Annotated in this window: 56 protein-coding genes and 1 other RNA gene (1 of these 57 running past the window's edge); 43 read left to right on the forward strand and 14 right to left on the reverse strand. The window is 71.6% G+C overall.

Annotation, left to right across the window (positions count from 1 at the left end):
* Positions 1 to 794 (forward strand): aldehyde dehydrogenase family protein (locus tag VHW64_RS06635; protein WP_329649734.1); only part of this gene is annotated, 794 nt, incomplete at its 5' end.
* 9 nt (positions 795 to 803) lie between these two features.
* Here the strand turns inward: VHW64_RS06635 and VHW64_RS06640 are convergent.
* Positions 804 to 1298, reverse strand: a complete 495-nt coding sequence (locus tag VHW64_RS06640) for a DUF2505 domain-containing protein (protein ID WP_329649735.1) — start codon at positions 1296 to 1298, stop codon at positions 804 to 806.
* Between the two features lie 86 nt (positions 1299 to 1384).
* Between VHW64_RS06640 and VHW64_RS06645 the strand changes: the two genes are divergently transcribed.
* From VHW64_RS06645 to VHW64_RS06675, 7 genes are all read left to right on the forward strand, one after another.
* A complete protein-coding gene (locus VHW64_RS06645; RefSeq protein WP_329649836.1) occupies positions 1385 to 6253 on the forward strand; it encodes an NAD-glutamate dehydrogenase in 4869 nt (1622 codons plus the stop codon).
* Between the two features lie 253 nt (positions 6254 to 6506).
* Entirely contained in the window at positions 6507 to 7853 is a 1347-nt protein-coding gene (locus tag VHW64_RS06650) for an HNH endonuclease signature motif containing protein (RefSeq protein ID WP_329649736.1), read from the forward strand.
* 194 nt (positions 7854 to 8047) lie between these two features.
* On the forward strand, positions 8048 to 8839 hold the full coding sequence (locus VHW64_RS06655) for a fused MFS/spermidine synthase (RefSeq protein ID WP_329649737.1): 792 nt from the start codon (positions 8048 to 8050) through the stop codon (positions 8837 to 8839).
* A 74-nt stretch (positions 8840 to 8913) separates the two neighbouring features.
* Positions 8914 to 10701 (forward strand): ABC transporter ATP-binding protein, encoded by a 1788-nt coding sequence (locus tag VHW64_RS06660; RefSeq protein WP_329649738.1) that lies wholly within the window; start codon positions 8914 to 8916, stop codon positions 10699 to 10701.
* A complete protein-coding gene (locus tag VHW64_RS06665; RefSeq protein WP_329649739.1) occupies positions 10698 to 12521 on the forward strand; it encodes an ABC transporter ATP-binding protein in 1824 nt (607 codons plus the stop codon). The genes VHW64_RS06660 and VHW64_RS06665 overlap by 4 nt, the downstream gene beginning before the upstream one ends.
* 83 nt (positions 12522 to 12604) lie before the next feature.
* Entirely contained in the window at positions 12605 to 13117 is a 513-nt protein-coding gene (locus VHW64_RS06670; RefSeq protein WP_329649740.1) for a sigma-70 family RNA polymerase sigma factor, read from the forward strand.
* Positions 13114 to 13830, forward strand: a complete 717-nt coding sequence (locus VHW64_RS06675; RefSeq protein WP_329649741.1) for a zf-HC2 domain-containing protein — start codon at positions 13114 to 13116, stop codon at positions 13828 to 13830. The genes VHW64_RS06670 and VHW64_RS06675 overlap by 4 nt, the downstream gene beginning before the upstream one ends.
* A gap of 781 nt (positions 13831 to 14611) precedes the next feature.
* On the opposite strand, the gene VHW64_RS06680 is transcribed toward VHW64_RS06675, so the two are convergent.
* Both VHW64_RS06680 and VHW64_RS06685 read right to left on the reverse strand, forming a co-directional pair.
* On the reverse strand, positions 14612 to 14998 hold the full coding sequence (locus VHW64_RS06680) for a hypothetical protein (protein WP_329649742.1): 387 nt from the start codon (positions 14996 to 14998) through the stop codon (positions 14612 to 14614).
* Positions 14999 to 15051: 53 nt separating this feature from the next.
* Positions 15052 to 17349, reverse strand: a complete 2298-nt coding sequence (locus VHW64_RS06685; protein WP_329649743.1) for a CDP-alcohol phosphatidyltransferase family protein — start codon at positions 17347 to 17349, stop codon at positions 15052 to 15054.
* Between the two features lie 112 nt (positions 17350 to 17461).
* On the opposite strand from VHW64_RS06685, the gene VHW64_RS06690 reads away from it, so the two are divergent.
* From VHW64_RS06690 to VHW64_RS06715, 6 genes are all read left to right on the forward strand, one after another.
* Complete coding sequence (locus VHW64_RS06690; RefSeq protein ID WP_329649744.1) at positions 17462 to 18469, forward strand: zinc-binding alcohol dehydrogenase; 1008 nt, start codon at positions 17462 to 17464, stop codon at positions 18467 to 18469.
* Entirely contained in the window at positions 18469 to 18867 is a 399-nt protein-coding gene (locus VHW64_RS06695; RefSeq protein ID WP_329649745.1) for a 6-carboxytetrahydropterin synthase, read from the forward strand. The genes VHW64_RS06690 and VHW64_RS06695 overlap by 1 nt, the downstream gene beginning before the upstream one ends.
* Positions 18864 to 19931, forward strand: coding sequence for a glycosyltransferase family 4 protein (locus tag VHW64_RS06700; protein ID WP_329649746.1), 1068 nt, complete (start codon positions 18864 to 18866; stop codon positions 19929 to 19931). Before VHW64_RS06695 ends, VHW64_RS06700 begins: the two co-directional genes overlap by 4 nt.
* Entirely contained in the window at positions 19928 to 20866 is a 939-nt protein-coding gene (locus VHW64_RS06705; RefSeq protein WP_329649747.1) for a lysylphosphatidylglycerol synthase transmembrane domain-containing protein, read from the forward strand. Before VHW64_RS06700 ends, VHW64_RS06705 begins: the two co-directional genes overlap by 4 nt.
* A complete protein-coding gene (locus VHW64_RS06710; RefSeq protein ID WP_329649748.1) occupies positions 20859 to 21551 on the forward strand; it encodes a RibD family protein in 693 nt (230 codons plus the stop codon). The genes VHW64_RS06705 and VHW64_RS06710 overlap by 8 nt, the downstream gene beginning before the upstream one ends.
* 145 nt (positions 21552 to 21696) lie before the next feature.
* Complete coding sequence (locus VHW64_RS06715; protein ID WP_329649749.1) at positions 21697 to 23091, forward strand: amidase; 1395 nt, start codon at positions 21697 to 21699, stop codon at positions 23089 to 23091.
* On the opposite strand, the gene VHW64_RS06720 is transcribed toward VHW64_RS06715, so the two are convergent.
* A complete protein-coding gene (locus VHW64_RS06720; RefSeq protein ID WP_329649750.1) occupies positions 23088 to 24368 on the reverse strand; it encodes an RNA polymerase sigma factor in 1281 nt (426 codons plus the stop codon). The genes VHW64_RS06715 and VHW64_RS06720 overlap by 4 nt on opposite strands.
* 103 nt (positions 24369 to 24471) lie before the next feature.
* Positions 24472 to 26127 (reverse strand): MFS transporter, encoded by a 1656-nt coding sequence (locus VHW64_RS06725; protein ID WP_329649751.1) that lies wholly within the window; start codon positions 26125 to 26127, stop codon positions 24472 to 24474.
* A 46-nt stretch (positions 26128 to 26173) separates the two neighbouring features.
* Here VHW64_RS06725 and VHW64_RS06730 point away from each other — a divergent pair, with 46 nt between their 5' ends.
* Positions 26174 to 26668 (forward strand): GNAT family N-acetyltransferase, encoded by a 495-nt coding sequence (locus VHW64_RS06730; RefSeq protein WP_329649752.1) that lies wholly within the window; start codon positions 26174 to 26176, stop codon positions 26666 to 26668.
* A 13-nt stretch (positions 26669 to 26681) separates the two neighbouring features.
* On the opposite strand, the gene VHW64_RS06735 is transcribed toward VHW64_RS06730, so the two are convergent.
* Complete coding sequence (locus VHW64_RS06735; RefSeq protein WP_329649753.1) at positions 26682 to 27551, reverse strand: Ku protein; 870 nt, start codon at positions 27549 to 27551, stop codon at positions 26682 to 26684.
* A 590-nt stretch (positions 27552 to 28141) separates the two neighbouring features.
* Here VHW64_RS06735 and VHW64_RS06740 point away from each other — a divergent pair.
* From VHW64_RS06740 to VHW64_RS06770, 7 genes are all read left to right on the forward strand, one after another.
* The gene (locus tag VHW64_RS06740) at positions 28142 to 28453 is read left to right on the forward strand and encodes a hypothetical protein (protein WP_329649754.1); all 312 of its coding nucleotides are present in this window, start codon (positions 28142 to 28144) and stop codon (positions 28451 to 28453) included.
* A 116-nt stretch (positions 28454 to 28569) separates the two neighbouring features.
* A complete protein-coding gene (locus tag VHW64_RS06745) occupies positions 28570 to 28785 on the forward strand; it encodes a hypothetical protein (RefSeq protein WP_329649755.1) in 216 nt (71 codons plus the stop codon).
* Positions 28776 to 29060: a hypothetical protein gene (locus VHW64_RS06750; RefSeq protein ID WP_329649756.1), complete on the forward strand. Its 285-nt coding sequence runs from the start codon at positions 28776 to 28778 to the stop codon at positions 29058 to 29060. The genes VHW64_RS06745 and VHW64_RS06750 overlap by 10 nt, the downstream gene beginning before the upstream one ends.
* A 43-nt stretch (positions 29061 to 29103) precedes the next feature.
* Positions 29104 to 30021, forward strand: coding sequence for a non-homologous end-joining DNA ligase (gene ligD, locus VHW64_RS06755; RefSeq protein ID WP_329649757.1), 918 nt, complete (start codon positions 29104 to 29106; stop codon positions 30019 to 30021).
* On the forward strand, positions 30018 to 30725 hold the full coding sequence (locus tag VHW64_RS06760; protein ID WP_329649758.1) for a hypothetical protein: 708 nt from the start codon (positions 30018 to 30020) through the stop codon (positions 30723 to 30725). Before ligD (VHW64_RS06755) ends, VHW64_RS06760 begins: the two co-directional genes overlap by 4 nt.
* Positions 30722 to 31633 carry a non-homologous end-joining DNA ligase gene (ligD, locus tag VHW64_RS06765; RefSeq protein ID WP_329649759.1) on the forward strand — a complete coding sequence of 304 codons (912 nt, stop codon included), beginning with the start codon at positions 30722 to 30724 and terminating at the stop codon, positions 31631 to 31633. The genes VHW64_RS06760 and ligD (VHW64_RS06765) overlap by 4 nt, the downstream gene beginning before the upstream one ends.
* A 244-nt stretch (positions 31634 to 31877) precedes the next feature.
* The gene (locus tag VHW64_RS06770) at positions 31878 to 32552 is read left to right on the forward strand and encodes a response regulator transcription factor (protein ID WP_329649760.1); all 675 of its coding nucleotides are present in this window, start codon (positions 31878 to 31880) and stop codon (positions 32550 to 32552) included.
* A 32-nt stretch (positions 32553 to 32584) separates the two neighbouring features.
* Here the strand turns inward: VHW64_RS06770 and VHW64_RS06775 are convergent, their stop codons facing one another.
* Positions 32585 to 32980, reverse strand: a complete 396-nt coding sequence (locus VHW64_RS06775) for a GFA family protein (RefSeq protein WP_329649761.1) — start codon at positions 32978 to 32980, stop codon at positions 32585 to 32587.
* Positions 32981 to 33174: 194 nt separating this feature from the next.
* Here VHW64_RS06775 and VHW64_RS06780 point away from each other — a divergent pair, with 194 nt between their 5' ends.
* The 9 genes from VHW64_RS06780 to VHW64_RS06820 all read left to right on the forward strand — a co-directional run bounded on the left by VHW64_RS06780 (position 33175) and on the right by VHW64_RS06820 (position 39895).
* Entirely contained in the window at positions 33175 to 34476 is a 1302-nt protein-coding gene (locus VHW64_RS06780) for a hypothetical protein (RefSeq protein ID WP_329649762.1), read from the forward strand.
* Positions 34477 to 34595: 119 nt separating this feature from the next.
* Complete coding sequence (locus tag VHW64_RS06785; protein ID WP_329649763.1) at positions 34596 to 35081, forward strand: hypothetical protein; 486 nt, start codon at positions 34596 to 34598, stop codon at positions 35079 to 35081.
* A gap of 236 nt (positions 35082 to 35317) precedes the next feature.
* On the forward strand, positions 35318 to 36556 hold the full coding sequence (locus VHW64_RS06790) for a CpaF family protein (protein ID WP_329649764.1): 1239 nt from the start codon (positions 35318 to 35320) through the stop codon (positions 36554 to 36556).
* A complete protein-coding gene (locus VHW64_RS06795) occupies positions 36556 to 37410 on the forward strand; it encodes a type II secretion system F family protein (RefSeq protein ID WP_329649765.1) in 855 nt (284 codons plus the stop codon). The genes VHW64_RS06790 and VHW64_RS06795 overlap by 1 nt, the downstream gene beginning before the upstream one ends.
* Positions 37407 to 38348 (forward strand): type II secretion system F family protein, encoded by a 942-nt coding sequence (locus VHW64_RS06800; protein WP_329649766.1) that lies wholly within the window; start codon positions 37407 to 37409, stop codon positions 38346 to 38348. The genes VHW64_RS06795 and VHW64_RS06800 overlap by 4 nt, the downstream gene beginning before the upstream one ends.
* A 35-nt stretch (positions 38349 to 38383) precedes the next feature.
* Entirely contained in the window at positions 38384 to 38581 is a 198-nt protein-coding gene (locus VHW64_RS06805; protein ID WP_329649767.1) for a hypothetical protein, read from the forward strand.
* A gap of 3 nt (positions 38582 to 38584) precedes the next feature.
* A complete protein-coding gene (locus VHW64_RS06810) occupies positions 38585 to 38998 on the forward strand; it encodes a TadE/TadG family type IV pilus assembly protein (protein ID WP_329649768.1) in 414 nt (137 codons plus the stop codon).
* Complete coding sequence (locus VHW64_RS06815) at positions 38995 to 39453, forward strand: hypothetical protein (RefSeq protein ID WP_329649769.1); 459 nt, start codon at positions 38995 to 38997, stop codon at positions 39451 to 39453. The genes VHW64_RS06810 and VHW64_RS06815 overlap by 4 nt, the downstream gene beginning before the upstream one ends.
* Positions 39446 to 39895, forward strand: a complete 450-nt coding sequence (locus tag VHW64_RS06820) for a pilus assembly protein TadG-related protein (RefSeq protein WP_329649770.1) — start codon at positions 39446 to 39448, stop codon at positions 39893 to 39895. The genes VHW64_RS06815 and VHW64_RS06820 overlap by 8 nt, the downstream gene beginning before the upstream one ends.
* 87 nt (positions 39896 to 39982) lie before the next feature.
* Here the strand turns inward: VHW64_RS06820 and VHW64_RS06825 are convergent, their stop codons facing one another.
* Positions 39983 to 40921 carry a GlxA family transcriptional regulator gene (locus VHW64_RS06825; protein WP_329649771.1) on the reverse strand — a complete coding sequence of 313 codons (939 nt, stop codon included), beginning with the start codon at positions 40919 to 40921 and terminating at the stop codon, positions 39983 to 39985.
* A gap of 95 nt (positions 40922 to 41016) precedes the next feature.
* Here VHW64_RS06825 and VHW64_RS06830 point away from each other — a divergent pair, with 95 nt between their 5' ends.
* Positions 41017 to 41640 carry a DJ-1/PfpI family protein gene (locus VHW64_RS06830; protein ID WP_329649772.1) on the forward strand — a complete coding sequence of 208 codons (624 nt, stop codon included), beginning with the start codon at positions 41017 to 41019 and terminating at the stop codon, positions 41638 to 41640.
* 6 nt (positions 41641 to 41646) lie between these two features.
* Here VHW64_RS06830 and VHW64_RS06835 read toward each other — a convergent pair whose 3' ends face one another.
* A complete protein-coding gene (locus VHW64_RS06835; protein ID WP_329649773.1) occupies positions 41647 to 41838 on the reverse strand; it encodes a hypothetical protein in 192 nt (63 codons plus the stop codon).
* 132 nt (positions 41839 to 41970) lie between these two features.
* Here VHW64_RS06835 and VHW64_RS06840 point away from each other — a divergent pair, with 132 nt between their 5' ends.
* From VHW64_RS06840 to prfB, 4 genes are all read left to right on the forward strand, one after another.
* On the forward strand, positions 41971 to 42753 hold the full coding sequence (locus VHW64_RS06840; RefSeq protein WP_329649774.1) for an SDR family NAD(P)-dependent oxidoreductase: 783 nt from the start codon (positions 41971 to 41973) through the stop codon (positions 42751 to 42753).
* Between the two features lie 280 nt (positions 42754 to 43033).
* Positions 43034 to 43810 carry a hypothetical protein gene (locus VHW64_RS06845; protein ID WP_329649775.1) on the forward strand — a complete coding sequence of 259 codons (777 nt, stop codon included), beginning with the start codon at positions 43034 to 43036 and terminating at the stop codon, positions 43808 to 43810.
* 11 nt (positions 43811 to 43821) lie between these two features.
* Positions 43822 to 44637, forward strand: a complete 816-nt coding sequence (locus VHW64_RS06850; protein WP_329649776.1) for a hypothetical protein — start codon at positions 43822 to 43824, stop codon at positions 44635 to 44637.
* 76 nt (positions 44638 to 44713) lie between these two features.
* Complete coding sequence (gene prfB / locus VHW64_RS06855) at positions 44714 to 45829, forward strand: peptide chain release factor 2 (protein ID WP_329649777.1); 1116 nt, start codon at positions 44714 to 44716, stop codon at positions 45827 to 45829.
* On the opposite strand, the gene VHW64_RS06860 is transcribed toward prfB, so the two are convergent.
* Together VHW64_RS06860 and VHW64_RS06865 are read right to left on the reverse strand one after the other, a co-directional pair.
* Entirely contained in the window at positions 45826 to 47052 is a 1227-nt protein-coding gene (locus tag VHW64_RS06860; RefSeq protein WP_329649778.1) for a hypothetical protein, read from the reverse strand. The two genes, prfB and VHW64_RS06860, sit on opposite strands and share 4 nt — an antisense overlap.
* A complete protein-coding gene (locus VHW64_RS06865; RefSeq protein ID WP_329649779.1) occupies positions 47045 to 47548 on the reverse strand; it encodes a SigE family RNA polymerase sigma factor in 504 nt (167 codons plus the stop codon). Before VHW64_RS06865 ends, VHW64_RS06860 begins: the two co-directional genes overlap by 8 nt.
* A gap of 120 nt (positions 47549 to 47668) precedes the next feature.
* Here VHW64_RS06865 and ftsE point away from each other — a divergent pair, with 120 nt between their 5' ends.
* The 6 genes from ftsE (at position 47669) to ssrA (ending at position 52464) form a co-directional block, all read left to right on the forward strand.
* Positions 47669 to 48358, forward strand: coding sequence for a cell division ATP-binding protein FtsE (gene ftsE, locus VHW64_RS06870; RefSeq protein ID WP_329649780.1), 690 nt, complete (start codon positions 47669 to 47671; stop codon positions 48356 to 48358).
* Positions 48359 to 48389: 31 nt separating this feature from the next.
* Positions 48390 to 49298, forward strand: coding sequence for a permease-like cell division protein FtsX (gene ftsX, locus VHW64_RS06875; RefSeq protein WP_329649781.1), 909 nt, complete (start codon positions 48390 to 48392; stop codon positions 49296 to 49298).
* A gap of 56 nt (positions 49299 to 49354) precedes the next feature.
* Positions 49355 to 50641 (forward strand): peptidoglycan DD-metalloendopeptidase family protein, encoded by a 1287-nt coding sequence (locus VHW64_RS06880; protein ID WP_329649782.1) that lies wholly within the window; start codon positions 49355 to 49357, stop codon positions 50639 to 50641.
* A 38-nt stretch (positions 50642 to 50679) separates the two neighbouring features.
* A complete protein-coding gene (gene smpB / locus VHW64_RS06885) occupies positions 50680 to 51159 on the forward strand; it encodes an SsrA-binding protein SmpB (RefSeq protein WP_329649783.1) in 480 nt (159 codons plus the stop codon).
* Positions 51160 to 51163: 4 nt separating this feature from the next.
* The gene (locus tag VHW64_RS06890) at positions 51164 to 52063 is read left to right on the forward strand and encodes an amidohydrolase family protein (RefSeq protein WP_329649784.1); all 900 of its coding nucleotides are present in this window, start codon (positions 51164 to 51166) and stop codon (positions 52061 to 52063) included.
* Positions 52064 to 52094: 31 nt separating this feature from the next.
* Positions 52095 to 52464, forward strand: a transfer-messenger RNA (tmRNA) gene (ssrA, locus tag VHW64_RS06895).
* A 365-nt stretch (positions 52465 to 52829) separates the two neighbouring features.
* On the opposite strand, the gene VHW64_RS06900 is transcribed toward ssrA, so the two are convergent.
* Complete coding sequence (locus tag VHW64_RS06900; RefSeq protein ID WP_329649785.1) at positions 52830 to 54167, reverse strand: helix-turn-helix domain-containing protein; 1338 nt, start codon at positions 54165 to 54167, stop codon at positions 52830 to 52832.
* Between the two features lie 211 nt (positions 54168 to 54378).
* Here VHW64_RS06900 and VHW64_RS06905 point away from each other — a divergent pair, with 211 nt between their 5' ends.
* A complete protein-coding gene (locus VHW64_RS06905; RefSeq protein ID WP_329649786.1) occupies positions 54379 to 54708 on the forward strand; it encodes an Lsr2 family protein in 330 nt (109 codons plus the stop codon).
* Positions 54709 to 54941: 233 nt separating this feature from the next.
* Here VHW64_RS06905 and VHW64_RS06910 read toward each other — a convergent pair whose 3' ends face one another.
* Together VHW64_RS06910 and VHW64_RS06915 are read right to left on the reverse strand one after the other, a co-directional pair.
* Positions 54942 to 55625, reverse strand: a complete 684-nt coding sequence (locus VHW64_RS06910; protein ID WP_329649787.1) for a response regulator transcription factor — start codon at positions 55623 to 55625, stop codon at positions 54942 to 54944.
* On the reverse strand, positions 55622 to 56507 hold the 3' portion of the coding sequence (locus VHW64_RS06915; protein ID WP_329649788.1) for a sensor histidine kinase. Its footprint extends 398 nt past the window's final position; the window shows 886 of its 1284 coding nt (coding positions 399–1284); the start codon falls outside the window, past its right edge; its stop codon occupies positions 55622 to 55624. The genes VHW64_RS06910 and VHW64_RS06915 overlap by 4 nt, the downstream gene beginning before the upstream one ends.

The following is a 56507-nucleotide window of genomic DNA, read 5'->3' on the forward strand; positions in this document are numbered from 1 at the left end:
AGAACATCGCCCGGTACCGGGACTATCCCCGCCTGGTCGGCGAGACCGGCGGCAAGGACTTCGTGATCGTCCACCCCTCGGCCGATCCCGCCTCCATCGTCACCACCCTGGTCCGCGGGGCCTTTGAGTACCAGGGGCAGAAGTGCTCGGCCGCGTCCCGCGCCTACCTGCCCGCCTCCTTGTGGGCCGCCGTCAAGGATGAGCTGATCGCCGTCACCCGGTCGGTCAGCTACGGCGACGTGTCGCAGGACCTGTCCCTGTTTGGCGGCGCGGTGATCGACGCCCGCGCCGCGGCCAAGCACCGCGATGCGTTCGCCCGGGCGCGGTCCCGCTCCTCGGTCAGCTTCCTGGCCGGCGGCCAGGTCGACGACGAAACCGGTTATTTTATCCCGCCGGCCCTCCTGGAGTGCACCGACCCGGCCGACGAGGTGTTCACCACCGAGTACTTCGGGCCGATCCTCGCCGTCCACGTCTACGACGACACCCGCTACGACCGGGTCCTGACCCAGATGGAGTCGTTCGCGCCCTACGCACTCACCGGCTCGATCATCGCCCGGGACCGCCGCGCCATCGCCGAGGCGCAGGACCTCCTCCGCTTCGCCGCGGGCAACTTCTACGTCAACGACAAGCCGACCGGCGCCGTCGTGGGGCAGCAGCCCTTCGGTGGGGCCCGTGCGAGCGGCACCAACGACAAGGCCGGGTCCGCCCAGAACCTCATGCGCTGGACCAGCCCCCGGTCGATCAAGGAGACGCTGGTCGCCCCGACCGACTACCGCTACCCGCACATGGGCTGACCGACCCGGTCAGGACCTCCACTCGCCCCGGAGCCACCTGGTGCCGACCTTGTGCTCGGCCTCGAAGGCCTTGCCCATGAACCCCGCGACGAGGTCCTCGACCTTGCCGCCGACCAGGGGGATGCTCACCTTCACCGCGAGCTCGATCTGCTGGACGACGTCCGCGCCGGCCCGGGTGAGCGTCGTCGTACCACTCATGTCGCCGGGCTTGCCCGGGATCGCCACCCGGATGTCCGCGGCGGAGTGCGACGACCAGGCCTCCTCCTGCACGAACCGGATCTCGCTTCCGACCAGGCGCCGGGCGAACGACGGGATGCGCTCGGTGCCGTGGGCCTCCTCGAGACGGACCCGCATCCCGGCGCCCTCGGCCGAGATCTCGCAGGTGAGGTCGACGACGCGCTGGTAGTCCCCGACGGCCCTGCGGTACGCCGGGTCGCCGAGCATCGCGTAGACGTCGTCGACCGTGGTCCCGGGGTAGGTGAGGGTGTGGCTCACGCGCTTCATGAGCCCATCATGACCGCTCCGCAGCCACCGGGGCGCGTGGTGGCTTTGTCCCGCGGTTCGCCGGGTCCTAACCTCGGAACGTGTCAATGACGACCGACCTCGAGAAGTCTCATCTGCTCACCCAGGCGATCAGCCTCGCCGAGCGCAGTTCCGGCACCGGCGGGCCGCCCAAGACCGAGGTCGCCGAGCTGCTCAACGCCTACTACCGCTACGTCGCCGTCGACGACCTCGCCGACCGCTCCGCGGAGGAGCTGTACGGCGCGCTGGCCTCGCACTACCGCACCGCCGAGACCCGGCCCCAGGGCACGGCCAGCGTCCATGTCTTCACGCCGAGCCTCGCCGAGCACGGGTGGTCGGCGGGCGGCCACTCGGTGGTCGAGGTCGTCACCGACGACATGCCCTTCCTGGTCGACTCGGTCGTGATGGAGCTGACCCGTCAGCTGCGCGACGTGCTCCTCGTGGTGCATCCGCAGTTCGACGTGACGCGTGACGTGACGGGGCGCCTGGAGTCGATCGCCTGCCTGGACGCCGGGTCGGCCGGACCTCCCGAGGGCACCGAGCGCGAGTCCTGGATGCACGTCGAGATCAGCCGGATCGGGCACGACGAGGACGTCGACGCCATCGCGGCCGACCTCCAGCGTGTCCTGCGCGACGTCCGCGAGTCGGTCGAGGACTGGGACCGGATGCGGCAGCAGGTCACCGAGATCGCCGCCGAGCTGGCGAGTGCGCCGCCGTCGTCGCTGTCCGAGGCGGAGGTGGCTCGAGGTCGCGCGTTCCTCGACTGGCTGGCCGACGACCACTTCACCTTCCTGGGCTACCGCGAGTACCACCTCGAGCGCGAGGGTGCCGACGAGTTCCTCCGCGGGGTTCCCGGTAGCGGTCTGGGGATCCTGCGCAACGACCCCGAGATGGCCGCGGTCGGCAAGCTCCCGCCCAAGGGTGCCGAGATGGCCCGCGAGCACACGCTGCTGGTGCTGGCCAAGGCCAACTCCCGCGCGACGGTCCACCGCCCGGCGTACCTCGACTACGTCGGGATCAAGTCCTTCGACGCCAACGGGGAGGTGATGGGGGAGCGCCGCTTCCTCGGCCTGTTCTCCAGCGCGGCCTACACCGAGTCGGTCTGGCACGTGCCGCTGCTGAAGGAGAAGGCCGACGACGTCCTCAACCTGCTCGGGCTCGACTGGCGCAGCCACGCCGGCAAGGCGCTGATCGACACCCTGGAGACCTACCCGCGCGACGAGCTGTTCCACACGCCGGTCGACGAGCTGGCGTCGATGGCCGGACGCGTGATGGAGACCCGTGGTCGCCGTCAGCTCCGGATCTTCGTGCGCCGAGACACCTACGGCCGCTACGTCAGCGTGCTGGTCTTCTTGCCCCGCGACCGGTACAACACCACGGTCCGCGAGAAGTTCTCCGAGATCCTCAAAGACACCTTCGGCGGCGACTCCATCGAGTTCACGGTGCGGATGAGCGAGTCGACGACGGCGCGGGTGCACTTCGTGGTGCATCCGGTCAAGGGCGAGAAGATCCCCGACGTCAACGTCGCCGACCTCGAACGACGCCTGACCGACGCGTCGCGCTCGTGGCGTGACGACTTCACGGCCGCGACCCTCGCGGAGTTCGGCGAGGACGTCGGGGCACGCCTGGCCCGCAGCTTCGAGGCGTCGTTCCCCGCTGCGTACAAGGAGGACTTCTCCGCGGCCACGGGGGCCCTCGACCTGGCCCGGCTCGAGGCGCTGGGCGACTCCGGCACCGACCTGTCGCTGTTCTCCCCGCTCGACGCCGCCCGTGGTGAGGCGCGGCTCAAGGTCTTCCGGCGCGGCGCGTCGATCTCGCTGTCCGAGGTACTGCCGGCGCTGTCGTCGATGGGCGTCGACGTGATCGACGAGCGGCCCTACGAGCTCGATCACGGCGACCAGCCGTCGTACATCTACGAGTTCGGGCTCCGCTACGCGCCGGGGCTGCCCGACCGGCTCCGCGAGCCGTTCCAGGAGGCGATCCGGGCGGTCTGGAGCGGCCACAACGAGATCGACGGCTTCAACGCACTGGTGCTCGCGGCCGGGCTCACGTGGCGTCAGGCCACCGTGCTGCGTGCCTACGCGAAGTACATGAAGCAGGGCAACAGCCCGTTCGCCGTGGACTACATCGAGGAGGCGCTGCGGGGGAACACCGACATCACCAGGCTCCTCGTGCAGCTCTTCGAGGCGCGCTTCGACCCCGGTCGCAACGGCCTCGCGGCCGACGCCGAGGCCCGTACCGCGAGGGCCGACGAGATCAACGTACGCATCGAGCGGGCTCTCGACGACGTGGCCAGCCTCGACCACGACCGGATCCTGCGGTCCTACCTCACCCATGTCAACGCGACGCTGCGCACCAACTACTTCCAGCTCGGCGACGACGGGCAGCCGCACACCTACATGTCGTTCAAGCTCGAGCCGTCGCACATCCCCGACCTTCCGCAGCCCCGGCCGCGCTTCGAGATCTTCGTCTACTCCCCGCGCGTCGAGGGCGTCCACCTGAGGTTCGGCGCCGTGGCTCGAGGCGGACTGCGCTGGTCCGACCGCCGCGACGACTTCCGCACCGAGGTGCTGGGCCTGGTGAAGGCGCAGATGGTGAAGAACACGGTGATCGTCCCGGTGGGCGCCAAGGGCGGCTTCTTCTGCAAGCAGCTGCCCGACCCCAGCGATCGGGACGCCTGGCTGGCCGAGGGCGTCGCATGCTACAAGACCTTCATCTCCGGTCTTCTCGACATCACCGACAACCTGGTCGAGGGCTCGACCGTGCCGTCCCGCGACGTCGTCCGCCACGACGGCGACGACTCCTACCTGGTGGTCGCCGCCGACAAGGGCACCGCGACGTTCTCCGACATCGCCAACGGCGTGGCCAAGGACTACGGCTTCTGGCTCGGCGACGCCTTCGCCTCGGGCGGCTCCGTGGGCTACGACCACAAGGCGATGGGCATCACCGCCCGCGGGGCCTGGGTCTCGGTGCAGCGCCACTTCCGCGAGCGCGGCATCGACAGCCAGGCCACGGACTTCACCTGTGTCGGCATCGGCGACATGTCCGGCGACGTGTTCGGCAACGGCATGCTCTGCTCGGAGCACATCAAGCTGGTGGCGGCGTTCGACCATCGCGACGTCTTCCTCGACCCCGACCCCGACCCGGCGAAGTCGTTCGCGGAGCGCCGGCGGATGTTCGACCTCCCGCGCTCGAGCTGGCAGGACTACGACGCGTCCCTGATCTCCGAGGGCGGCGGCGTGTACTCGCGGTCGCTGAAGGCCGTCCCGATCAGCGCCAAGATGGGCGCGGTCCTCGGGCTCGGCAAGGGCGTCACCAAGCTCACTCCCGCCGAGCTGATGAAGGCGATCCTCCAGGCGCCGGTCGACATGCTGTGGAACGGCGGCATCGGCACCTACGTGAAGGGCTCCGAGGAGACCCACGCCGATGCCGGCGACAAGGCCAACGACGCGATCCGCATCGACGGGCACGAGCTGCGGGCCCGCTGCGTCGGCGAGGGGGGCAACCTCGGGCTCACCCAGCTCGGCCGGATCGAGTACGCCGAGCGCGGCGGCGACCAGCACGGCGGTGCCATCAACACCGACTTCATCGACAACTCCGCCGGGGTCGACACCTCCGACCACGAGGTCAACATCAAGATCCTCCTCGACCGAGTGGTCGCCAACGGCGACCTCACCGAGAAGCAGCGCAACAAGCTGCTCGCCGAGATGACCGACGAGGTCGCGACGCTGGTCCTGCGCGACAACTACGAGCAGAACCTCGCGCTCGCCAACGCCGCGGCGAACGCGTCGTCCCTGCTGCACGTGCACGAGGACTGGATGCGCACCCTGGAGAAGCGCGGTGTCCTCAACCGCGAGATCGAGGGGCTGCCGACCTCACGCGAGGTACGCCGGCGGATCGACCGGGGCGAAGGTCTCACCGTGCCCGAGCTGTCGGTACTGCTCGCCTGGACCAAGATCGTGCTCGCCGACGAGCTCGTCGAGTCCGACCTGCCGGAGGACCCCTACCTCCACGTCGACCTGGTCGGCTACTTCCCGACCCAGCTCAAGGAGGGCTTCGAGTCCTCGATCGCCGACCACCCCCTGCGCCGCGAGATCATCGTCACCCAGGTGGTCAACGACCTCGTCAACGGCGCCGGGATGACCTACTGGCCGCGGCTCGCGGGCGAGACCGGTGCGACGCCGGAGGAGCTGACCCGGGCGAACTTCGTCGCCCGGGAGGTGTTCGGCTCGCTGCCCCTGCGCGAGGAGCTGGCGACCTACGACAACGCTCTCGACGCCGCCTGCCAGACGCGGATGCGCATCGAGATGCGCACCCTGGTCGAGCGCGCCTCGCGCTGGCTGGTGAACAACCGCCGGCCGCCGCTGGACAGCCAAGCCACCGTCGACTACTTCCGTGAGCCGGTCCAAGGACTGATGACCGAGCTCCCGTCGCTGCTCACCGGCCGCGAGCTCCGGGCGTACGAGGCTCGGATGGCACGGCTGACCGACGACGGCGTTCCCGGCGACCTGGCCTCCCGGGTCGCCGTCCTGCATCCGGCGTACCAGCTGCTCGGCGTGCGCGAGATCGCCGACCGCCTCGGGCTCGACCCGGTCGAGGTCACCCGGCTGCACTTCACGCTCGGCGAGCGGCTGGGCCTGCCCGACCTCGTGACCCGGATCCTGGCCCTGCCACGCGACGACCGCTGGCAGACCATGGCTCGGGCAGCCCTGCGCGACGACGTCTACGCCGTGCACGCCCAGCTCACCGCGCAGGTCCTGCGAGACACCGACGACTCGCACTCCGTGCCGGCGCGGATCCAGGAGTGGGAGGACGGCGACGCCGTCGTCGTCTCCCGAGCCGCCACGACCCTGGAGGAGATCTGCGCCGACGACGCCGCCGACCTCGCCCGGATGTCGGTGGGACTGCGCGTGGTCCGGGGCCTGCTCGCGAACTAGCCGTGCTCGCTGCCTCGCGGAGCCTCAGCTGAGGACGAGGCCGTTGTGCCGGCGCGAGTCGCCTTGGAGCAGACGGGGCGAAGCCATCCGAGATGACGCCCGGTCCGGCTCCCACCCAGCTACCGACCGGGACCCACTCCTTGGGGGTTGTCTCCGGCCGGAGCGTGAGTTCTTCTGGTGGTCATCTCGGTATGCGGTCAGTCGCTGGGGAGAAGCGGTTGGAGTGTCGGTGCCCGCTGGTTGGGTTGCTCTCATGACAGCCACTGCCGCCCCCGAGATCGTCGGGCTTGCTGAGCTCGACGAGCTCACCGCGGCCGAGCTGTTGGCGTGCGTGGGGGATGCGGAGACCGCGGAGCGGCGCGCCGGCCTGGCGAAGCTGGAGCTCGCCCTTCAGTGGTGCGTGCTCCACCCGGCGTCGGAGGAGACGGGCGCGGCGGTCTGGGGAGACGCCGGCCTGCCGGGCTTCACCCAGTGCGACGAGGCGCTGGGAGGGGCGGGGTGCCCCCTGGTCGCGGCGCACGCGCCCGAGCCGTTCGCCGCCGCGCTGGGAGTGTCCACGATGGCGGGGATGCAGGTGCTGGCCGACGCCCTCAACCTGTCCCACCGCCTGCCGCGCACCTGGGCCTTGGTGCGGGCGCTGGGCGTGGCGCCGTGGAAGGCCCGGCGGCTGGCCCAGGCCACCCACCACCTCTCGGCCCAGGCCGCCGCGTTCGTCGACGCCCGGCTGGTCGACCGGCTCGACGCGTGCGGTGCGGTGCTGATCGACCGGGTCGTGGCCGAGGCAGCGGCCCGGTTCGAGCCCGAGCCTCAGGCCGACGCCGAGGACGCCGGGAAGGCGTCGTGGGACGTGCACCTGACCCACCGTGTCGACGGTGGGTTCGCCGGCACCAGCCACCTGGAGGCCACCGGCGACACGGTCGACCTCACCTCGTTCTACGACCTGGTCTGCGACCAGGCCGCTCACCTGGCGACCCTGGGCGACACCGACACTCTCGGTCAGCGCAAGGCCAAGGCCCTCGGGGTGATCGCCGACGCCCAGGGCCAGCTCGAGCTCAAGGTCGCGCCGGTACCGCGGCGCAGCCTGACCAAGACCCGCGCCTACCTCCACCTCTCCCTCACCGACCTGCTCGGCCTGCCCGATGGCCTGGCGCGCGTCGGTGAGGTCGAGCGCCTCGGCCCGCTCACCGTGGCCAGGATCCAGGACTGGCTGGGGTCGACCCGGGCGACGATCGTCCCCGTCCTCCACCTCGGTGAGGTCCCACCCGAGCAGGAGCGGGCGGTCGACGAGCACGATCCACCACCCGCGATGCGCGAGAAGGTCATCCTCCGCGATCCGCACTGCGTCTTCCCCTGGTGCCAGGCCGGCTCGCGGTCCTGCGACCAGGACCACATCGATCCCTATCTCCCTCTCGACGAGGGCGGGCCACCCGGTCAGACCAGGCCGTCCAACCTCGCCCCCCTGTGCCGGCGCCACCACAACGCCAAGACGGCCCGCCGCTGGCGCTACCGCCGCAACCCCGACGGCACGTACACCTGGCACGGCCCCCACGGCCGGTCCTTCCGCGTCACGGGCGACGGCACACGCCGCATCGACGCCTGACCCCACGGCTCAGACCTGCTCCTCGAGGTCGCCACGAGGCTCGACGACGGGTTGGCACTCGACGGTCTGGACGAGCACGACACCGAGGCCGCCGTCACGGCACTCTGCCTGCACGACCCGGACGCGGTGTCGGGTGCCCTGCTGGTGGCCGCCTCCATCCTCCGGATCTGACCTCGCGCCTGGGATGGGCGACGATGGGCGTCGTGCCGGTCGCGATCCTGCCCACCGAGCGGGCGTCGTCGTTCGTGCTGACCATTGACGGCCGGCCCCAGTCGTGCGTCGACCTCGCCGAACCGGAGCGGCTGGAGTTCGACTACGTGCGCCGGATCGGTGACGTGCTCGACGCGTGGAGTGTGCCGGGAGCGCCGGCGCGGGTGCTGCACGTCGGCGGGGGAGCGATGACGATTCCCAGGTACGTCGCCTCGACGCGGCCCGGCTCGTCCCAGATCGTGCTCGAGCCCGCTACCGAGGTCACCGAGCTGGTACGTCGTGAGCTGCCGCTGCCGCGACGCAGCGGGGTCAAGGTGCGGCCGGTCGACGGGCGGACCGGGCTGGACGAGCTGCGGAGCGGCTCGGTCGACCTCGTGGTCGTCGACGCCTTCGCCGCGGGCCGGGTGCCGGGCGAGCTGGTGACCGCGGAGTGCGGCGCCGCCTACGCGCGCGTCCTGGCCGGCCGCGGCCTGCTGCTGCTCAACCTCGTGGACGCGGCGCCGTTCGCCTGGACACGCCGGGTCGTGGCCGCGATCCGGGAGAGCCTGCCCTTCCTGATGCTGAGCGCCGAGCCGGCGACGCTGCGCGCCCGCCGGCCGGGCAACGTGCTGCTTGTCGCGGGTCTGGCGGGCGTTCCGGTAGCCGAGCTGGCGGCACGGGCGGCCACCGGCGGCGCGCCGTACCGGGTGCTGGACGGGCGGCGCGTCAGCGACACCGTCGGTGGCGGGCAGGCGTTTCGCGACGGCGACGCGGTCGACGGGCCGGTATCGATGTAAGGGGCACGGACGGGTGGCGCGTCGTACCAAATGATTGGGAGGTTGTCCCCGGCGACCGTTAGAGTCGAGCAACGATGTCTGACGATGCAATCCGTGCTCCCACTGCTCACCCGCCCGCCGATGTGAGGTCGCTGTGGCGCCTTCGGGGCTACCTCCGGCCGCACGTGCGCGCGCTGGTGATCATGCTCGTGACGTCGATGAGCGGCGTCGGGGTCGCGATCCTGATCCCGCTCCAGATCAAGGCCCTCATCGACGGGCCCATCCGCCACCACGACGCCAGCGGGCTGGTGCCCCTCGGCGTCACCGTGATGGCGCTGGGTGTGCTGGAGGCGTTCTTGATCTGGTGGCGGCGCTGGGTGCAGAACGCCGCGGTGCTCGAGGTCGAGACGGCCATGCGGCGCGACCTCTACGACCGGCTCCAGGAGCTCCCGATGAGCTTCCACAGCCAGTGGCAGTCGGGCCAGCTCCTCTCGCGCGCCACGACCGACCTGTCGGCCATCCGCCGGTTCTCGGGCTTCGGGATGCTGTTCCTGCTGGTCAACGTCACCCAGGTGGTCGCCACCACCGTCGTGCTCCTCAACATGTACTGGCCGCTCGGCCTGGTCGTGGCGGCCACGGCCGCCCCGATCGTGTGGCTCTCGATGCGGTTCGAGAAGCGGTACGTCGTGGTCTCGCGTCGCGTGCAGGACCAGCAGGGCGACCTCGCGACCCTGTCGGAGGAGGGTGCGGTCGGCATCCGGGTGATCAAGTCGTTCGGCCGGGCCCGCTACGTCGGCAGGCAGTACGACGACGCGGCGCGCGCCCTCTACGAGACCAGCATCGACAAGGTCCGGCTGTCGGCGAAGTTCTGGACTTTCCTGGAGATGATCCCCAACCTCGCGGTGGTCATCGTGCTGCTGCTCGGGGCGATCGGGGTCGGCCGCGGCGAGCTGACGCCCGGTGAGCTGGTCGCCTTCATCACCCTGATGCTGTCGCTGGTCTGGCCGGTCGCCTCGCTCGGCGTGATCCTGGCGATGGCGCAGGAGGCGATGACGGCGGCGGCCCGGGTCCTGGAGATCTACGACATGGTGCCCGACATCGTCTCGGGCCAGGCGGTCTCGCCCGGGGCCCGGGGGCACCTCCGCTTCGAGCACGTCGACTTCACGTTCCCCGGCTCCGACGCGGTGGTCCTGCGCGACGTCAGCCTCGACGTCCCGCCCGGCGAGACGATCGCCCTGGTCGGGGCCACCGGCTCGGGCAAGACCGCGCTCACCTCGCTGGTCCCCCGGCTGTACGACGTGACCGGTGGCCGGGTCACGATCGACGGCGTCGACGTCCGCGACTACTCCCTCCAGGAGCTCCGCTCGCTGGTCGCGACGGCGTTCGAGGAGCCGACGCTGTTCTCGATGTCGGCCAAGGAGAACCTCACGCTCGGCCACGCCGACGCCACCGACGAGGAGATCGACGAGGCCCTCGAGGTGGCCCAGGCGGGCTTCGTCCGCGACCTGCCCTGGGGTCTGGAGACCCGGATCGGCGAGCAGGGGATGTCGCTGTCCGGCGGCCAGCGACAGCGGCTCGCTCTCGCGCGCGCCGTGCTTGCCCAGCCGATGGTCCTGGTCCTCGACGACACGCTGTCCGCGCTCGACGTCCACACCGAGAAGCTCGTGGAGGAGGCGCTGCGGCGGGTGCTCGCGGACACCACCGGGCTGGTGGTGGCCCACCGCGCCTCGACCGTGCTGCTCGCCGATCGGGTCGCCCTCCTCCAGGACGGCACGATCACCCACGTCGGGGAGCACCGCGAGCTGCTGGCGACCGTGCCGGCCTACCGCGACCTCCTCGCCGCGGACGCCGAGGAGGACGACTTCGAGGAGGTGTCGGCGTGAGCACGGCCCAGTCCTGGCGCGGGGTCGCCTCCGACGACCTCGACGAGCTCACCGCCGAGACCACCGCCCACCTCGCGGCGCGGTCCCAGCGCCTGCTCCGTGACCTGCTGCGCCCCTATCGGCACCCGCTGAAGCTGCTGATGATCGCGGTCGTGATCGAGAACGCCGCGCGGCTGTCGATCCCGCTGCTGGTGGCCAAGGGCATCGACGTCGGCATCCCGCCGATCCGCCGCGACGACGACATCAGGCCCCTGGTGGTGATCGTCGCGATCGTCCTGGTGGCGACCATCACCCAGGCCATCTCGCGCAACATCTTCCTGGTCAGGTCCGGCAAGATCGGTCAGGACATCCTCTTCGAGGTCCGGCAGCGGATGTTCCGGCACTTCCAGCGACTCAGCCCGGCGTTCCACGACTCCTACACCTCCGGCCGGGTGATCTCGCGCCAGACCTCCGACGTCGACGCGATCTACGAGATGCTCGAGACCGGCTTCGACGGCCTGATCACCGCCGCTCTGACCCTGGTCGGCACCGCCGTGCTGCTGCTGGTCCTCGACGTCCGGCTCGGGCTGGTGGCCCTGCTCTGCGGGCCGTTCCTGGCCTGGGTGACCAACTGGTTCCGCAAGGAGTCGGCCAAGAGCTATCGAGTCACCCGCGAGAAGGTCGCCCTGGTCATCGTCCACTTCGTCGAGTCGATGAACGGGATCCGCGCCGTGCAGGCGTTCCGCCGCGAGCCGCGCAACCAGGAGATCTTCGAGGACGTCAACGACCAGTACCGCGCGGCCAATCTGGTCGCCTTCCGGCTGGTCGCCTGGTTCATGCCCGAGATCCGGCTCATCGGCAACCTCACGATCGGCGTCGTCCTGCTGTACGGCGGGTACCTCGCCTACCAGGGCCAGGTCACCGTCGGCGTGCTCGCGGCCTTCCTGCTCTACCTGCGGCAGTTCTTCGAGCCGATGATGGACATCTCCCAGTTCTACAACACGTTCCAGTCCGCCTCGGCGGCGCTGGAGAAGATCTCCGGCGTCCTCGAGGAGCAGCCCAGCGTCCCCGAGCCCAGCGAGCCGGTGGCCCTGGAGGAGCCGCGCGGCGAGCTGCGCTTCGACCACGTGCTCTTCGAGTACGTCGCCGGGGTGCCCGTCCTGCCAGACCTCGAGCTGAGTGTCCCCGCGGGCCAGACCCTGGCCCTGGTCGGCACGACCGGGGCGGGCAAGACCACGATCGCCAAGCTGGCGACCCGCTTCTACGACCCGACCGACGGTTCGGTCATCCTCGACGGCATCGACCTGCGCTCGCTGTCCGCGCCCGACCTGCACCGCGCGGTCGTCATGGTGACCCAGGAGAACTACCTCTTCTCCGGCTCGATCTCGGACAACATCCGGTTCGGCCGGCCCGACGCCACGCAGGACGACGTCGAGTCCGCGACCCGTGCGATCGGCGCCCACGGCTTCATCGCCGCGCTGCCCGGGGGGTATCAGACCAAGGTCTCCAACCGCGGCGGCCTGCTCAGCGCCGGCCAACGCCAGCTGATCGCCTTCTCCCGGGCCTTCCTGGCCGACCCGGCGGTCCTGATCCTCGACGAGGCGACGTCCTCGCTCGACGTCCCCTCGGAGCGGCTGGTGCAGCGAGCGCTGCGCACGATCCTGTCCGGCCGCACCGCGGTGATCATCGCCCACCGGCTCTCGACGGTGGAGATCGCCGACCGGGTCCTGGTGCTCGAGCACGGCCGGATCGTCGAGGACGGCGCCCCGTCGGACCTGGTCGCCGGTGGCGACGGCCGGTTCTCCGACCTCCACGAGGCCTGGCTCGCGTCACTGGCCTGAGCGCCCAGCCGGCCGGCCCGCGGTTGCCGCATGATTGAACCGAAGAGGCCGCGGTTCCGTATACAGGTCGTGGAGGAGCAGTGATGGCAGCCAGCCCCGACATCGTCATGCAGCGCCTGCACGACGACCACGCCAGCGCGCTCTGGGGGCACTGTCTGCGCCTGGTCAACTACGACCGCGCCCGCGCGGAGGACGTGTGCCAGGAGACGCTGCTGCGTGCCTGGCGCAACGCCTCGCTCCTCGACGAGTCGCAGGGGTCGGTGCGCGCCTGGCTGTTCACCGTGGCCCGCAACGTCGTCATCGACGAGTCGCGCACCCGGCGGGCCAGGTCGGAGATCACGATGGGCGAGCTTCCCGAGCCGCCGTCGACCGCCGACGCCAGCGACGAGCTGCTGATGACCTGGGTCGTCGCCGACGCCGTGACGCGCCTGTCGCCCGAGCACCGCGCCGTCCTCCAGGAGACCTACTTCAAGGGCCGCCCCGTCGCCGAGGCCGCGCGTCGGCTCGGCATCCCCGAGGGCACCGTGAAGTCCCGCACCCACTACGCCCTCCACGCACTCCGGCTCGCACTCGAGGAGATGGGGGTGGTCGCATGAGCACCCAGCACGGCGTCCCCTCGACCGGATGTCCGTACGAGATGTGGGACGGGGCATACGTCCTGGGCTCGCTCTCGCCCGCCGAGCGCCGCGAGTTCGAGGCGCACCTCGACGGCTGCGAGCAGTGCTCGCGCGCCGTGCGTGACCTGGCCGGCCTGCCCGGGCTCCTCGGCCGGATCGGCCCCGAGATCTTCGACGAGCCGGAGCCGGAGCCGGTGCCCGAGACACTGCTGCCGCGCCTCTCGCGTGCGGTCCGCCGCCGTGAGCAGCGCCGTACCTGGCTGACCGCCGGGATCGCGGCCGCGGCCGCGGTGGCCGTGACGACCGGCGGTGTCCTCGCCCTCGACCGGGGCTCGGGCAACCCACCGACGGCGGGCCACCAGGGCCCGGGTGTCGTGCAGGCCTCGAGCGAGCCGATGGACCAGCTCGCCCACGACCCGATGACCGCCAACGTCGCGCTGACCTCCGTCGCCTGGGGCACCCGGGTCGACCTCACGTGCAGCTACCCGCGCGGCACCGTCGAGTACGAGGGCGGCGCCTACGCCCTGGTCGTGCACCTGAAGAACGGTCGCACCGAGCGGGTCGCCACCTGGAACGGCCTGCCCGGCAAGTCGATGCACGTCAGCGGCGCCACCGCGGCGTGGAGGAACGAGATCGCCTCGGTCGTGGTCACCCGTCTGGGCGAGGGCCCGGTCGCCCGGCTCACCGTCTAGCCCCGCGTCTTCTAGATATTCGGCGGAGGGCACGCCCCGTTCACGAGCTGGGACCGCTCAGTGCATACGACGAAGGTTACGGGAGACGTTTGCTCCTCCACCGCGCTCGTCCCGGCAATCTTGTACTCCACGCGAATGCCGATCGTCTTCGCGTACGTCGATGGCGAGGCGCGAACGCCCAGTAGTAGCAGCCACCCTCGCTTGGCCGCATCAATGGTGGCGCCAACCGCAGCAACCGACTTCGGGTCGTACTCGATTGGCGGAAAACCGGGAACGGACAGGAATTGGTAGACCGCTCGCGAAGGCCCGGCAAGACGCCTGCCTACCAGCGTGAGTCCCCGTGGCTGGACCAGCTCCACTCCGGTAAGAACCACGGGCCTCGCGCCGCGCCTGAGCGTGAGGACCTGGAGGCCAACCGTCAAGGTCCCGCCGCCTATCGAGTGGCTCGAACCGCCCCCCGGGGGGTAGGTCACGAAACTGTGGCCCACCGCAGGATTGGCCGGCCGTTGGTGCCAGACGAGGGCCGCGGCTACGAGCGTGACCCCCGCCATCAACGCGACCCCAACGGCGCCTGCCCGCGCTTTGGAGGGGAACTTCACCTACTCCTCCTGAACCGTGTTCAGCTGGGCCCTCGATCGCTACTGACGCGCAAGTACTACACCGCGGCGTGCGAGAACGAGAAAACGCGGAAGAACGACGAGGACACGCCGAGGAGGCATGTCGTTCTTCCGCGTTTTCTTTACCAAGCCGGGGGGAGGGAGGCTCCGAGAGCCACCCCAGGTCATCCCAGCAGGGAAGCGCGCAATGGCGCGTGCGACCGGGTCTCGCGGATGAGGGCGTAGAGGCCGGCGACGATCGCGACGACCTCGACCGCGGCGGCAGCCCAGATGTATCCGCCCTGCCACTTCTCGTGGTCACCGAAGAGCCCGCCTCCGGTGGTCGCGATCGCGAACCCACCCAGGGTCGAGGCGCCGAAGCCGGCGGCGAGGAACGGCGCGAGCCAGTGCTTCCACGAGACGAGCAGCCCGGCGATGACGACCCCGGCGACGATGTTGAGCACGAAGAGGGGGCCGATCACGTGGACGTGGCGCATGCCACCGAGCCACTCGTGGAGGTGGATGTAGGCGGACACGAGGACGGCGAGGGCGGCGATGATGCGTGTGGTCATGGTGGTCGGCTCCGATCCGGGGCCCGGACGGCCCGTTCATCTGGAAGCACGTATCAGCCGGGCCCGGGGTTCGATCCGAAGGCCGACAGGAATCGGTCGCGGAAGTCGTTCATCGGCAGCACCGCGCCGTCGTTGCTGGGACGCAGGCCGGGCGTCCAGCCCCAGCCCGAGATCTGGCGCAGCACGGCGGGATCGTGGGCGACCAGCGAGATCGGGACGTCGTGCGAGACGCCGACCCCGCTGACGTTGCTGTTGGGCTGGTGGTCGCCGAGCACGACCATCACCAGCTTCTTGTCGTGAGAATGCTGCACGAACGAGACCAGCGACTCCAGGGAGTACTGGATCGAGTGCGCGTAGTTGCGCTGCTGGTCGGCACCGCCCAGGAGCTGGAGGATCGAGGTGTGGGCGGGCGCCATGCCGTCGTAGACCGAGCCGTTGCCCAGGGAGCTCCACGGCATCAGCCTGGGCAGGGGCGTCCACGGGGTGTGGCTGGAGACCAGGTCGATCTCGGCCATCAGCGGCCGGCGGCCGGGCCTGTCGAGCTCGTTCCGGGTGAACGCACGGAACGTGTACTGGTCGGGGATGCGGGCGTAGCTGAACCGCGGACCGGTGTAGCCGACGTTGTGGGAGTTGTACATCTTCGCGAACCCGTAGAGCCTCTTGCCCTGCTCCCACGGTCCGTCGTCGGACGGGATGTCGCTGACGGTGCGCCAGCCGGCCCGGCGAAACGCCTGGGTGAGGTTGAACCGCGTCCCGTTCGCGACCTGGTCGTAGCGCTGCTGGGAGTCGATCCAGAGCCCGGTCTGCAACGTCGAGTGGGCGAGCCAGCTGATGCCGCCGAAGGTCGGTGAGCGCAGCCATCCGCTGCGTGCCTGGAAGCCTGCCGTCGCGAGCTGGCCGGTGGCCGCGGCGAGGGTCTGGTCGACCATCGGCGCGAACCACGAGCCGTCGACCGCGACGCGGCCGTAGCTCTCCACGAAGACGAGCAGGACGTCCTTGCCGCGCAGGCCGCGCAGCAGGCGGCTGCCGGGGGTGTCGGCGTAGGGGTCGTGGGCCAGCGCGTGCCGGAACACCGCGCGGTCGCGCAGCTCGGCCTGGATCTGGTCGACCTGGGAGTGCACGAGCGAGGACGCGGGCGCGGCGGCGAGCGTGGTGCCCGAGAGCTGGCTGCCGCCGATGCCGGCGACCACCCAGACCACGGCGAGAGCCACGACGCCCCGCGACCACAGGCGTGGCGCGCCGTGCGCGGCCCGCCGCAGCCGCAGCGCGGCCCACACCGACAGCGCGAGGGCGCCCGCCACCACGAGCAGGGCGCCACCCACGGCGAGCACCTGGCCGAGGTGCCCGGCAGACCGGTTGACCAGGTCCAGCGCCGACCCGAGGTAGTCCGGGTCGGTCAGGGGGTCGAACGGCCGGTCGAAGGCCTCGTAGAAGCCGAGGTCGAGGCCGGTGAGGATCACCGTCACCGTCAGCAGGCCACCCCCGGCGATCGCGAGGACCCGGCCCCAACGGCGCGGCAGGACGACGGCGAGGGCGACGAAGACGAGCAGCTCCAGCGGGATCCCGAGGAGCGCGCCCCAGGACAGGTGGTCGGGTCGGCGGGGCACCATCAGGGCGACCCAGACCAGCAGGAGTGCCACGGCGTCGACCGCGCGCCGTACGACGCGCGACCGGGTGACCTCTCTCTCGCGTCGCCGCACCCAGAGCGCGAGGACCTGATGGCCGAACGACTCCGCGAGCAGCGCGAGGGCCACCAGCGCCAGAGCGCCGGACAGGGTCCGCGGCAGCACGTCGGCGCCCACCACGGCGAGGACGACCCCTTGGACGGCCGCGACGAACTTGGCCCACCGGCGGGGCGGGGTCGGGGCCGTGAGCCAGGGCCAGGCGGCACCGGCCAGCATGAGGAGATAGCGCGCGAGCCCGATCAACAGGACCCAGGCGCCGACCACCGGCACGGCGTAGACGCTGAGCACGAGGATCAGGAACGCGTCGGTCTCCATGTCGAACGACGCCCCGAAGCGGCTGACGCCGTCGGTGCGCCGAGCCAGCCGGCCGTCGACAAGGTCGGTCGCGAGCGCCACCGCGGCCAGCGCGACGACCAGCGTCCGCGGGACCGCGGTGCCCCACGACTGGACGACGAGCGCGGCGATGCCCGCGGTCAGCACGGCGCGGGTCAGGGTCACCGCGTTGGCGGGCCCGAGCCGCGCCAGCCCGTCGCGGCGCACGCCGTGGGAGACCAGCAGCCAGGTGGCCACCGCGACGGCCGCCCCGACCAGGACCGCCTGCTCGTGGAGGCCGGGACTGAGGGTGAGCACCAGCAGCAGCGCGGCCACCGCTGGCAGTACGGTCAATGGACCGACCTGAACCGTGCGCACACTGCCTCCGTATCTCCGGTTACCAGTCATACGAGGGCGGGTCGGCGTCGGTTCATCAACCCGAACGCCGGACGTGGAGGGAGCCGACGTGTCACGAACGGCCCGCGCTTACTGGCTGCGTGAGCCCGGGTTCGGAGAGATCCGCCCAGCGGATCTCCCGGACCCGGGTGAGGGGGAGGTGCTGGTCGAGGCCCTGGTCTCCGGCGTCAGCCGCGGCACCGAGACCCTGGTGCACGACGGTGGCGTCCCGCCCGGCCAGTACGCCGCGATGCGAGCGCCGTTCCAGGAGGGTGAGCTCCCCGGGCCGGTGAAGTACGGCTACCTCAGCGTCGGCCGGGTCGCCGCCGGCCCGGACCGGCTGTGTGGCCGCACGGTCTTCTGCCTGCACCCTCACCAGACGGCCTACGTCGTGCCGGTCGAGGCGGTGACGGTGGTCCCCGACGAGGTCCCCCCTCGCCGCGCCGTCCTCGCCGGCACGGTCGAGACCGCCGTCAACGCGCTGTGGGACGCACGCCCGCTCGTCGGCGACCGGGTCGCGGTGGTGGGCGCCGGCATGGTCGGCCTGTGCGTGGGCCGCCTGCTCGCCGGCTTCCCGGGACTGACCGTGACCATGGTCGACACCGACCCCGCGCGAGCCGAGGTCGCCGGCGCGCTCGAGGTGGGCTTCGCGCGACCCGGCGACGCCCCCGACGAGCTCGACCTCGTGATCCACGCGAGCGGCACCGGTGCGGGCCTGCAGACCTCGCTCGACCTGCTCGCCGCCGACGGCGTCGTCACCGACCTCAGCTGGTACGGCGACGCGCCGGTCGAGCTCCGGCTCGGCGGCCGCTACCACTCGGCGCGGCTCGGGATCCGGGCCAGCCAGGTCGGCGAGGTCGCCGAGGCGCGCCGGAGCCGGCGTACTCGTGCCGACCGGCTGGCACTGGCGCTGCGACTGCTCGCCGACCCCGCCTTCGACGCCCTGCTCACCGGGGAGTCCTCCTTCGACGAGCTGCCCGAGGTGATGGCGAAGCTCGCGTCGGGGTCGATCCCGGCCCTGTGCCACACCTTCGCCTATCCGTCGGGCCCGGGTCGCGCCGGGCCGGGGGAGCAGTGATGTTCGAGGTCACCGTCAGCGACCACATGATGATCGCGCACAGCCTGCGCGGCGAGGTGTTCGGTCCGGCGCAGGCGCTGCACGGCGCGACGTACGTCGTGGAGGCGGCGTTCTCCCGGCCGGACCTCGACTCCGACGGGATCGTGATCGACATCGGCCGGGCGGGCGAGGCTCTCGGGGCGGTGCTCGCGGACCTGACCTACCGCAACCTCGACGAGGTGGAGAGCCTGAGTGGCCTCAACACGACCACCGAGGTGCTGTGCCGCGAGATCGCCGACCGCCTGGCCGCGCGCCTGCACGACGGCAGCCTCGGCGCCCACGCCGGAGACCTCGCGCGCATTCGGGTGACGCTGCGGGAGAACCCGAACGCCTGGGCCGCCTACGAGCGTGCGCCGTGACCGCCGCGCTGTACGCCGTGGTGCCCGAGGGTGTCGACGACCTCTCCCGTCCCAGCGGCGGCAACGTCTACGACCGCCGGGCACTGCACGGGCTCGCGGCGCTGGGCTGGTCGGTCGCCGAGCTGTCGGTCCCTGGGAGCTGGCCGCGGCCGGAGCATGCCGACCTGCTCGAGCTCGACACCCTCCTGGTCGGCATTCCCGCCGGCTCGGTCGTGCTGGTCGACGGGCTCGTCGCCTCCGGCGCCGCCGCGGTGCTCCCGCGCTACGCCCGTCGGCTGCGGCTCGTGGTGCTGGTCCACATGCCGCTGGGGCCCGACCGGGGCGAGCAGCTCGTGCTCTCCTCGGCCACGGCCGTGGTGACGACGAGCGACTGGTCGCGCGAGCGTCTCCGCGCGTGGTACGGGTTGCGCGGCGTCCACGTGGCCGTCCCCGGCACCGACCCGCCCGGCTCCCGGGCCCCCCGCGCCCACGCGGGCGGAGGCACCTCGCTGCTCTGCGTCGCGGCCGTGCATCCCGGTAAGGGGCATGACCTGCTGCTCGAGGCGCTCGCGGCGCTCGGCGACCGGGCGTGGACCCTCACCTGCGTGGGCTCGCTCGAGATCGACCCCCCTCACGTCTGCGCCGTGCAGACCCAGGTCTACGCGCGGTCGTGGGAGCGCCGGGTCACCTTCACCGGGCCGCTTGCCGGCGGCAGCCTGGCGGCGGCGTACGAGGAGGCCGACCTGGTGGTGCTGTCCTCGCGCTCGGAGAGCTACGGCATGGTGGTCGCCGAGGCGCTGGCCCACGGCGTCCCGGTCGTGGCGACCGCCGTGGGCGGGGTCCCCGAGGCGCTCGGGGGAGGACCGGCCGGAGCGCTGCCGGGCCTGCTGGTGCCCGCCGAGGACCCCGCCGCACTGACCGGCGCCCTCCGGGCCTGGCTGGACGACCCCGGGCTGCGTGAGCGGCTCGCCCTCGCGGCCGATCGACGCCGACCGTCGGTGCGACGCTGGCCCGAGACCGTGGCCGACCTCGACGACGTGCTGCGACGGGTGACCGCCTGCGACCCGGTCGGGGTACGGCGGTGAGCCGCGTCTCGCCGTGGTGGCGGCTGGTGGCCGGCGTCCTCGTGCTCGCGGTCCTGGTGTGGCGCTTCGGGACCGGACCGTTCGCCGACGCGTGGCGGCTCACGACGTGGAGGTCGGTCCTCGCGGCGCTGGTGCTGACGGCGCTGGCGACGCTCGCGAACGCCTGGCGCTGGCGGGTCGTCGCCCGCGCTCTGGGGGCACCGCTGACGCTCGTCGGCTCGGTCACGGCCTACTACCGCTCGCAGTTCCTCAACTCCGCGCTGCCGGGCGGGGTCCTCGGCGACGCCGACCGCGGCGTGCGCCACGGCCGCGCGGCCGGCGACCTCGGCCTCGGGCTGCGCGGGATCGTCTGGGACCGCGTCACCGGCCAGGCCGTCCAGGTGGTCCTGCTCGCGGTGGTCGTGCTCGTGCTGCCCACGCCGCTCCAGGCCTACGCGCCGTCGTCGACCGCGGGCGTCGCCGGGTGCGCGCTGCTGGTCTGGGGGCTGGCCCGGCGCCGCCACGGCACGTCGTACCCCGGTCGCGACCTGAGGGCCCTGCTCCGGCCGGGCGTGGCCGGCCGGGTGGTGCTCGCCTCCTGCCTGTCCTCGACGGCCCATGTCTGCGTCTTCGCCGTGGCGACCGCGACCGTCGGGGTGCATCTGGGGCCTGCTGCCCTGGTGACCGTCGCGCTGGGCGTCCTGGTCGGGTCCTCGCTCCCGCTGAACGTCGCCGGGTGGGGTCCGCGCGAAGGGGTCACGGCCGGGCTCTTCGCCCTGGTGGGGCTCGGCTCGGCCACCGGGCTCACGGTCGGCATCGTGTTCGGGGTGCTCGCCTCCGTGGCGACCGTTCCCGGCGTCGCGGTCCTGGTCGCCGAGGCCGTCGTCCGTCGGCGTCGGTCCGTGCCCGTGCCCGTGCCTGCCGGCGAGCCTCTCGAGCAGGTGCCGCATGGCTGAGCGCCCCTACACGCTGCTCTCGTGCAGCATGTCCATCGACGGCTACATCGACGGCGCCAGCGAGAGTCGGCTGCTGCTGTCCAACGACCTCGACTTCGACCGGGTCGACCAGGTGCGGGCCGAGGTCGACGCGATCCTGGTCGGCGCGACGACGGTGCGCAACGACAACCCACGTCTGCTCGTCCGCGACGCCGCCCGCCGACGTGCGCGCCTCGACCGCGGCCTGCCCGAGCAGCCGGTCAAGGTGACGGTGACCCAGCGCGGCCTGCTGGAGTCCTCACGCCGGTTCTTCGCCGACGACGGGAGCCGGAAGCTGGTCTACGCCAACACGCGGGTGGCGCCGGCTCTCGAGCGCCGGATCGGAGGCCTCAGCGAGGTCGTTGACGGAGGAGACCCGGTGCCGATGACCGGCCTGGTGCGCGACCTGGGGCGGCGCGGCGTACGCCGGCTGATGGTCGAGGGCGGTGGGGCCATGCACACGCAGTTCCTCGCCGAGGACCTCGTCGACGAGCTGCACCTGGTGGTCGCGCCGTTCTTCGTGGGAGAGCCGGCGGCGCGGCGCTTCGTGGGTGAGGGGGACTTCCCCTGGCACCCCGGGCGCCGCGCGAGGCTGGCCGAGGTGCGCCAGCTCGGTGACGTCGTCCTGCTGCGCTATGCGCTCTCCGAGCGCTTCGAGCAGGCCTAGCAGACGGAGAACAGGCTCAGAGCGTCGTGTGGGTGCCGGTGCCGCGCACGGGCGCCGGGACGGGGTCGGGGCCCCCGGCGCCACGGCATGGCCGAATGCCGAGTTCCGCGTCAGCCGCGCGCCCCCACGCCACTAGGCTTCCGGCGTGACCGGTCCTTGGCCCAGCGCGGTGCAGATCGTCGAGGGCATCGCGGCCGGTACGACGTCCGCGGAGGCCGAGGTGGAGCGCGCGCTGGCCGCGACCACGGCTCGTGACCCCGCGCTCAACGCCTTCTCGGTGGTGGTGGCCGACCAGGCTCGCGAGCAGGCGAGGTACCTCGCCCTCGGCCCCGGCGAGGGCAACGGCCCGCTGTACGGCGTGCCGGTGGCGATCAAGGAGGAGCTCGACGTCGCGGGGTGCGTGACGACGTTCGGCGGTCTGGCCAACACCACACCCGCGGCCGAGGACGGCGAGGTGGTCCGCCGGCTGCGGGCGGCCGGAGCCGTCCTCGTGGGCAAGACGCGGATGCCGGAGCTCGGCTCCTACCCCTACACCGAGTCGGTGGCGGGTGGCTACACGCGCAACCCGTGGCGGCCCGGCTTCTCCCCGGGCGGGTCGAGCGGTGGCTCGGCCGTCGCGGTCGCGTCGGGGATGGTGCCGGTCGCGATCGGCGGCGACGGCGGCGGGTCGATCCGCATCCCTGCGGCGTGCTGCGGCCTCTTCGGCCTCAAGCCGCAGCGGGGCCGCGTCACCAGCGCGCCGCACGAGCACCTGTGGTGGGCCCTGGGCACCGCGGGGCCGCTGACGCGGACCGTGCTGGACTCCGCCGTGGTCTACGACGTCATCCGCGGACACCTTCCGAGCGACCGGTGGCAGGCCGGCGAGGTGGGCTCGTTCAGCGAGGCGGCACGCCGCGAGCCCGGACGGCTGCGCGTCGGGTGGAGCGTGACCCCGCCGACCAGGGGCCTGCGACCCCACGTCGACCATGTGGCCGCCGTGCGGGAGACGGCACGGCTGCTGTCGGACCTGGGGCACGAGGTGCACGAGGTCGACCCGCACTACCCCGACCCCAGCGCGGCGTTCGTCCCGCAGTTCTTCGGAGGCATCCGCACCGAGGCCGACCAGGTCGAGCACTACGACCGGCTCGAGCGGCGTACCCGGGAGACCTGCCGGCTCGGGTCCTGGGTGACCCCGCGCGTCCTCGAGGCCGCCCTGCGCGCGACCGAGCGGGTCTCGGCCAGGGCCAACCGGATCTTCGACAGCGTCGACGTGCTGCTCACCCCCACGATCGCCCACCGGCCGCCGCGCGTCGGCGTCCTGGACGGCCTCGGCACGGTCCGGGCCTCCTTGAAGTCCCTGCCGGCCGTCACCTATGCCGCGATCTGGAACGTCGCGGGCAACCCGGCGTGCTCGGTGCCGGCGGGGTCGGGCACCGACGGACTGCCGGTCGGGGTGCAGCTGGTGGGTCCGACCGACGGCGAGGAGGTGCTGTTCAGCCTGGCCGCCCAGCTCGAGCGGGCCCGGCCCTGGCCCCTGGTCGCCCCCGACCAGGTCACCTAGAGCCGGCCGCCGCGGAGCCGTGCGGCGCGGGCGGACAGCACGCTCCGCTCGGCCTCGTTGCCCGTCAGCCGGGCGGCCCGGTCGAGCTCGGCGGCCGCCTCGGCGACGCGTCCCGCCCGCGCCAGCAGGTCGCCGCGGACGGCGGGCACCAGGTGGGACGCCGCCAGCGCCGGATGCCCCGCGACCGCGTCGAGCACCGCGAGGCCGGCCGCCGGACCGTGGGCGCGCCCGTGCGCGACCGCGCGGTTGACCTGGACGACGGGATTCTCGCCGAGCTGGACCAGCACGTCGTACCACCCCGCGATGCCGCGCCAGTCGGTCTCCTCGGCCGAGGCTGCCCGGGCATGACCGGCCGCGATCTGCGCCTGCACGATGTAGGGCCCGGCCGGGCGGCCGGCCGCGACGGCCTGCATGGCCCGCTCGAGGGCCGCGAGGCCACGGCGGATCATCAGCTCGTCCCACCGGGAGCGGTCCTGGTCCTCCAGCAGCACCGGTCGGCCCTCGGCGTCGGTGCGCGCGTGGAGGCGTGAGGCCTGGAGCTCCATCAGGGCCAACAGGCCGTCCACCTCCGGGTCCTGGGGCGCGAGGGCGGCGAGCATCCGGGTGAGCCGCACGGCCTCCGCGCACAGGTCGGGGCGGGCCCAGTCGGCTCCGCTGGTCGCGGTGTAGCCCTCGTTGAAGATCAGGTAGAGGACGCCCATGACGTCATCGAGCCGCGCCTCGCGCTGCGCGCCGACGGGGAGCTCGAACGACTCGCCCTCGAGGGTCTTCTTGGCCCGGGAGACGCGCTGCCCCACGGTGGCGTCCTTGGTCAGGAACGCGCGAGCGATCTCAGGGACGGTCAGGCCGCCGACCAGCCGGAGCGTCAACGCCGCCCGGCTCTCGGGCGAGAGGGCCGGGTGGCAGGTCAGGAAGATCAGTCGCAGCACGTCGTCGTCGATGTGGTCCACGAGCGCGTCGAGGTCGGGCATCTGCGCCTCCTCCCTCTCCCGTGCCTGGCCCAGCTCGGTGGTACGCCGGCGCAGCGTCTCGGTGCGGCGGAACTGGTCGACGGCCCGGCGCTTCGCCGTCTGCATCAGCCACGCCGCCGGGTTGCTCGGAACGCCGGACTCCGGCCACTGCTTCAGCGCCGCGACCAGGGCGTCCTGGGCGAGGTCCTCGGCCAGGGCGAGGTCTCTGGTCATCCGGGTGAGTGCGCCGACCAGCCGTGCCGACTCCTCGCGCCAGACCTGCTGGACCGCGGCCCGGGCCTCGTCGGTCGGCGTCGCCTCACTCACACCGGCGAGCGTATGCGCGAAGGCCTCCTCTCCGGCTCGACGGGACGCTTCCGCCCGTACGTCGTACGGGCCGGCAGGCTTTCGACACGACGGCGAAGGTTCCTCAGGCCTCGGGGGAGTAGCGGCCGAGCAGGTCGTCGACGTGCTCACCGGTGACGACCCGGCTGCTCTCCCAGCCGGTGACCACGAGCAGGAACCGGTCGCCGTCCAGCATCCGGAGGTCCAGGTCGGTCAGGGCCCGGACGGTCGCCGTGCGCGGCACGCGTCGGAGCAGCGCGATCTCGCCGACCAGCTCACCGGGTCCGAGCTCGGCGACCCTGCGCCCGTCGCCGAGCACCTCCGCCGTGCCGTGCTCGATGACGACGCACCCGTCGGCCGCGTCGCCCTGGGTGTAGACCGTGTCGCCGGCGGCGACCTGCCGGGGTCGGAGTCCGGCCGCCAGCTGCTCGAGTGCGGGCAGGGGCAGCGGGTCGAGGACGGCGACCCGACGCAGCAGGGCGAGGTCCTCGTCGCGGGCCGCCATGGTGTCGTCGAGACGGCGCAGCAGCGCCCACGAGACCACCACGACGGCCGGGCCCAGCGCACCGACCACGACGAGGGCGACGCGCAGGGAGGTCGCCGAGGCGAGCCAGGCAGCCAGCACCGAGCCGCCTCCGACGGCCAGGCCGCCCAGGCACTCCAGCAGCCCGAAGACCCCGATCAGCTCGCGCTCGGGAACCAGCCGCGCGACGAGGGTGAACAGCCCGACGTCCACCAGCGCGTTGCCCACGCCGAGGACGGCGAACAGCGCGAGGGCCGGCACCTCGTGCGGCACCGCGGCGAGCAGCGCCAGTGGCAGCCCCCACAGGGCCACCCCGACCCCGAACCACGAGGCGAGTCGCCGGTTGCCCACGAAGACCGACGCGAACAGCGAGCCGACGACCGCGCCCGCCCCGATCGCCGACGTGAGGGTCCCGACCCCGGGGTCGCCGATGTGCAGCAGGTCGACCGCGACCAGGACGCTGAAGACCGAGACCGCCCCACGGCTGACCACCTGGGCCGCGAGCAGGGCGGTGAGCACGCGCATCGGCCCCGACTGCACCGCCGCCCGGGCGCCGACGAGCAGCCCGCCCAGGACCGACCCGCGTGCCGCCGACCGCTCGGGCTCCTCGACCCTCAGGCCGAGGCTGGCCGTCGCCGACAGGCCGGAGAGGACGGCGACCGCGACGAACCCGGACGCCGTACCCCGGGTCGCGAGCAGGGCTGCGGCCAGCGCCGGCCCGACCAGGGTGGAGATCGAGTCGAGCAGTCCGCGGACGACGTTCGCCTGGGCCAGCTCGGTCGGGGTCTGGCAGAGCAGGGGGAGCAGGGCCGAGCTCACGGGCCGGTAGAGCAGGGCGGCCGCGGTCGAGCCGATCGCCAGCCCGTAGACGACGGCCTCGCTGCCGCCCGCAGCGGCAGCCAGCGCGATCCCCGCCGCGGTGCCACATCGGGCGACCGAGACGACGGTGAGCGCGATGTCGCGGCGGCAGCGGTCGGCCAAGGCCGACCCGAACGGCGCGAGCACGGCCGAGGGCAGCATCCGGAGCAGCGACACCAGGCCGACGGCCTCGGCGCCGCCGTGCTGGAAGGCGTAGACCGACAGCACGACGGTGAAGGTCCACTCCGCCGTGCAGGCGCCGGCGAACCCGAGCTGGACCCGCCGGACCGAGGGGCTGCGGGCGCTGGCGGCGAACGCCCGCGCGGCCGTCCGCAGACGTCCCCCGTTCGTGCCCGTCACCCGTCGAAACCTAGTGTCCGGGGCGGCCCCGGGCTACGGTGCCGGGATGCGGGAGCGCCCCGCGCTGTTTCTCGGGCTGCTCGCGGACCAGCCAGAGCTCATCGCCCAGGTGGGCGCACTGCGCTGGCGCGCGGCCGGATCCGTCGGGACGCCCGGCCCCTGGATCGAGTCGACCGCGCGGACCGCCGGCCGCGACCGCCTGCCGCTGACCCTGGTCGCGACGGGCCTCGACGGTGAGGTGATCGGCGCGGTCACCCTGGACACCACCGCAGACGCAGCAGGGGAGAGCACGGCGGCGTGTGCCCCCGGGACGCCGTGGGTCGTCCGGATGGTGGTGCGTCCGGGCGAGCGCCGGTGTGGCGTCGGGCGGCTCATGGCGAGCGCGCTGGAGGACCTGGCGCGCGAGCACGGGCACGACGAGCTGTGGGTGGTCGCCGCCGACGACGACGCGAACTTCTACCGACACTGCGGCTGGCTCGACCACGCTCCCGCGACCGAGACGAGCGACGTCGTACTCCGCAAGGCCGTCGTGCCTGCCTGATCTCCGCGAGCGGTCAGCTCGCCTTCTTCTTCGCGGCCTTCTTGGCCGGAGCCTTCTTCGCGGCCTTCTTCGCGGCCGGCCTCTTGGTCTCGGTGGAGTCGCTGGACTCGCCGCGGGCGCTCTTGGCGGCATCCACCGACCGCTGGAGGGCGGCCAAGAGGTCGACGACCTCGCCGGAGGACTTCGTCGAGGTCGGCGTGCGCTTGACCTCGCCGCCCTCGATCTTGTTCTTGACCAGCTCCTCGACGGCCCCGGCGTAGTCGTCCTCGAACTCGCTGGCGTCGAAGTCGCCGGCCAGGGTCTCGACCAGCATGTTGGCCATCGTGACCTCGGCGTCCTTGACCTCGCCGGCCTCGACGGAGAAGTCGGGTATCCGGACCTCGTCGGGCCACATCATCGTCTGCATCACGATCACGTCGTCCTTGACGCGCAGGACACCCACCGTCGTGCGCTGGCGCAGGGCGACGGTGACCACGGCCATCCGGTCGGCGTCCAGCAGGGCCTGGCGCAGCAGGGCGTAGGGCTTGGCGCCGGTCTTCTCCGGCTCGAGGTAGTAGCTCTTCTCGAACAGCATCGGGTCGATCTGGTCGCTCGGGACGAACTTCTCCACCGAGATCTCCCGCGACGAGGCGCTCGGCAGCGCCGCCATGTCGTCGTCGGTGAGGATGACCATCTCGCCGTCCTCGGTCTCGTAGCCCTTGGCGATGTCGGCGTAGTCGACCTCCTCGCCGTCGATCGCGCAGACCCGCTGGTACTTGATCCGCCCGCCGTCGGTGGCGTGCACCTGACGGAACGACACGTCGTGGGACTCCGTCGCGGCATACAGCTTCACCGGCACGCTGACGAGCCCGAACGACACCGCGCCCTTCCAGATAGCACGCATCTCATACCTCCGTGACTCGTCGACTCGGTCCAGTATCCGTGAGCGAGCCTGGGAACGCACGCACCGTGAAGTCGTGGCACCGAGTCGGGCCGGAGACGGCTGTCGGCGGGCCATGCTTGAGTGGGCACATGGAGATGGCATCGCCTCGGGCGGGTTCGAGGACCTGGCGGGCGGCGAGCTGCTCGACCACGTCGGGGACCTGGCCGCGCTCCAGCGCCGGTGCGAGGTGCAGATCCTGGCCGCGGCCGTGCAGCATGCCTACCTCGACGACGACCACGCGCTCGACCGCGCCGACTTCCGCACGCCGAGCCGGGAGCGGACCCGCCAGCTGGGTGGGCCGGGCACTCCGGTGGTGGCCGAGTTCGCCGCGGCAGAGCTCGCCGGGCGGTTGGGGTGCTCGACCGTCTCGGCGGGTCTGCTGATGGCCGACGGGCTCGACCTGTGTCATCGGCTGCCGGGCCTGTGGCGCCGCGTTCAGGACGGGCAGGAGCGGGTCTGCCTCGCGCGGCTGGTGGCGCCGGACCCGAGAGCTGAGCCCGGAACAGGCCGGCTACGTCGACGAGCGCGTCAGCGAGTACGCCGACGGGCCGATGACCTACACCCGGTTCGAGCGGCTCGTCGAGGGAGCAGTCGTGGCCGCGGATGTCGAGGCCGCCCGGCCGCGGGAGGAGCGAGCCGCCAAGGCCCAGTGGGCGCGCCCGACCCGTCCCGAGGAGGGCGAGTCCGACCACGGGATGCGCGGGTTCTCGGTCAGGGCTCCGTTCCCGGTGGTCGCGGTCCGCGACGCCGCCGTCCAGCGCATCGCCGACATCCTGGCTCATCTGGCTGACCCCGACCCCGTAGACCAGCGCCGGGTCAAGGCCCTGCTGGTCCTGGCCCGCCCCGACTGGCCGCCCAGCTGATCGCCCGGCACACCGCCTGGTCAGACCGGGCCCAAGACCCCACCGACCTGCCTGAGGACCCCACCGAGCTGCCCCGGGCCCCCGGGCCGAAGCCGGAGATCACCTGGCAGCAGCTGTTGCCGCAGGTGGTCGTCAACGTCCACACCTTCGCCGCGCCCGATGCCGACGGGATCGCTCGGGTCGAGCGGTCTGGCGCGATGAGCGCGGCGTGGGTCCGCGACCACCTCACCCGGGCCGCGCGGGTCACCGTCCGGCCGGTCCTCGACATCGAAGGACAGGCCCCGTCGACGCCTACGAGATCCCCGAGCGACATCGCCAGGCCGTGCGCCTGATGACGCCGGCCGACACGTTCCCGTTCTCCTCCAGCCTCAGCCCCCAGCAGATCGACCACACCGTTCCCTACGTCCAGGGTGCCGCCGCGGTCGGCTCCGGCCAGTCCAGGATCGGGAACTACGGACCCCTGCGCACCTTCCACTACCGGATCAGGACCTTCGGCCGGTGGACGGTCAAGCAGCCCTTCCCCGGCATCTACCTCTGGCGGGACCCGTACGGCCAGCTGTACCTCGTCGACCACACGGGCACCCGCCGGCTCGACCAGGCCGCCTGAGCGGGTCGGGCGTCTCGCGAGCGTCTTTGCAAGGATGGAGCGCATGCGACCGATGCTCGCGACCCGCGGCACGCACGTGCCGGAGGGCGATGCGTGGCAGCACGAGGTCAAGTGGGACGGCATGCGCGTGCTGGTCGACGTCCACGCGGGGGCCGCGCGGCTCTTCAGCCGCAACGAGAACGACGCGACCGTGTCGTTCCCCGAGCTGGCCGAGCTGCCGCTCGACGACGCGCTCCTCGACGGCGAGGTCGTGACGTTCGCCGACGGGCTGCCCAGCTTCGCGGCCCTGGCCGAGCGGATGCACGTCTCCCGCGCGGACCGGGCCAGGCACCTCGCCGAGCGCATCCCAGCCACCCTGCTCGTCTTCGACGTGCTGCGAGCCGACGGACGCGAGCTCGTCGACCAGCCGCTGAGCGTCCGGCGACAGCTGCTGGAGGAGCTCGACCTCAACCACGACCGCTGGCAGACCCCCCCGGTGTACGGCGACGGGCAGATGCTCTTCGACGCGACGTACCAGCAGTCCCTGGAGGGGGTCGTCAGCAAGCGCGTCACCTCCCGGTATCGACCCGGTCAGCGCAGCGCCGACTGGCTGAAGTTCGCCCATCGGCGCCGTGAGTCCTTCGTCGTGGGCGGCTGGCGGCTCGAGACGGACTCCCGCGACCGGCTCGGCGCGGTGCTCGTGGGCCAGCCCGGCGCGAGCGGGCTCCTCTACCGCGGCCGGGTCGGCAGCGGCATCGCCGGCCGCAAGGCGGCCGTGCTGCGCGAGGTGCTCGACGGGCTGGCGCGCGACAGCACGCCGTTCGCCGACGAGGTGCCGCGGCTCGACGCGTTGGGTACGACGTGGGTGGAGCCGGTCCTCGTGGTCGACGTCGAGTCGCTCGGACCGTCGGCACAGGGCCGGATCCGGCAGCCGTCGTACGTCGGCACGCGCGCCGACCTGGCCCCGGAGGACCTGTCGTGAGCAAGGCGATCGCCCTGGGGAGTGCCCTCGCGGTGGCACTGGCCGGCGCGCTCGCGGTCGCCGGGCCGGCCCGGGCGGTGTCCGGGCACGTGCGCCTCGGCGGCGTCCGGGTCGCCCTCCACGAGCACACCCGACAGGTGGTGACGGTCGACCACACCCGCGGCTACCACGCCCACATCGGCTTCTGGGTGCTCCGCGACGGCCGGTGGCAGCGGCTGTACGACGTGCGCGACGGCCGGATCGGGTACGGCGGACTGGCCGCACCTCATCGACGTCATCAGGGCAGCGGCACGACTCCGCTGGGGACGGTGCGGCTGGTCTCGTCGTTCGGGCGTCACCCGCGGGGTGCGTCGTGGGACCTGCCCTACCGCCGGATCCGTGCCGGGGACTACTGGGTGGAGGACAACGGGTCTCGGTACTACAACCGCTACCGCACCAAGGCCCAGGGCGGCTTCCGCTGGTGGCTGCCCGCGAGCAGCGTGAACAGCTCCGAGCGGCTCCTGGACTACCCCGTGCAGTACGAGTACTCCATCGTCACCGGCTACAACCACGCGCAGGTCCGCCATCGCGGCGCCGGGATCTTCCTGCACGTCAACGGGAGCGGGGCCACGGCCGGCTGCGTCAGCGCTCCTCGGGGCTTCCTGACGAGGCTGATGCGACGTCTGGACCCCGACCGCGTGCCGGTGATGGCGGTGGGGCGATGACGCCCCCCGGTGGCGAGGAGGTGCGGGTCGACGTCGAGGGCCGCACCCTCAAGCTCTCGAACCTCGGCAAGGTCCTCTACCCCAGCACCGGGACGACCAAGGGTGAGGTGCTCAACTACTACGCGCAGGTCTCGCCGGTGCTGCTGCCCCTGCTCCACGACCGGCCGGTCACCCGGGTGCGCTGGCCGCACGGCGTCGAGAGGAACCGCTTCTTCGAGAAGAACGCCCCGGCCGGCACGCCGAGCTGGGTGCGCACCGTCGACGTCCCGACCACGGGCTCGCGCGGCGAGAGCCGGCATGGCGACCGGCTGCTCTTCCCGATCATCGACGACCTCGCCACGCTGACCTGGGCCGCCAACCTCGCGGCGCTCGAGCTGCACGTGCACCAGTGGACGGTGGACAGGCAGGGCAGGCCGCGGGGTGCGGACCGGATCGTCATCGACCTCGACCCCGGGGAGGGTGCCGGCCTCCACGAATGCTGCCGGGTCGCCCTCCTGGTCCGCGACAAGCTGGCCGACCGCAGGCTCGAGCTGCGGCCCGTGACCAGCGGGAGCAAGGGCCTGCACCTGTACGCCGTGCTGCCGAGGCGGCAGGACTCCGAGAAGACCTCGCAGACCGCCAGGGAGGTCGCCGAGGAGCTCCAGGGCGAGCATCCCCGGCTGGTCACCGCGACGATGACCAAGGCGCGACGCTCGGGCAAGGTCTTCTTGGACTGGTCGCAGAACGCCGGCTCCAAGACCACCGTGTCGCCGTACTCGCTGCGCGGCGTCGATCGTCCGCTGGTCGCGACGCCGGTGACCTGGGACGAGGTGTCGGAGGGCGCCGAGGACCCGCTCGGGCTCGAGCAGTTCGGCTACGACGAGGTGCTGGCGCGGGTCTCGGGGCTCGGCGACCTCTTCACGACCTGATCGGGAGCGCGCCGGGCCGTCTCGTTGCGATTCCGTGCATCTTCTGTGACTCCCTTGTTGCCGCCGGTTTCGTAGGTTTGACGTGCCCGGTCCAGCGAGATCCAACGTCTCAGGATCGGAGGCCGCCGACCGCCGGGGGGTGGGGTCGGCAGAGCCCGTGGAACCGCCCGTAGTCCCCGCTGCGGGCGGAACCACGCAGCCCGGACGGCTGCCGCCGACTCGATCGGAGACCTATGCTCCGAACGTGCCGCAACGTGTGCTTCTCGTGGAGGACGAGCCGGACATCGCCTCCCCGTTGATGCAGACGCTGGAGCGGGAGGGCTACCTCGTCGACCACGCTCCGACCGGACGCGATGCGATCGCCTCGGTCGGGCGACGCGAGCACGACGTGGTCGTCCTCGACCTGGGCCTGCCGGACATGGACGGCCTGGAGGTCTGCCGCCGGCTGCGCGCGTCAGGCTACGCAGGCGCCGTCTTGATGCTCACCGCCCGCGCGCAGGAGATCGACCGCGTCGTCGGGCTCGACGCCGGAGCCGACGACTACCTCGTCAAGCCGTTCGGGCTCGCCGAGCTGCTCGCCCGGCTGCGCGCGCTGCTGCGGCGCACGTCGACCGAAGCCTCCCGGCGGGCGGAGGGCCGGCGGCTCGAGATCGACCTGGCCGCGCACCGCGTCCACGTGGGTGGCCGCGAGGTGGCGCTGACGGGCAAGGAGTTCGACCTGCTCGCCGTGCTGGCTGCGCATCGCGACCGGGTCGTGTCTCGGGCGCAGCTGATGTCCGAGGTATGGAGCGAGGGCTGGTACGGATCGACCAAGACCCTCGACGTGACCATCGGCCGCCTCCGGCAGAAGCTGGAGAAGGCCAGCCCGGCCGATCGCGTCGTCACCGTGCGCGGTGTCGGGTTCCGGCTGGAGAGCTGAGCCTCCGCCGACCGATGCGCCGGGGCGCGCCCCTACTCCGTCGCGTGCTCGGGCAGGTCTGGCCGCGTGTGGTAGTCGCTGGCCTCGCTGACCCACCACGCCTCCGAGGTCCTCAGGTCGGTCGGCGGATCGAGCGTCCCCGCGCAGATCGACCAGCGCTCGGGCTCGTCGGCGGCCTGCCAGAACATGCTCGAGCCGCAGTCCGCGCAGAAGCCGTAGGCCGCGTGCTCGTCGGGGTAAAACCAGCCGACATCGCCGGTGACCTCGATGTCGCCGACCGCCGCCGAGGTTGCGGCCATGTGGTGCCCGGTCCACCGGCGGCACCGATGGCAGTGGCAGTTGATGACGTCGCGCAGCGGCCCGGTCACCACGAACGCGACGCCCCCGCACAGGCAGCGGCCCGGGTGTGCGTCCTCGACGTCTGTCACCCCGGCATCATGACCGCTCCGGTCCCACCTCGCAGCCGTGGATCCATGCCCTCGGCCGAGTACCAGCGTTTCTTGCCCTCCATGGGCCTACGCCGACAGTTGCTGTGAACTACTTGTGACCATCTCTAAATGCCCATCTAAGGTCACTTGGGCGGGCCACCGCGGACCGCCTTGCTTCTCGGGAGGCTCCTGTCGTGAACGCTCCGAGACGATCTGCGATCGTCACCGTCCTGCTCTGCTGCACGTCCGGCCTCACGGCCGCGAACGCCGTCCCGGCTGGGGCGACCGACGACTCCGGGGTCCCCCTGTTCATCGGTCGACTCCTCCAGGACGACGGCAGCCCGGCAGCGGGGGTGAGCGTCACCGCCTCGCTGCTGGACTTCTCGGGAGCGACCCCGGACGCGGCCGCTGTCACCACGACGACGGTGAGCCAAGCGGTCACCGACGACGGCGGCTACGTCGAGCTCATCGCGCCGAGCATCGACTACGACGACGCCTACCAGGTGTCGGCCGTCGTGGACGGCCAGGAGGTCGTGGACGACTTCAGCCCCACCCCGCCGGACAGCGGCGCGACGAACGGCCGCTCCACGCTGGGATCGGCTCCCACCGTCGCGGTGATCAAGGCAGGGAAAGGAGTGCTGACCACCCGATCCGGTGCGCCCCGCCGAGTCGGAGCCGACGCACCGAAGGCCCTGGCTCAGCCAGGCTTCGCCGGCGACGACGACGACAGCTACGAGCTGCCACCCGACGGCTACCAGCAGGACCCGGTCGACGACGGCGCTGACACGGGAGGCACCACGCAGCCGCCGGCCGGACTCACCGAGGTGGCGCCGGACAACGGGACGGCTCCCACGAAGTGCGTCGCCGGTCCGCAGTGGTCACACATCAGCGGTGTCCACAAGTTTCGGAACCTCCCCGTCCGAGGAGTTCTGACGGCCTCGCACTCGAGCCAGGCCTACACCTACCAGACCTCGAACGAGACGAGGGCCGGCGGAGCGCTCGACGCCGCCGGGGAGACGTCTGCACTCTCGCTCATGCACGGCACGGGCGACACCTGGAGTCAGACGATCACCTGGCCGAGGACGAAGCTCGGCAACGACACGACCTGGGCGCTCTTCGTGCAGTGGGACTTCGAGAAGTGGCAGGCGTGGTGCCCCTGGACAGGAGGCCGTGTGGTCAAGATGAACGTGACCGCTTGGTGGCCTTGGGAAGTCGCCGGCGGCAGCTCCCACAAGGCCACACCGATGGCCGTCGCCTGCAACTACCGCCACACGGTGGACGGGAAGACGACGCTCACCGATGCCCACACCGAGAGCTGGAGTGGCTGGTTCTCGATCCTCGGCGTGAGCCTCGACACCGCCACTACGCAAGGCACGAAGACGGCAGTCACGATCGTCCCCGACAACACCCTGGCGGGGAACAACGAGAAGGACCCCTCGTACTGTTCCACCGGCTCCACGATTCACACGTCGGCCTGGTTCCGGGAGGACTCATGAGCGGCCGACTCCGCCGAGCGGCTCTCACGCTGCTGCTGTTGCCGACAGCGGCGTGCGGTGGGCCCCTCGGGGTATTCCATCGCGGACCGATCGAAGGCGGACCGATCGAAGGCGGACCGATGGCGGATCTCCCGGGAAGGGAGATGTGGGGAGTCGTCGCCAAGCCCGGCTACACGTTCACCGATGGCGACGAGGTCCTCAACCTGCGCGGTCGCGACCCCGCCACGATCGTGTCTGTCGAGAGCTTGGGTGGGTCCAAGGCTTTCCAGTTCTTGGGCGCCAAGGTCGTCGGCCCGAAGCGGTTCTTCACCACGATCCAGAGGATCGACCGATGGCCACCGAAGCACATCAGGGGCGCACGCCGGATCATGGATGCGGTGGGCCAGACCGTCACCCCGCAGCACACCAACTGGCATCGGCAGCCCTATGAGCTTCTGTTGGGCTATCGCGTCATAGCCGACACGTACGACGTTCGCACCGGCGTCCGCGTGGTCTACCGCGTCGATGGCAAGACCTTCCAGGTCACCTGGCCGGACCTGTTGGTCGCCTGCTCCACGTCTCAGAGGTTCAACAAGTGCGAGGACCATGCCTGGGCCACCACCTGAGCGCGGTGCGCCGAGGGACCGACTGCTGCTGGATCCCCGGGCCTCGACGCGAGACCCCTCCTGCCCGCCACCATCCCTGCGTGGTGAAAGGGCGATAGAGGGCCAGGGTCTGTGGGGCTGGCAGACAGGTTCTCCACAGTTCGCAGATCGGGTCTTCCGGAGGGTGAGGGCGCGGTCCTAGGTTTCGGCGGGTCAGGTCTCTTTTCTCGGGGGGATCCGCTGTGTCGGTCGTTGACGTGGATAGCCATGCCCAGCTGGTCGAGTCGCTCGACGAGCTGGTGCGTGAGGCCGTGCGCCGTGAGGGGGTCGACCCTCAGCGCGAGGGCGTGGTCGTGCGTCGGCTGGCGGAGTCAGTGGTGCGCGCTCACGACCAGCGCAGCCTGACCGGGGTGGTCGCCCCGGTCGGCGACGTGGAGTCGATGGTGGGCGAGCTGGTGGCTCGGGTCGCGGGGTTCGGTCCGCTCCAGCCGTTCTTGGACGACCCGGCGGTGGAGGAGATCTGGATCAACGACCCGACGCGGGTGTTCGTGGCGCGGCGGGGTCGGCACGAGCTGACCAACCTGATGCTGACGGCAGCCCAGGTGCGTGAGCTGGTCGAGCGGATGCTGAAGTCGTCGGGACGGCGGATCGACGTGTCGCGGCCGTTCGTCGACGCCGTGCTGCCGGAGGGGCATCGGCTGCACGTGGTGCTGGAGGGGATCAGCCGGGGGTGGACGGCGGTCAACATCCGCAAGTTCGTGCTCAGTGCCGCGCGGCTGGGTGAGCTGGTCGAGCTCGGGTCGCTGACGTCGGCTGCGGCGGCGTTCCTGGAGGCCTCGGTGCGCGCGGGGCTCAACGTCCTGGTCGCCGGCGGCACCCAGGCGGGGAAGACGACCATGCTCAACTGCCTGGCCGCCTCGATCCCCGGGGGCGAGCGGGTGGTCAGCGCCGAGGAGGTCTTCGAGCTCCGCTTCCCCCATCCCGACTGGGTGGCGATGCAGACCCGGCAGTCCGGGCTGGAGGGGACCGGGGAGATCCGGCTGCGCGACCTGGTCAAGGAGAGCCTGCGGATGCGGCCGAGCCGGATCATCGTCGGCGAGGTCCGGGCCGAGGAGTGCCTGGACCTGCTGCTCGCGCTGAACGCCGGTGTGCCCGGGATGTGCACGCTCCACGCCAACTCCGCCCGCGAGGCGCTGGTGAAGATGTGCACCCTGCCCCTGCTCGCCGGGGAGAACGTCTCGGCCCGGTTCGTCGTGCCGACCGTGGCGGCCAGCGTCGACCTGGTGGTCCACGTGGGCATCGACCATCACGGCGTACGCCGGGTGAACGAGATCGTGGGCGTGCCCGGCCGGGTCGAGTACGACGTGATCGAGGTCGAGCCGATCTTCGAGCGGCGTTCTGGCGAGCTACGGCGTGCCGCGGGCATGCCACCCCGAGCCGCGAGCTTCGAGCAGGTCGGTATCGACGTCCATGCCCTGCTGGAAGGGGTCGGCTGATGGGGGCCCTGCTCGGCCTCGGCCTTGGTGTCGGTCTCATGCTGGTGTGGTCGGCGTTCGCCGTGCCACGACGGCCGCGGCGCGGGAGCAGCCACCGGCCGCGGGTCGCGCAGCTCCTCGCACGCGCGGGGATGTCGCAGGTCTCGGTCTCGTCGTTCGCCACGTTGTGCGGGCTCCTGGCCACGGCGGTGACGCTCCTGGTGGAGGTGAGCACCAGCACCCCTCCGGTCGCGGTGCTCTTCGGGGCGATGGCCGGCTACCTCCCGGTGCTCGTCGTCGGCAGCCGGGCGCGACGACGCCAGCGAAGCTTCGCCGAGGTCTGGCCCGAGGCGGTCGACAACCTCACCAGCGCCGTGCGAGCGGGGATGTCGCTCTCCGACGCGCTCGGAGGGCTGTGCGAGCGCGGGCCGGAGCCGCTGCGCGCCTCGTTCGGTGCCTTCGCCCTCGACTACCAGGTGACCGGCCGGTTCGAGGAGTGCCTGGACCGGCTCAAGGATCGGCTCTCCGATCCCGTCGGCGATCGGGTCGTGGAGGGCCTACGCGTGGCCCGGGAGGTCGGCGGCGGCGAGCTCGGGCGCCTGCTCCGCCACCTCTCGGGCTACCTCCGCGACGAGGCGCGCACCCGCTCGGAGCTGGAGGCCAGACAGGCCTGGGCCGTGAACGGCGCGCGGGTGGCCGTTGCCGCGCCCTGGCTGGTGCTGCTGATGATGAGCTTCCAGCCCAGCGTGATCCGGCGGTACGGGTCGCCGGCCGGTGCGCTCGTGCTCGTGGTCGCGGCGGCGACCTGCGGCGCCGCCTACCGCCTGATGATGCGCATCGGGCGGCTGCCCGTCGAGCGCCGGATCATGTCATGACGCTGTTGTTCCCGGGCGGCCTGATCGGTGCCGCGGCGGGCCTCGGCACGGTGCTCGTTCTGGCCCGTCTGCGCCGGATCAACCGCCCGAGCCTCGAGCTGCGGGTGCTGCCCTATCTGCGCGACGTTCCCCGGCTCGCTCGTCCCGCGCTGGCCGACGAGGCCACCTCGTCACCGATGGCTGCCGCAGCGGGGGTGTTCGGTCCGGCACTGCGCGCCGCCGCAGCCGCCGTCGAGCGTGTCCTTGGCGGTGCGTCGTCGGTCCGCCGTCGCCTGGGCCGGGCTGGGCTCGACAAGTCGGTGCACGACTTCCGCGTCGAGCAGGTGCTGTGGGGCCTGGGTGGCTTCGCGCTCGTCGCGGCCTACTGCCTGCTCACCTCGCTGGGAGGTCACGGCGACACCGTGTCCTCGCTGCTCCTGTGCGCGACGGGGCTCGCCACCGGCGTCCTGGCCCGCGACACCCATCTCAGCTCGCAGGTCTCCGCCCGCGAACGCAAGCTGGTCGCGGAGTTCCCGGTCCTCGCCGAGCTGCTCGCGCTCGCCGTCGCGGCCGGCGAGAGCCCGGTGGCGGCGCTGGACCGCGTCGTACGCCGCAGCGGTGGCGAGCTGTCCCGCGACCTCGCCGTCGTCCTCGCCGCAGTCCGTACGGGGACTCCGGTCGGCGAGGCGTTCGACCGGCTCGCGGCGAGCACCGGCGTCCCCTCGGTGGCCCGCTTCGCCCAGGGCGTCGCCGTCGCCGTGGAGCGCGGGACGCCGCTCGCGGAGGTGCTCCACGCGCAGGCGGCCGACGTCCGTGAGGCCGGCCGGCGCGAGCTGATCGAGGTGGCCGCTCGGCGCGAGATCTTCATGATGGTCCCGGTCGTCTTCCTGATCCTCCCGGTCACCGTCCTGATCGCCTTCTGGCCCGGCGTCATCGGGCTGCACATGACGACTCCGTGAAGTCCACGGAGCCCGCCCATCACGAGGAGGATGCGATGAACCCCACTACTCGACGTGCGCTCGAGCTGGTCCTGCGGTGCGCGCCGACGACACGTCGACGCGACCAGCGCGGCGACGTGCCCGGCTGGGTGCTCGTCACGGTGATGACCGCCGGGCTCGTCGGCGCGCTCTATGCCCTGGCGAAGCCGCAGCTGTCCGACATGCTCTCCGCGGCGCTCAACAGCGTGCACTGAGCGATGCCCGGAGTCCCCGGCCGAGCCAGCCGAGCCGGCCGACGTCGCCGACAACGCGGCTCCGCGGTCGTCGACTTCGTGCTGGTGCTCGTCGTGCTGGTGCCGGTCTTCCTCGGTGTCCTCCAGGTGGCCCTCGTGCTGTTCGTCCGCAACACCGTCACGGCGGCGGCGGCGGAGGGGGCACGGTACGCCGCCACCGTCGGCCGCGATCCCGCTGACGGGGTCGCGCGGACCCGGAGCCAGATCGGCGGCGTCCTGGCGGGGCGCTATGCGCACGAGATCTCCGCGCACCGGGTCACCATCGGCGGTGCGCCCGCGGTCGAGGTGACGGTCCACGTCGTCGTCCCCGCCCTGGGCCTGGGCGGTCCCGGTGTGTCGCTGGTGCTCTCCGGGCACGCGATCGAGGAGCAGCCGTGACTCCCCACTCCGACGAGCAGGGCGACGAGCGGGGGAGCGCGGTGGTCGAGCTGGTCTGGCTGGGGATCCTGCTCGTGCTCCCCGTGCTGTGGATCGTGATGTCGGTCTTCGACGTGCAGCGCGGCGCCTTCGGGGTCTCCGCGGCGGCGCGAGCGGCGGCGCGTGCCTACGCCCTCGCGCCCGACGACACGACAGGCCTCGCCCGGGCGCAGACCGCGGCGACGCTGGCGCTCGACGACCAGGGCGTCCACGACGTGACACCCGACGTGACGGTGGCCTGCACGCCGGACCCCGCCGACTGCCATCAGGGGAGGTCGGTGATCACCGTGTCGGTGCGCTCGCGAGTCGTCCTCCCGCTGATGCCGAGCGCCTTGGGTGGCGGTCGTCCGAGCTTCGCTCTCTCAGCGACCCAGACGGTGCCGATCGGCCAGTTCCGCGAGGTCGACGATGGCTGACGGAGGGTCCGACGAGCGCGGCACGGCGATGCTGCTGATCGTCGGCTTCGCGGTGGTCCTCCTCATCATGGCCGCCGTGGTCACCGACGCCTCGGCGGCGTACCTCCGGCGACAAGGTCTGGACACGCTCGCCGACGGTGCGGCCCTGACGGCCGCGGACGCCGGCGCGTCCGGCGCCGATGCGTACGGCGACGGGCTCGGCGCCGATCTGCACCTCGACCCCGGCCTCGCCCGGGCGGCCGTCGTGGAGTACCTACGGCGTGTGGGTGCGGATCGTCGCTATCCCGGCCTCACCGCACAGGTCGAGGTCGACGCCGCGACGCAGACCGTCAGGGTCCTCGTCCACGCACCCGTCCGCCTGCCTGTCCCTATCCCGGGCGGCCCGTCCCGCACGACCGTGGGCGCCACCGGAGCGGCGAGCGTCGGCGTCGACCACCGCTGACCAAGAGAAGACGGTGTTGGACGATCGTCCAATAACGCGGACGGCACGTCGCGACGCCGTGCTGACCGCGGTGGTCGCCGCCACCCGTCAGGCCGAGGCGCCCTGGTAGGTCCGCCGGTAGGCCGTGGGCGTCACGCCGAGGCCTTGGGAGAAGTGGAGGCGGAGGTTGGCGCCGGATCCCAGGCCGCTCAGGCCGGCGATCTGCTCGACCGAGAGGTCGGTGGTCTCCAGCAGTCGCCGGGCCTCGTCGAGGCGCTGGGCCGCGAGCCAGCGCAGCGGAGTGGTGCCGGTCTCGGCCAGGAAGCGACGGGCGAACGTACGACGCGCCCAGCCCGCATGCCGGGCCATGCCGTCGACGGTCAGGGGGTCGGCGAGGTGGGCGACCATCCACTCGCAGGTGCTGGCCAGACCGTCGCCCGCGGCGGCGAGCGGCCGGGTGAGGAACTGCGCCTGCCCGCCGTCGCGGTACGGCGCGACCACCATCGCGCGGGCCAGGCCGGCCGCCACCGCGGCGCCGTGGTCCTGGCGGACGACGTGGATGCAGAGGTCGATCCCCGCGGCCAGCCCGGCACTGGTCAGGATCTGGCCGGTGTCGACGAACAGGACGTCGGGGTCGACGTCCACCGCGGGGTACGACGCGGCCAGCTCGGCCGCCGCGGCCCAGTGGGTCGCAGCGCCCCGGCCGTCGAGGAGGCCGGCGCCCGCCAACGCGAACGCGCCGGTGCAGACCGACATCAGCCGGGCACCCCGGTCGGCTGCCGCGCGCAGGGCCTCGCACACCTCGTCGGCGGGGCAGTCGTTCGGGACGTAGCCCGGCACGACGACCGTGTCGGCCTCCGCCAGCGCCTCCAGGCCGCGGGTCACCTGGACGGAGAATCCCGTCGTCGTCGGGACCGGGCCCGGCTGCGGCCCGCACACCTCGAAGGAGTACGGCGCGGGCTCGGCCCAGCGTCCGAACACCTGCGAGGGGATCGACAGGTCGAAGGCCACGACGTCGGGGAGGGCCAGCGCCACCACGCGGTGCATGACGGCGATCCTGGCACACCGGGAGGCCGCATCCTCACGGATAGTGGCATTCTGGCCACTCGCGGGCGTCGACCCGTTGTCGGAGGCTGGACCGCATGACCACCGATCCGATCTCGCCTCCCGGTCCCGACGAGCCGCACCACCTCGGCATCCTGCTGTTCGACGGCGTCGAGGAGCTGGACGCCGTCGGACCCTGGGAGGTGCTCGCGTGGTGGACGCGGTCCTACCCCGAGGACGGCTACACCGCCTCCACCTTCTCCGCCGACGGCGGGGCCGTGACCTGCGCCAAGGGGCTCGTCGTCCAGCCGCACCACGCCCGGGCCGACCTCCCGCAGCTGGCCGTGCTGCTGCATCCCGGCGGCGACACCCGGGCCCTGAGCGACGATCCGGACCACCTGGCGTGGCTGCGTGGGCAGCGGGGGAGCGTCCCCTTGCTGACCAGCGTCTGCACCGGCTCCCTGGTCTATGCCAAGGCCGGGCTGCTGCGCGACCGACCGGCCACGACGTACTGGGGCGCCCTGGACGGCCTGACCGAGAACGACCCGACGATCGAGGTCCGGCCCGATGCTCGCTGGGTCGACGACGGTGACGTCATCACCGCCGCCGGCGTGAGCGCCGGCATCGACATGGCGCTGCACCTCGTCGTCCGGCTGGCGGGGCAGGACCGGGCCCGCCAGGTCCGCCGCGGCATCCAGTACGACCCCGAGCCGCCCGTCTGACCAGGCTCAGACCTCGACGACCGTCTGGTCCACGGTGACCCCGTGGTCGTCGACGATCGTGGTGGTGGCCAGCATCTGCCGGTCGTCGGCCAGGACGAACTCGACGCTCACGACGGCCCCGAGACGAACCAGGTCCCAGATGCGCTCATAGGTGTCATCCCCGTGAACCTGAACGACCCTGCGGTGCTTGCCCGCCATCCGACTCTCCTCCGGGTGGTGTGCCTCATGACAGCTCAACAGGGGGAAGGAGTCCCAGGGTAGAGGCTGGGGGACCCCGTTGTCGGTAAAGATTTGGCGTTTCACCAGAATGGGCCAGGTGAGGCGGACGCGATGAGTGGGGCGGCACCCGGTCGGCTCGGCGGCAAGGTGGCGATCGTCACGGGGGCGGCAGCCGGCATCGGTCGGGCGACCGCGGTCCGGTTCGCTCGGGAGGGGGCGCGGCTCGTGGTCGCCGACATCGACGCCGGCGGCCTGGAGCGGCTGGCGGCCCAGGTGGGCGGCGAGTTCGGCACCGGCATCCACATCGTCGTCGCCGACGTCTCCCAGGACGCGGACGCCCGGCGCATCGTCGACACCGCGGTCACGGCGTACGGCGGGGTCGACGTGCTGGTCGCCAACGCCGGGATCATCCCGCTGGGGACTCTGGCGGAGTCGACGGCCGACGACTGGGACCACGTGATGAGCATCGACGGGCGGGGCATGTTCTTGACCGTGAAGTACGCCGTCGCGGCGATGCGCGAGGCGGGTCGCGGCGGCTCGGTCGTCTGTCTCAGCTCGATCTCGGGGATCGCCGGCCAGAAGGGTCAGGCGACCTACGGTCCCGCGAAGTTCGTCGCCAGCGGCCTGACCAAGCACCTCGCCGTCGAGCTCGCCGAGCACGGCATCCGGGTGAACGCCGTCGCGCCCGGCACGATCAACACCGAGCGGGTCCGGCAGCTCCCCGAGGAGCCCGGCGGGCCGGAGTACCTCGAGACGATCCTGGCCCGGCACCCCATGGGCCGCCTCGGCGAGCCCGACGAGGTCGCCGCCGCCATCGCCTTCCTGGCCTCGGACGACGCGTCGTTCGTGACCGGCGCGGTGCTGCCCGTCGACGGTGGGTTCTTGGCCCAGTAGCGGTCAGGACCCAGCGCTCTTGATCGGGGGTCGCCCCGGTCGTCGCGGGTCTGCTGCGGCTGTGCCCACAGCAGCTGGCAGTCGCGGCTGCTGGCGGTCGCGACCTGTCGCAAGAAGCCCGGGCCCACCCGCGCGACGATCGTTCGACCATCCGCCGAGGGCGTCAAGTCGGTCGCGAGGATGATTCTGCGGCGGCACCGAACCAATGTGGTCGTGCGCGCATCGGACCTGGCATCAAGGGCCCGCACGGAGCGGGCCCGATGTCCGAGGGAGTCCTGCCATGCGCACACTCGTCGTCGCCGGCGCCCTGGCCCTCGGTCTCGCGTCGCTGCCGCTGACCGCGGCCGACGCGGGATCGACCTGGCGCGTCACCGTCAAGGCCAGTACCCACCAGGTCGTGGTGGGCAAGAAGCTCACGCTCCAGGGTCACGTCCGGCCCGGGGCAGCCGCCGCGGGCACCGCGCTGGTGGTGCAGGAGAAGTTCAAGCCGGGCGCGAAGTGGAAGCCGGCCAAGACCAAGGCGAAGGTCTCCCAGAGCGGCACCTACAAGGCGACCATCAAGCCGACCAAGGCCTTCGTGCACGCCTACCGCGTGCTGATGCCGGCCACGAAGTCCCACGCCAAGGGCGTCAGCCCCACCGTCAAGGTGACGGTCTACGCCTGGACGTCGCTGGTCGACCAGGACAGCGCGAACGACACCCGCATGGAGTTCGGCACCGTGCACATCAACGGCAAGGCATACCGGGACTCGGTCTGGAACGACTACGGAGACGTCGGGACGATCGAGTTCAACGTCAACCGTGACTGCACCGAGCTGCGCGGCACCTTCGGTCTCTCCGACGACTCCACCACCGGCGGGCAGGGCGAGGTCAGCGTCGAGGCGGACGGGACGTCGGTCTACAGCAAGACCTTCGACGTCGGCCAGAGTGTCGTGAGGTCGATCAAGCTCGACCCCGCTCCGCTCAAGGTGCGTCTCGAGGCGCACAGCACCAGCACCGTCGACGGGACGGCAGGGTGGGGCGCGTTCGGTGCTCCGCAGGTCCTGTGCACGCGATGAGGGCGACAGCGATGACGACCAGGACGTCGACGCTGCGCCGGGCTCTCACCGGCCTCGCCGTGGCCGGGCTCGTGCTGGGCGGGCCCGGCCCGGCCCATGCCAAGCCGCACAGGACGCCGTGGCACGTCACGATCGTGGCCGCCAAGACCACGGTGACGCTGGGCAAGAAGGTGCACCTGACCGGGAAGGTCGCCAAGTCCGCCGCCGGTGGCCTGGTCCGCCTCTACGAGCGCGCGTCGGCCGACAGGCCGTGGCGCTACCAGCGCAACGCGCTGGTGCACCGGGACGGCCACTACACGACGTTCGACAAGCCGACCGTCAACAGCCCGCGGCAGTACCGCGTGGTCATGCCGGCCGACAAGCACCACAAGAAGGGCGCCAGCGCGGTGGTCGACGTCGACGTCTTCCGCTGGACGTCGCTGATGAACTTCCCCGCTGTCAACCAGAGCTACCTCGACCCCGTTGCATCGGTGGAGATCGACGCCGTCAGCTACCCGTCGTCGCTCGAGGCGGTCATCTACCACGATCCCGACTCGCCGACGACGCAGTCCGTGGAGTTCAACGTGAGCCGTGAGTGCACGAGGTTCCGCGGCACCTTCGGCCTCGCCGACGACTCGGAGACCGGCAGCAAGGCCACGGTCACGGCACTCGCCGACGGGACGCCGTGGTTCAGCCAGCAGTTCGGTCTGGGGCAGTCCGCGTCCGGCGCCGAGGCCTTCGCGACGACTCCCGCTCCGCTCAAGCTGCGCTTCGAGACGTCCTCGGACGTCACCGGGGCCGACGGGCTCGGGGCCGTGGGAGAGCCCGAGGTCTTCTGCGAGCGGTGAGGCGTGCGACGGCGGACCGGGGGGCCGCCGTCGTCGATGGGGGCCGGCCACGGGGGGTGTCGTAACCTTGCTCCTCGTGGCCGGCATCGACTTCGACGTGGAGATCAAGCAGCTCCGCGCGACGATGCGGACCATCGGCCAGGTCCTCGACCTCGACGGCATGCGCGCCGAGATCGCCGATCTGGGCGAGCAGGTCGCAGCGCCGGACCTGTGGGACGACCAGGACAACGCGACCCGGGTCACCGGCCGGCTCTCGGCCCTCCAGGGACAGCTCGACAGGTTCACCGAGCTCGACGGCCGGATCGACGACGTCGAGATCATGGTGGAGCTCTCCCAGGAGGAGGGCGACGCCGCCACGCTGGCCGAGGCGGAGACCGAGCTGGGCCGCATCCACGGTGCCGTCGAGGCACTGGAGGTGCGCACACTGCTCTCCGGTGAGTACGACGAGCGCGAGGCGCTGCTCACGATCCGCTCTGGTGCCGGGGGTGTCGACGCCGCCGACTTCGCCGAGATGCTGATGCGGATGTACACCCGCTGGGCCGAGCGCAACAAGTACTCCGTCGAGATCTTCGACACCTCCTTCGCCGAGGAGGCCGGCATCAAGTCGGCCACCTTCGCGATCCACGCGCCGTACGCCTACGGCACGCTGAGCGTCGAGGCGGGCACGCATCGCCTCGTCCGGATCAGCCCCTTCGACAACCAGGGCCGGCGGCAGACGTCGTTCGCGGCGGTCGAGGTCGTGCCGGTGCTCGAGCAGACCGACGAGATCGAGATCCCCGAAGATGAGATCCGGGTCGACGTCTACCGCTCCAGCGGCCCCGGCGGGCAGAGCGTCAACACGACCGACTCCGCGGTCCGGCTGACCCACCTCCCGACCGGCACCGTCGTGTCCTGCCAGAACGAGAAGTCCCAGCTTCAGAACAAGGCCAGCGCGATGGTCATCCTCAAGGCCAAGCTGCTGGCCCTGAAGAAGGCAGAGGAGCGGGCCGAGCTCGACGCGCTGCGCGGCGACGTCGCGGCCAGCTGGGGCGACCAGATGCGCAGCTACGTGCTGAACCCGTACCAGATGGTCAAGGACCTGCGCACGGAGTTCGAGGTGGGCAACCCCCAGGCCGTCTTCGACGGCGACATCGACGGCTTCCTGGAGGCCGGCATCCGCTGGCGCCGCTCCGCGGAGTCCGCGGCGGGCTAAGGGCTCAAGGCTGCGTCCATCAGCCTGCCGATCTCCAGCGAGACGCGTTGGGGCGGCAGGGTGCCGCCCGGCGCGACGAGGTAGCTGACCAGACCTTGGCGCTGGAGGTACCACACGTCGAGGGTGCGGCGCGCCCTCGCCCTCGTCGCCACCATCAGGGTCGTGCCGTCCGGCAGCACGACCGAGCTCAGTGACGACGCCCCCGAGACGCAGGACCCGAGCTGGCGGGTCAACCCGTTGATGGCCGCCTGGGCGGTCTCGGTCGAGGCGAACGCCACGACCGCCTGGTAGCCGTTGGCGCCGAGCGCCGCCTCCTGCGCGGTCGTGCTCCCGGCCCGCCACCGGTCTCCGCACGGCAGCGGAACTCCCTTGTTGTGGACCTCGTCGCCCTCGCGCCATCCGGAGCGCCAGCCCGAGGTCGCTGCGGTGAAGGCTCTGTCCGAGATGGTGTCCAGCGTCCCGATGTCGCCCACGGGAGCGGTCCTGGCCGGCGACGGGTAGCTCGCCGGGTCCGCGAGGGCGGCAAGGAGGGCGTCGGCCACGAGCGAGCCGTTCGCGGACGGGAGGGCGCCGGCCTGACCGAAGATCTTCAGCTCGCCGACGGCACGTCCCGTGGTGGCGAGCCACAGATACTCCGGCGCGGTCTCCGATCCGGAGGCGGCGATGCCGAACACCTCGCTCTCGCTGCCCGAGCCACCGACGAATGAGCCGAGGAGGGTGGCCTGGGAGCAGTCGGCGACCTGACCCGTGAGCTGGTGCCAGGCCTGCTGCTCCGGACCGGCGGCACCGCCGAAGTCGCCGAGCTCGGCGAACGCCGTGTCCCCGTGAGCATTGCCCAGGAAGGCGAACGCCGCGCGGCCGCCGGTGATGCCGGCCGTGCAGTCGCCGCCGAACCAGAACGCGACCTGCTGGTGCGCATGCCGGGAGTCCGCGGTCCACGGCGGTGTCCAACCCCGGGTTGCCGCAGTCAGGCTGGCCCCGTCGAGCGGGGCCGGCCGTCGGTCACTGGGACCGACGGCACGGTCGTGACCCAGACCAGGCCCGAGAGTGAGGGCACCGGCCACGACGACGGCCGCTGCCACGACCGCGCCGATCCGGGTACGACGCCGGCGTCGCGCGGCGACCACGGCACCAGACGCCCCCTGAGGGCTGGTGATGCCGGCGATGTCGTGCTCCAGGCCGCGGAAGGCGGCGTCGAGGTCGAAGGTGTCGAGGTCAGGCATGGCTGGGCTCTCCGTTCTGGGTGCCGCCGAGGAGCGGTACGAGCGCGGCGCGGCCGCGCGAGAGTCGCGCCTTCACCGTGCCCTCGGGACAGCGCTCGGCCTTGGCGATGTCGGCGACGCTGAAGCCGGCGAGGTGGTGGAGGACCAGGGCGCGCCGCTGGGCCTCGGGTAGCTGGCGCAGGGCGGTGACCAACGCGACGGTGGTCTCGTCGGGGGGTGGCTGCGACTCGGGTGGTCGGGATCGGACGAGGAACGCCCTCGCCGTCCGCCTCCGACGCCAGCCGCTGATCGCCTGGCGGGTCGCGACCTGGCGCACCCAGGCTCCCGGGTCGTCGTACGTCGAGAGCTTCGACCACCGCGGCCAGGCCCTCGTGTACGCCTCCTGGGCGGCCTCCTCGGCGGCACCGACCTCGCCGGTCACGGCATAGGCGCAGGCCACGGTCCGGCGCCACGTGGCGTCGTAGAACGCCGCGAAGTCCTGCTCGCTCGCTGTCACTGGTGCTCCGTCCGAGTCGTTGCAGCACACACGCCTCGTGGCGGCAACCGGTTGCATCCGACCACACGCCCGAGACCGCGAATGTCGGGACCGTTGCCGGACTCGGCTAACCTCCCTTCAGTGATTCGCTTCGAAAAGGTGACCAAGACCTACCCCGGTGGGAGCCACCCGGCTCTCGACAACGTCTCGATCGACATCGAGAAGGGCGAGTTCGTCTTCCTGGTCGGCACCTCCGGCTCCGGCAAGTCCACCGCGCTGCGCCTCGTGTTGCGCGAGACCCGGAGCACCAAGGGGCGCGTCTACGTCGCCGGCAAGGAGATCAACCGCCTCGCCGGCTGGAAGGTGCCGCGGCTTCGTCGCCAGATCGGCACGGTCTTCCAGGACTTCCGGCTGCTGCCCAACAAGACCGTCTCGGAGAACGTCGCGTTCGCGCTCCAGGTCATCGGCAAGTCGCGCAGCGAGATCCGCAAGACCGTTCCCGACACCCTCGACCTGGTCGGCCTGGACGGCAAGGGCGACCGGATGCCCGACGAGCTCTCCGGCGGCGAGCAGCAGCGCGTCGCGATCGCCCGGGCGTTCGTCAACCGGCCGATGATCCTGATCGCCGACGAGCCGACCGGAAACCTCGACCCGACCACGTCCGTGGGCATCATGAAGCTCCTGGACCGGATCAACCGCACCGGCACCACCGTGGTGATGGCGACCCACGACGCGGGCGTCGTCGACCAGATGCGCAAGCGTGTCATCGAGCTGTCCGACGGAAGCGTCATCCGCGACCAGTCGCAGGGCGTCTACGGCTTCCAGAACTGACCAGCTCGCCCCGACCCCGGAGAGATTCCTCATGCCGCTTCGCTACGTCTTCACCGAGATGGGCATCGGGCTGCGCCGCAACCTGTCGATGCACGTCGCGGTGATCCTGACCCTGTTCGTCTCGCTCACCCTGGTGGGGATGGGCGTCCTGCTCAACCAGGAGGCCAAGAAGGTCTCCGAGCAGTGGGGCAGCCAGCTGACGGTCACGGTGTACCTGTGCAGCCGCCACGACGGGAACCCCGCCTGCACCAGCCAGGCGACCGGCGCCCAGAAGCAGGCGATCCAGCAGGTGATCGACTCCAACTCCCAGGTCGACAGCACCGAGTTCATCTCCCAGCAGCAGGCCTTCACCACCCTCCAGCAGCAGTTCCCCGGCAAGTACGACGGGCCCAGCTCGCCGATCACGGCGGCGGACATGCCGGAGTCCATCCGGATCACGCTCAAGGACCCCAACCAGTTCCGCGACGTGGAGAGTGCCGTGGTCGGCCTCGACGGGGTCTCGCGGGTGCAGGACGTCCACAAGCTCCTCGGCCCGATCTACAACACGATCTCGCGGCTCAAGTGGGGCGGCTGGGGGACGGCCATCGTGCTGGTCATCGCGGCCCTGCTCCTGGTGGCCAACACGATCCGGCTGGCGGCGTTCGCCCGGCGACGTGAGATCGGGATCATGCGCCTGGTCGGCGCCTCGACGCTCTACATCGCCCTGCCGTTCCTCCTGGAGGCACTGGTCACCGCCGTCGTCGGCGTGGCGCTGGCGGCGGGGGCGTTATGGGGCTTCATGGAGCTGGTGGTCAGGAAGCAGCTGAGCAAAGACCTGACCTTCATCACCTGGGTCGACTCGCACGACTACCTGTGGGCGCTGACCTGGATCGCGATCCTCGGTCCGGTGCTGACCCTGATCCCGACACTCGTGCTGACCCGCAAATACCTCAAAGTGTGAGCGGCGTCGGTTAGCGTCGTTGCCGGCCTACTTCCCCGAACCGCGAAGGCTCACCGGTGCGACTCTTCCCCGTCACCGCACGTCAGCGTCTGGTCGTCGCCGTCACGGCAGCGGCCCTGGCCGCCGGCGTCGTGTCCGTCCCGCTCACCCATCCGCGCGCGTGGGCAGACGTCAAGCACCTGCGCCATCAGCAGGCGCAGGCGCACCACTCCGTCTCCGGCGCGCAGGCGGATCTCGACGAGTCGAGCAAGCAGACCCGGCACGCCTACGCCGCCCTGACCAGCTCCAAGGCAGACCTCCATGCTGCTCGGCACGACCTGCGGGTGGCTCGCAGACACGTCAAGGCCGCGCGCGACCGGCTGACCAAGATCCGCCGGCAGCTCGACCGCGCCGAGGCGCGGCTCGCGCAGACCGAGGCCGACCTCTCCAGCACCGAGCGCGAGGCCGCACGGCAGCATGCGCACCTCGTCGACACCGTGACGTCGTTCTACGAGCAGGGCGACCCGCAGCTGGTCGGTCTCGTCTCGCTGCTCGGCACGACCACCACGGCCCAGCTGAGCGACAAGCAGAACAACAACAGCCTGGTCCTCGACTCACAAGACCAGGCCCTCTCCGGATACCAGGCCTCGCAGGTGCTGCTCAGGGTGCAGACCGCCAACCTGGCGAAGGTGCGCGACCAGGTCGCGGCCGCCAAGGCGCAAGCAGCCGCGAACCTCGCGCAGAAGCGCGACTACCAGCAGCAGGCGCTCGATGCCGAGCAGCGTGTCGAGCAGACGGTCAAGGCCCGCAAGGCGGCGCTCGCCCTCGCCCGCCATGCCCGAGCCCACGACCGGGCCGTCCTCGCCCGCTCCAAGCGGCGCGAGGCCCGCGTGCACCAGCTGCTGATGGCCCAGATCGCCCGCGAGCAGCGCCACGGTGGCGGCTACAGCGGCGCGACCCACGGCCTGCTCATGCGGCCGGTGAACGGGCCCATCACCTCGCCGTACGGCTACCGCGAGAACCCCGTCATGCACTACTGGGGTCTCCACGACGGCGACGACTTCGGCGCCGCCTGCGGGACACCGATCTGGGCGGCGGGCAACGCCACGGTGATGTCGGAGTACTACTCCTCGGTCTGGGGCAACCGCATCTACCTCAACCTCGGGCTCGTCAACGGCAAGAACATCACCGTCATCTACAACCACCTGTCGGCCTACCGCACGCACGTCGGCCAACGCGTGACCCGCGGCCAGGTCGTGGGGCTGATCGGGACGACGGGCTGGTCCACCGGCTGTCACACCCACATGACCGTGATGGTCAACGGCGTCGCGGTCAACCCGGCGCCCTGGCTGGGCCTGGGCTGACCGATCCGCCTGACCCATCCGCCTGACAGAATGGTCCGATGGCCAGGGAGCAGGGACGCAAGCCGATCGCGTCCAACCGCAAGGCGCGGCACGACTACCACGTGGAGGACACGTGGGAGGCCGGCCTCGTCCTGATGGGCACCGAGGTCAAGTCGCTGCGTCAGGGCCGGGCCACGCTCGTCGACGGCTTCGCCGAGGTCGACGGCCACGAGGTGTGGCTGCACGGCGTCCACATCCCGGAGTACACCCAGGGCACCTGGACCAACCACGCGGCCCGGCGCCGGCGCAAGCTGCTGCTCAACCGGTCCGAGATCGACAAGATCGAGCGCAAGGTCAGCGACAAGGGCTACACCCTGGTCCCGCTCGCGCTCTACTTCAAGGACGGCCGGGCGAAGGTCGAGATCGGGCTGGCTCGCGGCAAGAAGAGCTACGACAAGCGACACGCGCTCGCCGAGCGGCAGGCCAACCGCGAGAAGGAGCAAGCCGTCGGACGCCGGTTGAAGGGCCTGCCCGACTGATGCCTTGCTAGACGCCGTCGCCTTCGCTGCCGACCTCGGGATCCCGGGGCTCTTCGACGTGCACACGCACTTCCTGCCGCCGCGGGTGATGGCGAAGGTGCGGCATCAGTTCGACACCGCGGGGCCCCTGATCGGCCGTCCGTGGCCGCTGCACTACCGGGCCGACGACGACGAGCTCGTCGAGACCCTGCGGGGTCTGGGGGTCAGCCGGTTCTCCTCACTGCCCTACGCGCACAAGCCGGGGATGGCGGAGTTCCTCAACGACTGGTCCTTCGGGTTCGCGGACCGGACGCCGGGCTGCCTGCGCAGCGCGACGTTCTACCCCGAGCCCGGTGCCGCGGCGTACGTCGCTCATCGGCTCGAGGCGGGGGCCGAGATCTTCAAGGTGCACGTGCAGGTCGGGTCGATCGACGTGCTCGACCCCCTGCTGGACGAGGTCTGGGGTCTGCTCCAGGATGCCGGCACGCCGGTCGTCGTCCACGCCGGATCCGGTCCGGTCGCCACGCCGTACACCGGGCCCGGCCCGGTCGCCGAGCTGCTGCGCCGCTGCCCGCGTCTGGGCCTGGTGGTCGCGCACCTCGGCGCGCCGGAGTTCGCGGAGTTCCTGACGCTGGCCGAGACCTACGAGCAGGTCCGGCTCGACACGACGATGGTGTTCACGCCGTTCTTCGACGACCTCGGTGGCGCGTTCCCGGGAGCGCTGGCCCCGCGCCTGCTCGACCTCCGGCCGAAGGTCCTCCTGGGCTCGGACTTCCCCAACATCCCCTACGCCTACGCCGAGCAGCTGAGCGGCCTGGCCCGCCTCGACCTCGGCGACGACTGGCTGCGCGACGTCTGCTGGCACAACGGAGCACGGCTGTTCGCGCAGCCGGCTGTGGAATCGGAGTCGTCCGTGGAGCGTTGAGCCCGTAGACTCGGGGCAACACAACTCAAGAGGGGCTGATCGGTTTCGACTTGGGACGTTGGTCCCAGGGGAAGCGGGTCGAGAAGCCGACGTCATCTCGTAAACGTTCGTCGGAAAACCATAACTGCCAACAACACGCGCAGTAACTTCGCACTCGCCGCCTGAGCGGTGACCGAAGGGTCTGACCGGGTGACTGCCTTCGACCCGGACCCAGGCCTCATCTAGAAGGCTTGCTGGCCACTCACGTCGGGAGGGGTGGCCGGGACTTTATCCCGGCTGGGCCTGTCGGTGACGTGTCAGATGCGAGCACCGGGGCCGAGAAAGCGACATCACTGACTGCACCCGGAGAAGACCTGGCACGACGCTCGAGGACGCGGGTTCGATTCCCGCCAGCTCCACAAGCAGCGCATTCCGACCTCCCGCCTGGGCTTCCGGGCGGGAGGTTCGTGCGTAGAGGTCGGGAACCCGCGTACCGCCCCCGCGAAGAGCCTGCGTGCCGCCGACACCGTCTGCGGTAACCCAGATGCAGGAGAGGGTCAGGTGCTGCTCGCCATCGTCGGAGCCGCAACTCCCTGTTCCGAGCGCATCGCCGTCTGGATACACAACCTGGTGTCAACACCTTGTCATTCCTTGACAGTGGCATGAGGTAGCCGTTCGACTCCCTGTCAACTACTTGACATGGAGTTGACAGATGAAGCGTGCCATCGCTGCCCTCGCGCTCGCGCTCAGCGTGCTGGTCGTCTCGACACCGACGGTGTCGACCGCGTCACTTGCGGACGGCGTTCCCCACTGCTGCTAGGGAGTGGGGCGCGAGCCTGACTCCGAGCAGATCACTGGACTGACGCATCGCATCGATCGCGTCGTCCGGTCGGCCCAGCTCGGCGTACGCCTCGCCCAGCTCGCGCCAGGCGGTCGCCGCCTGACGCACTGCGCCAGCCTGGCGCAGGTGGCTCGCGGCGTCCTGGAACGACGACAGGGCGTCGTCGGCCTGGCCGGCTGCGCGGGCGACGTGCCCTCGCAGCAGCAGCATGCGACCGCGCTGGAGCTTGTCGCCCTCCGAGAGGGCCTCGAGCGCCACCCCGATGGTCTCGGCTGCCTCCTCGGTGCGGCCGGAGAGCAACAGGGCGCGTGCCTGCTCGGTACGCACGTAGGCGAGATCGACGTCGTTGCCGGCGTCGGACAGGTCGCCGAAGGCCTGCTCCAGCAGCGGGAGGGCCTTGGCCGGGTCGGGCCGGTCCTGCCGCAGGAACAGCGCGGCGCTGACGACGCGGAGCATGGCCACGGCGCGCTGGCTGTCGAGCTCCTCGTACAGGGCCAGCGCGCGATCCGCGTGACGACGGGCGGCTGCGACCTCGTGGCGGGACTGGGCGACCGCCGCGGCCTCCCAGGCCGCCGCGGCGCGAGCCTGCATCGAGCTCGCCTGGTCGGCCAGGTCCAGCGCCTGCCGGCTCAACAGGGCGGCCCGGGTGAGGTCCCCCCGCTCGACGTAGCAGCCCGCCAGCGTGGAGATCAGCTCGACGTGGGGACCGAGCTCGTCGGCGGGTGCCGACTCGAGCTCGGTCAGGCCGCGCTCGCCGACGTCGACGGCCCTGCCGAGGTCGCCGCACTCTCGGTAGGCGCGGACGAGTGCCACCCGCACCGAGGTCCCGGACACGGCGCCGCTCAGGGCCGGCTTCGAGAGCAGCTCCTCGTAGGCCGCGATCGCCTCCTCGAGGCGGCCGGTCGCCTCCAGCGATCGGGCCAGCCCCCAGTGCGCCTCGTCGACGAAGCGCTCGAGCGGCATCGTGCGGGCGCTCTCCAACGCCTCCTGGAAGCTGGTCTGCGCCAGCTCCCAGCCGCCGTTGCGCAGTGCCATCTCGGCGAAGCTCAGCCTGAGCCGCAGCTCCTCCTTGCGGTCAGCCGGGACGCCGTCGACGAGCTGCTGGGGATCCATGCCGAGAGCCGCCGCGATCTGGAGCCGGATCGGATCCTTGACCGGGCGCCGGCCCGCCTCGATATGGGACAGATAGCTGTTGGACATCCCCACCGAGGCGGCGAGCTCCGCCTGCGAGATGCCTCGGGCGACGCGCGCCTGCTTGATGCGCTCACCGGTCTCGTCGTCCATCCTTCTCCCTCACCTCGAGAAGTAGTGTGGCATCCCGGTCACGGGCGGCGCCCCATCCTCGGCGGGTGGGGCACCCCGCCGACGTCCCATTCAGCCGGAAACTCTCATCGGCGAATGCTTTGGCAACGGGCATCGAACTGTCAATGGCTTGACGGAATTGTCTCTACGGATGTGGTTCTCGGCGACTTCCCGTCCTGCTATTCATAACCACATGGCGAAGCGAACCCACATCATTCTGACCGACGACATCAGCGGCGAGACCATCAAGGAAGGCAAAGGGGGAACGATCGCCTTTGGCCTCGAGGGAGTCGAATACGAGATCGACCTGACCGACAAGAATGCCGACAAGCTCCGGGCGGCGCTTGCCGAGTATGTCGCGGCGGGCACCCGCATCGGTCGCCGGACCGGGACCCGCGGGCAGCGGACCCAGTCGGGGCCGGCGGCTCGCGAGGTGCGGGACTGGGCCCGGTCGAACGGCTACCAGGTGCCCGACCGGGGTCGCATTCCCGGCGAGGTCCGCCAGGCGTTCGACGCCCGTTGAGGGAACCCGTCGTGACCTCGGTGAGGCGCACGACGGGCCAGCCCCCCGGCACGATGAAGTATGCAGTGGCGTCGCCGTGGAGTCAGGTATTTGACGAACCTTGACAGAGAACCTCGATCCGGTCGGATGGGGCCTTTGAAGACTGTTAAGGGTGTGTCCCTCACGTGACGAGTCGTCGGTGAGATGAGGTCGCGCAGTAACGCCGGCTCGCACCCACGATGGCCGGCGACTCGTCAGCCCAGCGGGCCGTGCTCGTGGGCGAACACGACGATCTGGACGCGGTCGCGCAGGCCGAGCTTGCGCAGGATCGAGCCCACATGCGTCTTCACCGTGGACTCGCTGGCATAGACCGCCCCCGCGATCTCGGTGTTGGACATGCCGCGCGAGACCGCATGGAAGACCTCGCGCTCCTTCTCGGTCAGCGCCAGGTACGCTGCCGGCGCGGGAGTCGCCGGACGGAACTGCGTCTCCAGGAGCGCTGCCAGATCGCTCGGTGCCAGCACGGCGTTCCCGGTGTGGACCGTGCGGATCGCGTCTCGCAGCCGGGTCGGCGTGGTGTCCTTGAGCAGGAACCCGCTGGCGCCGTACCTGATCGCCGTCGCCGCCTGGTCGTCGAGGTTGAACGTCGTGAGCACGACGACCCGCACAGGCCTTGGCCGCCGTGCCACGCGGTCGGCGGAGAAGATCTGGCGGGTTGCCTCGACGCCGTCCATCTCCGGCATCCGGACGTCCATGAGCACGACGTCGGGCTCGAGCTCGTCGACCAGCCGGACCGCCTCGATCCCGTCACCGGCCATCCCGACGACCTTCATCCCCTCCTGGGCGTCGAGGATCACCTTGACGCCCTCGCGGAACAGGTCCTGGTCGTCGACCAGGAGCACCGCGATGTCCGGCCTGCCGACCTCGGGTCCGGTCATCGGCCGCTCACGGGTACCCAGGCCGTGGCGGTGAACGTCGGCTCGCCACCCTCGTCAGCGCGTCGTACGTCGAGCCGGCCGCCGACCGCCTCCAGCCGGCGACGCATGCCCTCGATCCCTTGCCCCGGCGGTCCGGCAGGATGCATCGGCTCGGTCTCCTCGGTATCGGCGGCCCGGTCGGCGGCCCGGTGTGCCTCGGCGTTGCTCACCCGGATCCTCAGCTCCCGGTCCGAGGCGTCGCGGGGCCAGCGTCGCTCGACGGTCACGAGGCGGTCGCGCCGCCCGTGCCGGATCGCGTTGGTCAGCATCTCCTGGATCACCCGGTGGGCCGCGACGTCCAGCTCGGGCGGGAGGGGCTGAGCGCTGCCGACCTCGCTGGCCCTGACCTCGTGGCCGCTTGCCCGGACGCCCTCGAGGAGCTGCTCGAAGGCACCGGTCCGGGCCGGCCCGGGCGCTGCCGGGCTCGCCAGTACCTGGCGCACGTCCTGGAGCGACGACCGGGCTGTGCTCGCGATCCTCGCCATGGTCGCCTTCAGCGCCCGCGGGTCGTCGTCGGGAAGGAACTGGCCGGACTCGGCCTGCGCCAGGATCACCGCCAGCGAGTGGCCGACCACGTCGTGCACGTCGCGGGCGAGCTGCCCCTGCTCCTCGCGCAGTCGGGCGATCTCCTGGGCCTGCTCCGTCTCGCGCTGCGCGCGGGCGGTCTGGGCCGTCGCCCGGAGCACGAGCCCCGCGAGCCAGGGGACGACCAGCACGAGCAGCCCCAGCACGGTCGCGCCGACGACCAGCGTGGGGCTGATCCGGCGGGCGCTGTTCAGCAGCGCCCCGAAGGCCCACAGGTCCGCGAAGGCGCCGTACGACGCGTGGTGGGCGACGGCGAGC

The organism is Nocardioides sp., assembly GCF_036267815.1.
In the GTDB taxonomy this organism is placed as follows: domain Bacteria; phylum Actinomycetota; class Actinomycetes; order Propionibacteriales; family Nocardioidaceae; genus Nocardioides.

Bases quoted from the DNA above. Each gene is read 5' to 3' on its own strand.
- VHW64_RS06910 (WP_329649787.1), bottom strand. From the start codon at position 55,625: ATGACCGGACCCGAGGTCGGCAGGCCGGACATCGCGGTGCTCCTGGTC.
- ftsX (WP_329649781.1), top strand. From the start codon at position 48,390: ATGCCGCTTCGCTACGTCTTCACCGAGATGGGCATCGGGCTGCGCCGC.
- VHW64_RS06835 (WP_329649773.1), bottom strand. From the start codon at position 41,838: ATGGCGGGCAAGCACCGCAGGGTCGTTCAGGTTCACGGGGATGACACC.
- VHW64_RS06655 (WP_329649737.1), top strand. From the start codon at position 8,048: ATGGGCGTCGTGCCGGTCGCGATCCTGCCCACCGAGCGGGCGTCGTCG.
- VHW64_RS06710 (WP_329649748.1), top strand. From the start codon at position 20,859: ATGGCTGAGCGCCCCTACACGCTGCTCTCGTGCAGCATGTCCATCGAC.
- VHW64_RS06650 (WP_329649736.1), top strand. From the start codon at position 6,507: ATGACAGCCACTGCCGCCCCCGAGATCGTCGGGCTTGCTGAGCTCGAC.
- VHW64_RS06845 (WP_329649775.1), top strand. From the start codon at position 43,034: ATGCGCACACTCGTCGTCGCCGGCGCCCTGGCCCTCGGTCTCGCGTCG.
- VHW64_RS06840 (WP_329649774.1), top strand. From the start codon at position 41,971: ATGAGTGGGGCGGCACCCGGTCGGCTCGGCGGCAAGGTGGCGATCGTC.
- VHW64_RS06795 (WP_329649765.1), top strand. From the start codon at position 36,556: ATGGGGGCCCTGCTCGGCCTCGGCCTTGGTGTCGGTCTCATGCTGGTG.
- VHW64_RS06680 (WP_329649742.1), bottom strand. From the start codon at position 14,998: ATGACCACACGCATCATCGCCGCCCTCGCCGTCCTCGTGTCCGCCTAC.
- VHW64_RS06850 (WP_329649776.1), top strand. From the start codon at position 43,822: ATGACGACCAGGACGTCGACGCTGCGCCGGGCTCTCACCGGCCTCGCC.
- VHW64_RS06675 (WP_329649741.1), top strand. From the start codon at position 13,114: ATGAGCACCCAGCACGGCGTCCCCTCGACCGGATGTCCGTACGAGATG.
- VHW64_RS06905 (WP_329649786.1), top strand. From the start codon at position 54,379: ATGGCGAAGCGAACCCACATCATTCTGACCGACGACATCAGCGGCGAG.
- ligD (WP_329649757.1), top strand. From the start codon at position 29,104: ATGCGACCGATGCTCGCGACCCGCGGCACGCACGTGCCGGAGGGCGAT.
- VHW64_RS06670 (WP_329649740.1), top strand. From the start codon at position 12,605: ATGGCAGCCAGCCCCGACATCGTCATGCAGCGCCTGCACGACGACCAC.
- VHW64_RS06735 (WP_329649753.1), bottom strand. From the start codon at position 27,551: ATGCGTGCTATCTGGAAGGGCGCGGTGTCGTTCGGGCTCGTCAGCGTG.
- VHW64_RS06660 (WP_329649738.1), top strand. From the start codon at position 8,914: ATGTCTGACGATGCAATCCGTGCTCCCACTGCTCACCCGCCCGCCGAT.
- VHW64_RS06860 (WP_329649778.1), bottom strand. From the start codon at position 47,052: ATGCCTGACCTCGACACCTTCGACCTCGACGCCGCCTTCCGCGGCCTG.
- VHW64_RS06730 (WP_329649752.1), top strand. From the start codon at position 26,174: ATGCGGGAGCGCCCCGCGCTGTTTCTCGGGCTGCTCGCGGACCAGCCA.
- VHW64_RS06645 (WP_329649836.1), top strand. From the start codon at position 1,385: ATGACGACCGACCTCGAGAAGTCTCATCTGCTCACCCAGGCGATCAGC.
- VHW64_RS06810 (WP_329649768.1), top strand. From the start codon at position 38,585: ATGCCCGGAGTCCCCGGCCGAGCCAGCCGAGCCGGCCGACGTCGCCGA.
- VHW64_RS06785 (WP_329649763.1), top strand. From the start codon at position 34,596: ATGGCGGATCTCCCGGGAAGGGAGATGTGGGGAGTCGTCGCCAAGCCC.
- smpB (WP_329649783.1), top strand. From the start codon at position 50,680: ATGGCCAGGGAGCAGGGACGCAAGCCGATCGCGTCCAACCGCAAGGCG.
- VHW64_RS06825 (WP_329649771.1), bottom strand. From the start codon at position 40,921: ATGCACCGCGTGGTGGCGCTGGCCCTCCCCGACGTCGTGGCCTTCGAC.
- VHW64_RS06800 (WP_329649766.1), top strand. From the start codon at position 37,407: ATGACGCTGTTGTTCCCGGGCGGCCTGATCGGTGCCGCGGCGGGCCTC.
- VHW64_RS06695 (WP_329649745.1), top strand. From the start codon at position 18,469: ATGTTCGAGGTCACCGTCAGCGACCACATGATGATCGCGCACAGCCTG.
- VHW64_RS06740 (WP_329649754.1), top strand. From the start codon at position 28,142: ATGACCTACACCCGGTTCGAGCGGCTCGTCGAGGGAGCAGTCGTGGCC.
- VHW64_RS06820 (WP_329649770.1), top strand. From the start codon at position 39,446: ATGGCTGACGGAGGGTCCGACGAGCGCGGCACGGCGATGCTGCTGATC.
- VHW64_RS06805 (WP_329649767.1), top strand. From the start codon at position 38,384: ATGAACCCCACTACTCGACGTGCGCTCGAGCTGGTCCTGCGGTGCGCG.
- VHW64_RS06830 (WP_329649772.1), top strand. From the start codon at position 41,017: ATGACCACCGATCCGATCTCGCCTCCCGGTCCCGACGAGCCGCACCAC.
- ligD (WP_329649759.1), top strand. From the start codon at position 30,722: ATGACGCCCCCCGGTGGCGAGGAGGTGCGGGTCGACGTCGAGGGCCGC.
- VHW64_RS06900 (WP_329649785.1), bottom strand. From the start codon at position 54,167: ATGGACGACGAGACCGGTGAGCGCATCAAGCAGGCGCGCGTCGCCCGA.
- VHW64_RS06640 (WP_329649735.1), bottom strand. From the start codon at position 1,298: ATGAAGCGCGTGAGCCACACCCTCACCTACCCCGGGACCACGGTCGAC.